The following is a 56,706-nucleotide window of genomic DNA, read 5'->3' as shown; positions in this document are numbered from 1 at the left end:
CACGATCCCGATGGAGGTCGCTGGCGAGGCGTTTTGCAGCACGATGAATTTGCCGTCAGTGGTCTGACGGAACATGCCATCGTAGTTCAGGCCCTGAACACGCTTGGGCGGCAGGGAAATTTCTTTCTCAAAGGTCAGCTTGTCGGCGTCCCAGACTTCCACCACGTCCGAGCGCTTACCGCGAGTGACGCGCTCGTGGTAGGTCGTCATGGTGTAGATTTTCTTGCCGTCGTTGGACAACTGCACGTGGCCGTTGAACGCGGTAGGCACCATGCCCAGAAATTTGCCGTTGGTGTAGTCGTAGACATGCACGCGGCTTTCGGTCAGGTGGTTGAACACCGAGTCCATGACATAGATACGGTTTGCCTGGGGGGCAGACACGCTATGGCCACCGGTCAGGACCTCCAGCGGTTTGTCCTGGGCTTGCACACCACCGGTCAGAACCATCAGCCCCAACATGGCGGCGGCGGTCGTTAATGTAAATTTAGACTTCATTGGATGTCTCTCCTCATGAGCGTTCACGCTGTCAGAACGCATAGGCATAACGGAATTGCAGGCCGCGCATGCGCGGGCCATTCTCGACTTTCAAATCATGGATGTACTGCAATTGCACCTGGTGGGCATCGGTCAGCTGATGGGTAATTTCGGCAGCCAGTTGATGGTTACGCGCCCGCGTCACCGTGGTTTCGCCATTGACCTTTTCGCGACCGCCAGTTTCGTAGCGGTAGCGCAGACCCACATAGGTCTTTTCAGTCAGGTTGGTTGAAACCAGGGCCATCAGGCGGATTGCCGTGTCTTTTTTCAGGGTCTGGCCGTAGTAGTTCTTGTTATTGCCAAAGAACTCGAACTCCGCCACGCCTTCCACAAAGGAGGATTCGCCAAAGCCTTTCACAATCGCGAAGTCCTGCACGGTGCTCCAGCGATTCTTGCCGGCAGACACATCGGCCTGCGAGCCGTGGTAGCGGCCTGTCGGTGCTGTAATGAAGGGCTCCCAGGCAAACCAGAAGCGGTTGTCCGGATCGTTGTGCAGCCAGACGGCGGCACCGGCGGTCACATCACCGATCCCCGTCATGCGATCCCGGTCTGCCCCCGGGACATCCAGCGTGTTGCGAAAACCGGGCACGATCAGCTCGTACTGCACCGTTTTGCCGGCCAGCTCGCGATAGTGCATCTGGCGGTAAATCATGCCTTGCACATTAAGCTTGGGGCTGTCGCCAATACGCGAACCCTGATCATAAAAACCATGCGACTTCAGGCCCATCATATAGACGGCCAAAACATTGGTACCCACCGGAGCAGGTATCCAATCCCGAGCACTGGGGTCGCCCGCAAAGGCAGCCCCGGCACTGACGCCGCTCAAGGCCAAGGCCAGAGCGGTCCGCTGCAAAATTGCATACATTATTGTTGTCTCCTCGAAGAAGGCGCGAACGATATCGTTATTGTGTTCGCGCCTGTATCCCTGGCTAGGCTGCCGGGTAGGCCATGCAGACCGATTTGGTCTCCAGGTAAGCCTCTACCGCAGCGCGCCCGTGCTCCCGACCCAGGCCAGACTGCTTGTAGCCACCAAAGGGCATGCTGGGGTCCAGCATGTTGTGGGTGTTGACCCACACCGTGCCCGCCTTGATACCAGCGCTCAGGCGCTGTACGCGGGCCAGGTCCTGACTCCAGACGCTGGCACCCAGGCCAAAGTCTGTATCGTTGGCCAATGCCAATGCCTGCGCCTCGGTTTCAAACGGGGTCGCAACCACCACAGGGCCAAAGATTTCTTCGCGCATGATGCGGGCATCGGGGGCCACGTCGGCAAACACGGTGGGGCGTACAAAGTAGCCCTGCTCGGGGCGTGCGCCCTCGCCTGCCAACATGCGGCCACCTTGCTGGCGACCCACATCAATGTAGTTCTGTACACGCTGCTGATGGCGTGCCGAGATCAGCGGAGCAATCTGGGTAGATTGTTCAAAGCCCGAACCCAGTGTCATGGAGGAAGCCAGATCGGCCACGCCCTGCACCACGCGCTCGTAAATGCCTTTTTGGACAAACAGACGCGAACCAGCGGTACACACCTGGCCCTGGTTAAAGAAGATGGCGTTGGCCGCACCTTGAATGGCCATGTCCACATCGCAATCATCCATGATGACCACGGGCGACTTGCCGCCCAGTTCCAGGGACATGCGCTTCATATCGTTGATGGCTTGATGACCAATCAACTTGCCCACTTCCGTAGAGCCAGTAAAGGAAATCTTGTTCACGTCTGGGTGAGCCGTCAAAGCGGCACCCGTGCTTTCGCCACGGCCAGTGATCACGTTGATCACACCAGCGGGGAAACCGGCTTCCAGAGCCAGCTCGGCCAGACGGATGGCGGTCAGCGGAGTCTCTTCAGCAGGCTTCAGAACCACGGTGCAACCCGCTGCCATGGCAGGGGCGATTTTCCACACGGCCATCAGCAGCGGGAAGTTCCAGGGCACGATGGCGCCGACCACACCCACGGGTTCCTGACGTGTGTAAGCGTGGTAATTGATGCCGGGAGGAAAAGCGATAGAGGGCGACAGCAGTTCACCGCTGATCTTGGTTGCCCAGCCAGCCATGTAACGCAGCCATTGCGCGCTGGCGGCTACTTCCAGACCGTAGGAGAAGAACAGCAGTTTGCCGTTGTTCAGGGTTTCCAGACGCGCCAGCTCGTCGGCATTGGCTTCGACCAGATCGGCCAAGCGCAACAGCAGGCGCTCGCGCTGGGCGGGCAGCATCTTGCCCCACTCACCCTGCTCCAACGCCTGGCGGGCGGCACGAACAGCCAGATCTACGCCTTGAGCACCGGCTTCGGGCTGGTGCGCAATCACCTGTCCCGTTGCGGGATCGTAGACGGGAATGGTGGGTCCTTGAGAATCACTGACGGCTTTGCCGTCAATAATCATGTGTTCGCGAATCGCGTTGCGCTCGGGTTGTACGTCCTGCCCCATAGTCTGTCTCCACACGGAATAGTTGATTCTTAACGAATCCAGTATAGGGACGAGGACAAGCCCGGACTTGTGATTCTGTGCACGGGGGCTTGTTGATTTGGGTACGGAGTGAGCCCTGACCTGCGTTAGAACAAATCCAGCTGGGCGGGCATGCTGAGCTGAAAGTCGCCCACACCGGTCAAATGCACGCGGCGTTCAAAATCCAGCAAGCTGGCTTTGCGATGCAAACCGGAGCTAAAGCCGGTCAACATGCCATTGGCACCTTGCACGCGGTGGCAAGGCACGATGATGCTGATGGGATTCAGGCCGCAGGCCTGGCCTACGGCGCGAACGGCTTTGGGGCGGCCCAAGTGCTCAGCCATCTGGCCATAGGTCCAGGTTTGACCATAAGGAATGGTCTGCAAGGCCTGCCAGACCTGTTGCTGAAATTCGGTGCCTTGCAGGCTGAAAGGTAGATCGAACTGTTGCAGCTTGCCGGCAAAATACGCATCCAACTGAGCTTGAACGGGCTCGGCCAAAGCAGGTTCCGGGATCAACCCGGCCAATTGCTCGGGTGCCAGGCCATGTACGGTCTCTTCCTCGAAGTCCAGACGCAGCAAAGCGCCTTGGGCATCTACTAACAGACGCATCGCCCCTAAAGGCGTATCAAAGCAGGCAGTACGCAGCCCAACATAGGCAAACATGGCAATCCCGATCCGAGAGCAGAATGTTTGATCATACTGCGCGCCTCCAGCCAGTTCAAAAACGCTGGCAACACCCAGGCAGCTTGGGCTTTCGCGTCAAAGACAAACGACAAGCTCCAGATTACGCACGGCAGTTTGTTGAACGGGATATCCCGAGCAAGCTTCATGCTTCCATTAAGCGTCTGGCACTCAATAGTTAGTAGTTGGCTCCGACTTTTGCATCTCCCCACACCCACCGCTAACGGTTAAGTGCGACGACCCACACGCAAACCTCGCCCCCCTCAAGCCCCTCAGGCCGCTACAGCAGCCGAAAGAACCACATACTGCCAGGCCCCAGAAGGAAGAAGGGCCCGTATTAATAGTTATTGTGAGCCCGTCTGGGCCGGGGGGCCGTCCTCTGGGCGATTCAGGCTTCTTGCCGCAGGCGGGCTTGCTATTCGGGGTTCAAGCGTCCTGTTGTTTGAGCGAAATGCTTGTGCCTTGTCCAATGGGATGGACGCCCCTACCCGCACCGGCATCCTATGTGCCAAAGTGGGCGTATCACCAACCACTTGAACCGAGCGAGGCGTCCATCATGAAGATTACGACACTAGGTATCGATCTGGCAAAGCAAGTCTTTCAACTGCACGGCGTCGATGAACAAGGCAAAACCGTGTTAAGAAAACAGCTCAAACGCGACCAGATGGCCACGTTCTTCGCCACCTTACCGGTCTGCCTGATTGGCATGGAAGCATGTGGAAGTGCGCATCATTGGGCCCGTAAATTAGAATCGTTCGGGCATACCGTACGCTTGATTGCCCCTCAGTTTGTTAAACCCTACGTTAAAACCAACAAGAACGATGCTGCTGATGCCGAAGCCATCTGCGAGGCAGTGGCTCGGCCTAACATGCGGTTTGTACCGATCAAAAATATCGAACAACAGTCCGTCTTGGCCTTGCACCGGGCTCGACAAGGGTTCGTACGGGCACGGACCGCACAGGCCAATCAGATCCGCGGATTACTGGCTGAGTTCGGGCTGATCGTCCCACAGGGAATCTCTCACCTGCATACACGTGTCCCTGCGCTACTCGAGCAGGCGAATCAGGAGCTGACGGGCTCATTTCGATTACTCATACTCCGGCTCCTGGATCACTTAAAAGAGCTGGATAAACAGGTCCATGAGTTGGAGCGGCAGATTAAAGCCTGGCATAAGGCCAATGAAGCGAGCTGCCGACTTGAGAAAGTTGCGGGCATTGGCCCGATCACCGCCAGTGCCTTGGTTGCCACGATCGGCGATGCCAAAAACTTCACCAATGGCCGACAGTTAGCGGCGTGGCTAGGCTTAGTGCCCAAGCAGCACTCCAGTGGTGGCAAGTCCGTGCTCCTGGGAATCAGCAAACGAGGAGATCAATATCTACGTACCTTGTTAATTCATGGCGCTCGAGCGGTGATCTATCGTGCACGGCAAGCCGCAGAGCCCACCGGTTGGCTACAACGACTCTTGCAGCGATCTCACGCTAACGTAGCGGCTGTTGCATTAGCCAACAAAAATGCCCGTATCGTCTGGGCGTTACTGGCCAATCAACGAACCTTCCAGCCTGACTACACGCCTGACGGCTCATAGTCAGGCTGGACTGAGCTTCCCCTTAAAAGCCACTATTAACCCTTCTCCCGATTGCTCAGGCAAACACGACATGATGGCAAGATAGGTCAGACCGTGGTTGGTTAAACCCGATGTCCCCCAGGCACTAAGCAGTGCGCTTGTCCGATTGAGGCACCAACCAGCAGAACCCATCAGGGACCGCCGCTGACGCGGCAATCAAGTCCGGATGTACGGGTGCAATCTCGACCCACTGTCCAACATGAAGTGAGTGCTTGGCAAAACAGGGGCGTCCATGTACGGGGGACAAGGCACTTTCGCGAGTTCAGGGCGCGCCCGAATAGCAAGCCTGACCAGGGTACCGGTGCGCAGCACCGGCAAGGAGCCAAGCCCGGAGGACGGCCCCCCGGCCAAGACCGGCGTTTCCACGAAGCACGATCCAAACATGCAGGCTCTCTGCGCTCCTTGTCTCACAAACCTCCTGCTCTGCACACAAGCAGCGCCACTCCCAACGCTCAGGCAACCGAAAAAGAAGAAGAAGCGCAAACAAAAAACCGGGTAAATAACGCCGGGGCCCCCCAGACCTTACTTACCCGGCAAATCCAACAAATGCAGCAGTTACTCAAGAACAGCAAGGTTTAAACGGTCTGTACACCCTTTACGGACAAGTCCAGACCCACTCGACGCACCACAGCCTCGAACTCGGCGCGGCTGATGTGATCCAGCGCCGTGGCCGGATCGCGCGTGGCATCACAAGCGACGATGCCACGGCGCATATAGGAATACTTGCGCAGCGCCAAGGCCACCAGCGGCTGAAACTCGTAACGGATCAAGGAGCAGTAACGGTCAAACACGCGCGCGGCTTCTTCCTGCTCGCCCTGACGATGCAAGGCATATACCTTCAGCAGAATTTCCGGGAAGGAGAAGCCGGTGACCACGCCATCGGCCCCCCGTTGCAGCTCTTCCAGAAAATGCATGCCACCCAGGCCACTCAAGATCGGCAAGGCATCGCCCGACAAACCACGCACGGCAGTAATTTTCTGACCAACGGGCGGATCTTCAGAGTTCAAAATGGACACACCCGCCTCGCCTTTCAGGCGCACGGCCAAGGCGGGGCTGATGCGGGCGGCAAACAGTTCCGGGAAATCGTGAATCACCACCGGAATACGGATCGCCTGCACGATCTGACGGTAATAGGACACCTGCATCTCGTCATCTGCCCCGGCCAAGGGGGCGACAAAGATCGCATCCGCGCCCAAGTCCTCGGCACTGCGAGCCTGCTCCACTGCGGCTGCCGTACCCAAGGCACGCACGCCCACCCACACCGGCACCGCACCGCGCACCGCGGCCACCACCGTTTCAATGACACGCCGACGCTCAAAGGTACTGAGCTTGTGCAGCTCCCCCATCACCCCCAAAATCGCCAGTCCGTGAATACCGGCTTCCAGCTGGAAATTCACCAGACTGACCAGGCTTTGCAAATCCAGCTCGCCACCCGCTTTGAAAGGAGTGGGGCAAATGGAAAAGACACCTTTATTTTTCATAGTTACGCTTAGGCTCAACGAGGAATAACAAACGGCTTTTGCATACGCGAAATCATGCGTACCAAGGGCCATAGAAGAAGGAAATAAATCAGCGCGGCAGCCACCAGCGGTGTCTGGCTATAGGTCTCGCCCTGCATGATCTGGGCTGAACGCAGCAGCTCTGGCAAAGCCACGGCCGAGGCAATCGAGGTCTGCTTGATGGCTTCCAGCGTGTTGCTGGCCAGATCCGGAATCACATTGCGCACCCCCTGAGGCACGACCACATAAGCCATGGCCTGACGGGCGTTCAAGCCAGTCGAGCGCGCTGCCTCGTTCTGACCAGGGGACACCGACTCCAGCCCGGCGCGGAAGATCTCCGCGAAGTAGCCACTGCTGTTCAGGACCAGCGCCAGCACCGTGGCTGAAAACTCATTCAGGGGCAGGCCCAGGAATGGCAAGCCGTAGTAAATGAAGATCAGCAACACCAAAGGCGGGAAGGCACGGAAGAAATCCACGTACAGCAGGATCAGCCGATTCAGCCAGCGATGCTGCTGATAATGCAGGCAGGCAATGATCAGACCCAGCAGGGCCGCCAGCGGCACAATGATGAGGGCGAGCTTGACCGTCAGCCACAGGCCCTGCATCAGCAGCGGCCAGCTGGCGGCAATAATCGTCGGGTTCAGAAAAGTATCGATCAGTTCCATAGCGCATCACTCCTACGACTTGATCGCATAGCGCCGTTCCAGCACCCTCGTCAGATGAACGAAGGGGAAGAAAATCAGGCAGAACAAAATGGCCCCGGCCGTAAAGGCAGTGGGGTTGGCGATGTTGGACTGGATATTGCTGGACACGTTGAGCAGCTCGGGCACGGCAATGACTGAGCCCAGCGTGGTGCCTTTGGTAATCCCGATGGCGCGATTGGTCAGCGGTGGAATCGCCAGGCGCACGGCTTGCGGCAGGATGATGGCAAACAGCGTCTGGCTGAAACCCATGCCGGTGGAGCGGCCCGCTTCCCACTGCCCCGTGGGCACCGCAGCAATGCCGGACCAGAAGATTTCTTCAGCAAAGGCAGACAGCACCAAGCTCAAGGCCAGAAGGGTGGCAGGAACGGGTTCAATCACAATGCCCAGGGACGGCAGAGCAAAGAACACCAGCACAATAATGACCAGCTGCGGAATCGCACGGAATACGTCCACATACAGCGTCATCAGAATATTGACGGGACGCCAGCCATAGCAGCGCAGCACGGCCAAGCCCAGACCCAGGACGGTGCCCAGAATCACGGTCATCACAGCCATTTGCAGCGTGACCCAAAAGCCCTGCATGATCTCGGGCAGATGGGGGCTGATCAGCGTCCAGTTAAAGAAGTAATAAACGATCTGATCCATGGCCGACCTCAGTTCATGCGGCTCAGAAAATCCTGAATACGCTTGTGACGCGGCTTACACAGAATTTCATCAGGGCTGCCCTGGTCCAGAATCACGCCCTGGTCCATGAACACAATGCGGTCCCCCACTTCGCGGGCAAACTGCATTTCATGCGTGACAATCACCATGGTCATGCCGGCATCGCGGGTACGCTTCATCACGTTCAGCACTTCACCGACCAGCTCCGGATCCAGGCCCGAGGTCGGCTCGTCAAACAGCATGACTTTGGGTTCCAGCGCCAGGGCGCGGGCAATGCCCACACGCTGCTGCTGGCCACCGGACAACTGGCTGGGATAGTGCTCGATACGTTCGGCCAGGCCCACTTGTTCCAGATGGTGACGGGCCAGTTCTTCGGCCTGCGCCTTGGGTACTTTTTTCACCTTGCGCAGCGCCAGCATCACATTGCCCAGCGCCGTCATGTGCGGGTACAGGTGTATGCCCTGAAACACCATGCCTATGTTCTGACGCACCTGGTTCAGGTCGGTACGCGGACAGGTCACATCGCTGTCTGCCACCACAATCGTGCCGCTGGTGGGAGTTTCCAGGCGGTTGATGCAGCGCAGGCAGGTGCTTTTACCCGAACCCGAACCGCCAATCATCACAACGACTTCACCGGTGTTGACGCTCAGGTCTATGCCTTTAAGAATTTCGGCCTGCCCAAACGATTTGCGCAAGCCCTGGATGCGGACAATTTCACTCATGGTCGCTCCTTGACCGCCTGCCAGTCGGGCAGGCGGGGACCGGCCCCTAGAGGGCCATATAGCTAGAGAAACAGCGCAAAGGCGCTTTTAAGGACGGGAGCAGTCGGGGGTGTGCTCAGTGGGCTCGTAGCCAGAAAAGTCAGGCGCGCCATAGCCGGGGAAAACGACTGTCATGGCCGTACCGGCATTCGGTTCCGTACCAAACCATTTCACATGCAGCTTGGACAGCGAGCCATCCTGCTTCATGCATTCCAGCACTTCATCCACGCGGTTACGCAAGGCCGTGTCATCCTTACGAAAGGCAAAGGCGTAATTGGCCTCGGTCGTCATGTCGTACACCGGGGCCAGTGCGGGAGTTTTCGTGGCGATATAGCGGGCCAGAGGGGTCTCGGACATATTGGCAAAGGCACGACCTATGGCCACGGCCTGCACGGCATCCGTGTTCTTGTTGAAGCGCTGAATCTTGTAGCCGTACTTTTCCTGGTTTTCTTGCAACCAGCGATCCGAAAAACTGCCGTTATTGACGGCAATTGTCTTGTCCTTCAGGTCTTCCAGTGAATTGACGATGGCGCCCTTTTTAGCCAGAAAACTCAGGCCACCGGCCATGTACGGCTCAGCAAACAGCATTTGCTGGGCACGCTCCTGCGTGGTGTTGGTGGGTGCGGCCACCATGTCGTAGCGACTGGAAAACAGGCCTGCAAAAATGGCGGAAAACGGGGTGTCGATGACCTCGGCACCGTCATAGCCCATGCGCTGGGCCACTTCCTGAGTCAGGTCGTTGGAAAAGCCATCCATCTTGCCGTCGGTGCCACGCATGAAAAACGGCACCAGGCCCACATCCGCAGCCACTTTGAACATCTTGCCCTTGTTGGGATTGTCCGCATGAGCCGGCAGGCTCAAGGCCAGGCCAGCGGCCACGGCAGCCAGCATCAAGCCAGCTTTACGTCCCAGACGGGCACGTCCTAAATGAGCAACGCTGTGTTTGCGAGAAACAGCCGCAGCCAACGCGGCGATTGTGTTTACGCCTTGCATAAGGTCTCCTTGCCATCATTTTCTGTTTGTAGTGCTTTAATTCTAGGGGTGGCAAAACCTTGATGTCATATGCTTTTTTATTAACTCTTCATAACACAGCGTTAAGCGAATTTCCGTGTCCCCTGTACACGGCGGACTCCACGAACACAGCCTGTTTTTCCGCCGGTCCGCCCTAAGGGTAAGTCCCCCCTTTGAAAAGGCAGTCAAGCGAAGGCGCAGCGCGGGAGGCGGTATTGGTGAGTCACTCAGGCCCAGCCTGCCCGCATGCCTCGGGAGGCCGTGGAAATCACTACTTCCATGAAGTCGTGTGCCAACTGCGATACCGGCACCACATTGGAATGCAGCATGTGCAAGGGCATGGTGGTGCGGGGATTGATGGGGCGTACCACTACATCCGGCCAGACCCGGCCGGCCACAGCCAGTTCGTCCACAATCGCAATCCCGGCTCCGGCCTGCACCATGGCACAGGCAATGTGCGTCAAACGCACTTCCACCGCCAGTTGCGGCACGCCAGGACGGTTACCAAATAACTGCTGCACCATCTGGCCATAAGGGGTGTCATTGCCATAACCAATCAGGTCCAGCCCTTCCAGATCGCTGGCGTCCAGCTCCTGCTTGTCGGCCAGAGGATGACTGGCTGGCAAGACCGCCACCAGATGGTTTTCGTAAATGGACTGGGCATGCAGGCTGGGATGCGTCAGCGGCACAATCGCGACACCCACTTCCGCCTGTTGCGTGACCAAAGCCTGCACCAGATCACTGGAGATCAGCGTGCGTACGTACACCTTCACATCCGGAAAGGCCTGGCGAAAACGCGTCACCGCCATGGGGATCAAGGTCTGTCCCAAACTGGGGCTGACGGCAATGTGCAAGCTGCCGTGGCGCTTTTCGATCAGGTCGGTCGCCACCTCGTTAACCCGCTGCACACTGTTATGGACTTGCTCCACTTCCTGATAGAGCCGACGCGCCTCCGGCGTGGGGTACAGACGCCCCTTGATGCGCTCGAACAGCACCAGACCAATGCGCGATTCCGTATAGGAAAGCAGGCGGCTGATGGCCGGTTGCGACACGTTCAGCAACTGCGCCGCCTTGCTGATGGAACCGGTCAGCATGATCGCGCGAAAAACCTCGATTTGACGAAGATTGAGCAGCATCCCTTAACGTAGCCTTATGTTTCGAGCACAAATAAGCATAAGACATTTTGATTTGCCTATGTTTCAATTTTTTCAAGCTGCCATCTCGCTGCGCTCTGATCGCAACGGGCCCAAAGAGCGGCTTCATAACTACGACACGGAGACAAAATCATGCAAACCCTGCTTGCACGCACCCTTGCGGTGCTGGGCTTGGGACTGGCCGCCGCTGCGCCCACCGCCCACGCCGCTGACAACGTTCACCTGATGCTGGACTTCATTCCCACCGGCGACTATGCCCCGTATTACTCGGGCATTGCCCACGGGATTTACGAGAAACACGGCATAGACCTGAAGATCACCCGCGGCACAGGTTCGGGCGACACCGTTCTGAAGGTAGCCGGTGGCGCCGCCGATATTGGTCTGGCCGACATTTCCGCCATTCTGACCTCGCGCCAGAACAGCCAGACTCCCATCAAGGCCATTGCGTCCACCTTCTCGCACTCGGCCCATTCCCTGTTTGTGCTCAAGGACTCGGGTATCACCAACTTCTCCGGCCTGGAGGGCAAGAAAATTGCCGTCTCGCCCGGTAACAGCCACAAGCTTTACTTCCCCATGGTGGCACGCAAAGCCAATACCGATCCCGACAAGATTCAGTGGGTGACGGTAGACGGTTCCTCCATGGCTCCCTTGCTGATCAACGGCAAAGTGGACGCCGCTCCTTTCCTGGCCACCAACTACTACTACCAGAACAAGCAGGCCAAGCGTTTTGGCAAGGAAATCGTGGTGCTGCCCTTTAGCGATCAGGGTTTCAACATCTACGCCCTGTCCGTTTTCACCACGGACAAGACGCTGGCCGAACGCCCACAGATGGTGCAGAACTTTCTGAACGCCACCATCGAAGCCTGGGACGCCGCCCGCAAGGACCCGGACACGGCTTGCCAGGCCCACGTCAAGGCCAATCCGGAAATCGATCTGGATGACTGCATGGGCAACCTGAACGCGGTGCTGGGCTACATCTACACCGATTTCAGCGCCGAGCATGGGGTGGGCAGCCTGGAAGAAGGCCGCATGAAAACCACCTACGAGGCGGTTGCAGAAGCGCAGAGCCTGGACCCTGCCTGGGACTATCACCAAGCCTACGACACCCAGTTCATCGTCAAGGCCAACGGCACAGCCAAGCCCTAAGTTGAGTTGATTTTTGCGCGCGCACTGGCTTGGCCCAGGCGGGTCAGCGCGCGGCTAGGAGCGCATTGTGATACGCATTCAAGACGTGAACCTGATCTACGGTCGCAATACCGAGCGTGAGACTCAGGCACTGAAACAAATCAATCTGGACATTCAGGACAACGAAATCATTGCCATCGTCGGCGCGTCGGGCTGTGGGAAATCCACCCTGCTGCGCCTGATTGCAGGCTTGCTGATGCCCACAAACGGCACCGTCAGCATTGATGATGAAATCGTTGCCCACCCTCGCCAAGACACCGGCATTGTGTTCCAGGCCCCGACCCTGGTGCCCTGGGCCAATATTCTGGACAACACCCTCTTGCCATCCAGCATCATGGGTCGTCTGGACGATCAGGCCCGCAGCCGCGCCACGCGTCTGCTGACCACCGCCGGTCTGGGCAATTTCCTGCACCACCACCCCAAGCAATTATCCGGTGGCATGCAGCAACGCGTGGCCATTTGCCGCGCACTGGTTCACAACCCCAAAGTGGTGCTGATGGATGAGCCGTTCGGCGCCCTGGACGCGCTGACCCGCGAAACCATGACGCTGGAACTGCTGCGCCTTTGGTACGAAGACCCCAAAACCATTGTGTTTGTGACGCACTCGATTTCCGAAGCCGTCATGCTGGGTCACCGCATTGTGGTGATGTCGCCGCGTCCCGGCCAGATTACCGAAACTCTGGATGTAAACCTGCCCCGCGAACGCGACTTTTCTCTGGTGGGCACGCCGGAATTTACGCGCTGTGCCGCCGCCGTCCGTGAACTTATTTTCCAACACGAGGTGGCTTGATGAGCGAGCAAACTCAAACCCTGGCCGCCGCGCCCGTGCGCAAGCGACGATTGCGCCTGCGCGATTTCAATGAAATTACCATCCCGGCCATCACCCTGATTGCCGTGGTCATTCTGTGGGAACTGGCCAGCCGCCTGTTTGATATTCCTGAATACCTGGTGCCCGCCCCCTCGCGCATCTGGGCCGATTCCATGCAAATGAAAGAGGCCATGCTGATGCACACGCTGGTGTCCACGCGCACCATCATGCTGGGCTTTTTGCTGTCCATCGTGATCAGCTTTCCGCTGGCCGTGCTGATTACCTACTCGCGCTTTTTCGAGCAGGCCATCTACCCGCTGCTGATTCTGACTCAGTCCATTCCCAAGGTGGCCCTGGCTCCGATTCTTGTCATTATCTTTGGACCTACCGAGCTGCCACGCGTCGTCGTCACCTTTCTGGTCGCGTTTTTCCCGCTGGTCATCTCCATGACCGCTGGCCTTCTGGCTGCTCCACCCGAGTTGATCGAGCTGGTCCGCGCCTGCCGTGCCACCCGTTTGCAAGAGTTCTTCCGTATCCGCCTGCCCTTTGCCGTGCCCTTTATTTTCTCGGGCCTGAAAGTGGCTATCACCTTGTCCGTGGTCGGCGCGGTGGTCGGTGAGTTTGTGGCGGCCGACCAAGGTCTGGGCTACTTGATCACCACCTCTACGGCCTTCTTCAAGACACCGGTTGCCTTTGGCGCCATGGCGATCTTGTCGGTGCTAGGCATTGTGTTCTTCCAGGTGATCTCTGCCGCCGAACGCATCCTGTTCCCTTGGGCGATCAAGGACAATCGGAGCTGATCATGACATCACCTTATACCGTCATCCGCGGGGGCCTGGTGCTGGCCCACGCTCACGCCAAAGCCGAGCTTTTGGACATTCTGATCAAGAATGGCGAGATCGAAACCATGGGCCCGCCCGGCCTGCCCGCACCTGCTGATGCCACAGTAGTGCAAGCGGATGACCAATTGCTGCATCCCGGCCTGATCAATGCGCATACCCACGGCCACGGCACCTATGCCAAGGCCATGGGGGATCGCTGGTCGCTGGAACTGTTACTGACGGCGGGCCCCTGGATCAATGGCGACCGCCATCTGGAAGACAAGTACCTGAGCACTCAGCTGAACGCGGCAGAAATGCTGCTGAAAGGCTGTACCGCCAGCTACGACCTGTACTCTGAAGTCCCCGTGCCCACGGCAGAAGGCATGAATGCCGTCGCCCAGGCCTATGTGGATGCCGGTATGCGAGCCACGGTCGCCCCCATGATGGCGGACCTGTCCTTTTACCAATCCGTCCCCGGCCTGATCGATGCCCTGCCGGAAGAACTGCAGAAGTTTGTAGCGCAACTGGCACCACAATCCTTCCGGGCCACGCTATCGGGTCTGACGGACTTTCTGGACCAGCAGCGCAACCCCGAGCGCATTCGCGTGGCACTGGCCCCGACCATTCCCATGTTGTGTTCGGACGAGTTCCTGCAAACCTGCGGTGAAATCAGTGCGGAGCGCAATATCGGCCTGCACAGCCACGTTGGCGAGTCCTATGTGCAAGCCCTGACCGGCATGAAACGTTATGGCACCACCATTGTTCAGCATCTGGACAAGCTGGGCCTGATCTCGCCCCGTTTCACCCTGGCGCACGCCATCTGGCTGGACGAGCGCGACCTGGACATTCTGGCGGTGCGCGGAGCCATGGTGGCCCACAACCCCGGCAGCAATATGCGTTTAGGTAATGGGATTGCCGATGTGAACTCCATGCTGGAGCGCGGCATTACCGTGGGCCTGGGCACGGACGGCTCGAACAGTGGCGATAACCAGAACATGTACGAAGCCATGCGTCTGGCCTCCTTCTCGTCCAAGGTTCGCGGCCCCGATACCGAACGCTGGGTCACCACCGAACAAGCGCTGTACGCGGCCACCGAAGGCAGCGCCCGCTGCCTGGGCATGGGCGAACAACTGGGACGTCTGGAACCGGGTCGCAAGGCCGACATCGTGTTTCTGGATCTGGCCCATATCAACTGGATTCCGCATAACAACACGGTCAACCAGCTAGTACACCTGGAAGACGGTCTGGCGCTACGCCATGTCATGGTCGACGGCCAGTTTGCCGTGTGCGACCGACAGTTAACGCAAGTGAATATGCCGCGCCTGCGTCAGCAAGTGGAGCAGGCCCAGGAACGCATCACACGCAATACCTACGACAAGCGCCACATCACAGAAAAACTGGCCAAAGCCGTAGGTTCGTTCTGCCTGTGCCTGGGCCACGACCGCTATCACGTGCAGCGCTGGGCGCACCCCAAACAAAACTTAACATGACGTTATGTTTTACCGATAAATAGGCATACGACATTCATGACTGGATTTGCTTCAATCATGGAAACGAACACGATTACGGACACGCGACATGCGCGGGTCCGAGCCATCCAAGGAGGAAGATAATGAGCGACTTCGATCTGGTAGTACGAGGAAATATTGTTGAGCGCGACCGCATCATCACTGACGGCTGGTTGGCCGTGCGTGAAGGCCGAGTAGCGGCCCGTGGCGTTGGCGCGGCTCCTTCGGCCCGTGAGCATGTGGATGCACGTGGCATGTGGGTAATGCCCGGCGTGCTGGACGGTCAGGTGCACTCCGGCAGCCAGGCCAATCAGGAAGGTCTGGGCTGGGCCTCGCGTGCGGCCGCCGCCGGTGGCGTGACCACCATGGTGGAAATGCCTTACGACGATCCCGAACCTGTTGCTTCCCGCCCGCAGCTGGAAGACAAGATTGCTCGCATTGAAAGCGATTGCCACGTGGACGTGGCCTGCTACGGCACTTTGAACGATCAGCATGGTCTGGAAGCCGCGGCTGGCCTGATTGAAGGCGGCGTTTGCGGTTTCAAATTCTCTACCTTTGAAGCCAGCCCCAACCGTTTCCCGCGCGTGGAAGAAGACATTCTGATGGAAGCCTTCCGCCTGATCGCCCCCTCCGGCTTGGCCTGCGGTGTGCACAACCAGGATCAGGAACTGACACGCAAGAACATCAAGCGCATGGTCGAAGCCGGTGACACGGGCTGGGACGCATTCTTGCGCGCCCATACCCCCTTGATCGAAAACCTGGCCACCAGCGCCATTTATGAGATCGGTGCCCAGACCGGCGCCCGTGCCCACGCCGTGCACGTGTCCCTGTCGCGCGGTTTTGAAATCTGCAATATGTACCGTCAGGCAGGCCACAAGGCCTCGATTGAAACCTGCGTGCAGTACCTGATGCTGAACCACGAAGAGCACACCCGCCGTTTCGGTGCCAAGACCAAGCACTACCCACCCATTCGCCCCAAGGCGGAAATGGATCTGCTCTGGACCCACATCGCCAACGACGAATGTACCTTCGTGTCCTCCGACCACGTCAGCTGGGGCCTGGAGCGCAAGCAGTTTGACAATGTGTTCCAGAACTCCTCCGGTGGTCCTGGACTGGAAACGCTGCTGCCCGCCTTCTGGACAGGCTGCGCCGAGCACGGCATTTCCCCCACCATGGTCGTCAAGCAACTGTGCTGGGGCCCTGCCCAACACTTCCTGCTGGAACACCGCAAGGGTTCGCTGAATGTAGGTGCAGATGCCGACATCGTGATCGTCAAACCCGAAACCTACCGCTTTGACCCGTCCACCAGCCTGTCCGCCGTGACCTGGAGCTCCTTCGAGGACCGTGAATTCCAGGTACGTGTGGAAGCCACCTATGTGCGCGGCCAACTGGCCTGGGACGGCAAAACCGTGCGTAACGCGGCGGGCGACGGTCAGTTCATCCGTCCGCACAAAGCAGGCGAACTGTCATGAGTCTGGCCATGCCCTTGTTGAATCAGGAGCGCCTGTGGCGCAGCACCCAGGAGCTGGCCGCGTTCACGCTGCCCGACCAGCCCTGGACACGCCGCGCCTTCTCCGATCTGTTTCTGCAATCGCGTCAGTGGTTGCTGCAACAGTTCGAGGAAGCGGGCCTGACCGTACGCATGGACGCCGCAGGCAATCTGATCGGTCGCCGCGAAGGGCGCAAGCCCGGCCTGGCACCGATTACCACCGGCTCGCACTGCGACACCGTGATGTATGGCGGACGCTACGACGGCATCATCGGCGTGCTGGCCGGGCTGGAAGTGGCCCGTTGCCTGAACGAGCAGAACATCCAGCTGGACCATCCTTTTGAAGTAGTAGATTTTCTGTCTGAGGAACCTAGCGACTATGGCGTGTCCTGCGTAGGCAGCCGTGCCATGGGCGGGGTCCTGTCAGACGCCATGCTGGCCGAACGCAATCCACAGGGCGAAACGTTGGCGCAAGGCATTGCCCGCATCGGCGGCCGCCCCCAGGAGCTGGCCCAGGCCCGTCGTGCGCCCGGTGATACCGCCGCCTTTGTCGAGTTGCATATCGAACAAGGGCCGGTACTGGAATCACGCGATCTGCCTATCGGCGTGGTCAGCAATATTGTGGGTATTTGCCGCCACCGCATCATCATCACGGGTCGCCCGGACCATGCAGGCACCACACCCATGGACATACGCCGTGATGCCCTGGTCGGTGCCAGCCTGATCATCAGTGAAGTGGACCGCAAGGCCCGCCGTGCACTGGGGGGACCAGACTATCTGGTCGCCACCATTGGCAACCTGAACCTGACGCCCAACGCGTCCAATGCTGTACCCGGACGGGTGGAGATGATGGTAGAGGTACGCAGCGACCGTCAGGAGCTGATGCAGAACTTCACCGAGGAACTGCTGGCCCAGCTGCGCCCGGAAATCGAGGCCATGGGCCTGGGTCTGGAGGCGGCGCAAGTCAGCCTGGCCAAGCCCACGGACTGCACGCCCGAGGTGATGAGCATCATCGAGCAGGCTGCCAGCGCTTTGGGATACCCGAGCATGGTGATGCCAAGCGGCGCCGGTCATGATGCGGTTTACATGGCACCCAGCGGCCCCATGGGCATGATCTTCATTCCTTGCCTGAATGGTCGCAGCCATTGCCCCGAAGAATCCATTACTTCCGAGCAGCTTCTGGACGGTACGCGGGTTCTGTATCAGACCGTTGTCATGTTAGACCAGAGGAACTGACATGGACTGGTCCTGTGATCAGCTCAGCGAACGCGAACGCTACCGCTTGTTGGTCAACACTGTGTTGCCGCGCCCCATTGCCCTGGTCACGACCTGTGACCAGCAGGGGCGCGTGAACACGGCCCCGTTCAGCTTTTTCAATGTGATGGGTTCAGAGCCTGCCGTGCTGGCACTGGGCCTGGAAAACGATGCACACTCTGCCGATGGCCTGAAGGACACCACCCGCAATATTCTGGCCACCGGCCAGTTTGTGGTGAACCTGATCAGCGCCAAGATGGCACGCGCCATGAATATCTGCGGCATTGCTTACCCGACCGGGCAGGCCGAACATCTGCAAGCGGGCCTGGATCTGGCCCCCAGCGTGCAGGTGCAGCCGCCCCGTATCGCCCAATGCCCAGTGCAGTTTGAATGCCGCTTGCACACTGCGCTGGACCTGGGCCCGCTACGCCATATCGTCATTGGCGAAATCCTGCATTTGCACTGCGACGACACCATCCTGACGCCTGAAGGGCGCATCGATATTGATGCTTACGACCCTATCGGGCGCATGCATGGCTCTGACTGGTATGTCGGCCTGCAAGGCCGCTTTCAGTCAGAAAAATTAAGCCACCAAAACGGGCTACCGCCCACCCAAACATAAAAACATCATGAACCCTCGCCCTCATATCTACGTTCTGAACCCCAATTCCAGCCAGATCGTAACGGATGGCCTGGACCGTGCTGTCCAGCCCTTGCGTCTGGCCGATGGCCCAGCTATTTCCTGCCTGCGCCTGCCTCAAGGCCCGGCGGGTGTACAAAGCCAAACCGATATTGACACCCTGATTCCCCATCTGCGCGCCCAGGCCCTGAGTGTTAAAGAAGACGCCGCGGCTTATGTAGTGGCCTGCTTCAGCGACCCCGGCCTGTACACCTTGCGCGAAGTGGTGGATGTGCCCGTATTGGGTATTGCCGAAACCGGAGTGCTGACCGCCTTGTCACTGGGCCAGCGCTTTGGCGTACTGTCCATTTTGCAGGCTTCCATTCCGCGTCACCTGCGCTACTTTGGCGCAATGGGTGTGACAGACCGTCTGGCAGCCGATCTGGCCATCAATATGGGCGTGTCGGAACTGGCTGACGAGAAAAAAACCCTGCAACGCCTGACAGAAGTTGGCCAGCGCTTGCGCGATGAGCACGGTGCCGATGTTGTAGTGCTGGGTTGTGCCGGCATGGCCAATCAGCGCGAGGCGCTGGAACAGGCTTTGGGCATTACTGTCGTGGAGCCCACGCAGGCGACCGTTGCGGTGGCCTTGGGCCGTTGCTTATTAGGCTGGTAAGCCTTGATGAACGCCCCTCTGCAATCCGGCTGCCTGGCAACCGCACAGCGGCTGCTTCAGGCTCGCCAAGAGAACCGCCCCATCGAGGACTGGCCCGAATCGCTGCGCCCTGCGTCTTTTGATCAGGCCTATCGTGTTCAGGCTGCGCAAATGGAAACCTTGGGCCCCATAGGCGGCTGGAAAGTCGGCGCGGCCAATAGCGTGGCCCCGCCTACCTGCGCCCCCCTGCCCCAGCGTTTTCGTTACGCCAGCCCGGAGGCTCCCGCCGGTAAGGACCTGTCCTTGCGTGGCATGGAAGTGGAAATCGGCCTGATTCTGGGTCAGGACTTGCCACCCGGTCAGGCCCCCTATTCCATGCAGCAAATCTGGCAGGCGATCAGCCAGGTTTGTGTGGCGGTAGAGATTGTGGAATCGCGTTTTGCGCAGCGTGACGCCGTTGGCCGTCTATCCACCTTGGCCGATCTGGCCAGCCACGGAGCGCTGGTCCATCAAGCACAAGGTATCGCCGCGCAAGACATGGCATTGCTACAGCCTGAATGGGCGCGCCTGCAAGTGGGACAGCAAACCTTGCTGCAAGGCCCAAACCAGAATCCAGCGGGCGAGCTGACACGGCTGCTGATCTGGCTGGCCAATCAGGGCAGTCACCATCTTGGCGGGCTGCAAAAGGGTCAGGTCATCATTACTGGCACTTGCCTGCCCATGCTGTATGCCGCTCCCGGCGACCGGATTCAAGCCGCCATTCAAGGGATCGGTGAACTGGAGTTTGTCTGCGCATAAGAGCACAACGCCAGCGCACGGCAGTGGGCTGGCTGATCTTTTATGCGAGGAGAAGCAAGCGGCGAGGAGAAGCAAGCGGATGGGGTTGACGCACTTGCCCGTCTACACAGACCCGTCGGGTTTAAAAAAACTCGTCCAAAAGGCAGAAGAAAGCGATGCGCTCGGCATCCATTTCCACGCCGTACAGGGCAAAGAGCCAATCGCCAGATCAATCTCGCCCGAACTCAAGCCGCTTTCCAGCGCTTCCCAGCCCAGATTCTTGATGACCAGACGAATACCCGGCGCGTGTTTGGCGACAAAATTGTTCAGCCCCGGCAGAAAAACCAGTTGGCCGATATCCGTCATGTGAACTTTGAAGACGCGCGTAGACTGGGCAGGGTTAAAGCCCTGGGTTTGCGTCAAGGCAATGCCCACTTCTTCCAGCAAGGGTTGCAGCTTTTCGCGCAGCGCAATGGCGATCTGCGTGGGCGCGACGCCATAGCGCGCTCGTACGAACAAGGGATCGCCCAAAGCCTGTCGCCACCGCTGCACCATCAAGGAAATGGCCGACTGGCTGATCCCGATACGCAGCGCCGCCTGGCTCAGGTTCTGGCATTCGCAGATCAGGCAGAAAGCATGCAGCTCGGCCAGCGTCCAGTTATATGTTTTATAAATATCAGATAGCACGCTGACACCACCTCAAGTCGTTTCTTGCTCTCTATTATGTGTATTGGAAATAGTACAACGGCAAGATAAATTGCCACTACGCCACAACAAAATCAGGAGGGATGTCCCATGAGTAACAACGAAATCACCTGGTCCAATGGTCAATGGAGCGACACCAGCGCGCCCTTGATTGGTGCCACGGACCATGCTTTCTGGATGGCCACAACCGTTTTTGACGGTGCCCGTTCCATTCAGGGCCATACTCCGGATCTGGACCTGCACTGTGAGCGCCTGAACCGATCGGCCATCACCTTGGGCATGGAGCCGGTGATGACGCCCCAGCAAACTGTAGAACTGGTGCACGAAGGCCTGAAAAAGCTGTCCCACAGCACGGATTACTACATCAAGCTGCTGTATTTCGCGCCCGGCGGTTTCATCCAGCCCGATCCAGCCACCAGCCAGTTAGCCATTCATATTTTTGAATCCCCCATGCCGGACGACAGCGGCTTTAGCGCCACTTTCAGTGAATTCCTGCGCCCGGACCCCTCCATGGCACCTACCGATGCCAAGGCTTCCTGCCTGTACCCCAATACCCAGCGCATCTTGCGCGAGGCCAGTGCACGCGGTTTTGACAACGCCATCGTGCTGGACTCCAAAGGCAAGATCGCCGAATTTGCTGTTGCCAATCTGTGGATTGTGCGGGACGGCGTAGTGCTGACACCCGAGCTGAACGGCACCTTTCTGAACGGCATTACCCGCCGACGTGTCATGCAACTGCTGCGCGACGATGGCATTGAAGTGCGTGAAGCCAGCCTGACACCACAAGACGTGCTGGATGCGGACGAAGTCTTCAGTACCGGCAACTACGGCAAGGTTCTGCACTGCAATCGCATTGACGATCGCCACTACGCGCACGGCCCGATTGAAACCCGCGCCCACGAGCTGTACATGGCCTACACCAAGCGCAACTAAGTCTCGCAAAATTGCCAGAAGGCGATCAGCATGACTGGATGTGGGCCGTATGCCCAATAGAAAAACGGCTCATTATTGAGCCGTTTTTTCTACCTCACACTTCAGGCGACGCTGCGCTATTGTCTTGCGCCAGGTCTGGCGCTTGCCCGCTATCCTGCTGCGCTTGCGCCTGCTTCATCTGATTCAGCAGGCTATGCAGCATCTCTGTCGACAAGCCGTGCAGCACCAGTCGGTAGCCTGCTCGCAAGGTCGACATGGGCACCAGAGGGTGGCCATTGTTCACCAGAATCAGATGCTCGGGCGCCTGCAAAATCTTGGCGGCGTAAATCCCGATCGTCTCGTCCAGCTGCAAGGAATTGGCTGCACGCCAGAAGTCGTTATCGGTCAGCAGCAGCTGGTACAAGGGCGTGAACAGTTCAATGGCGCTTTGCAGGTCCATCTTGTTCAGCAGGCCTTGCGGCATATCGTCCAGCGCCAGGGGCACGGGCTGAATCATGGAGAAGTCCACCCGCTCCGGTGGGCCGATTTCCTGATTATTGTCCCGCAAGGTTTGATTGAGCCGGATCACGAAATTGAACAGATTCAAATCGTGCTTCACAAAGGTGTGATCGCGCAATTCGTCGATGTTCATGGGCGTCAGCGGCGTGGTCGGCACCTTGGTGGGCGAGTTGGCGGCAATAAAAGCCAGCACCTGTGAACCCAGATGAAAGTGACGCAGAATCAGCCAGTTGGCCTGGGGCGAAACAAAGCGCTTCAGGCCCCACACCAGAATGCGATGCAACAGGCCCGAGTGCGACCATTTACGCGGCAAAAAGGTTTTAACAATCTGAATCAGCACAATCATCAAGCGTGCCAGTGGCCGCAAGAACGGCAGCAAATACTGGCGTGACGAAGAGCTGGAATCGGCCAGCCAGGCCTGCTTCACTTCATCAGGCAAAGGCGTGCTGCGATCCAGATACAGGGCCCGCCAGGGATTGGGGTCCTGCGGGTCATGCGGCTTGCTTAAAAAATCCGGGATTTGATCCATGACTTAAAACTCTTTCGCGTATTGGAACTGCATCAGGTACAGGGCGGCGGTACGGCGTGCGGTTTCAATAATAATCTGCTCGGCGCGGCCTGTTTCGTCGCAATCCAGAGCCAGCTCCACCGCCACCAGCCAACGGGCCAGGTGATGCTCGTCGTTCATGCCGTGATAGTGCAGGAAACGGTACATATTCGGTTCCAGCGACAGCGAGGATTTCAACAGGGGCAGCAAGGCGGGCACAATGCGCTGGCCGGTGCCTTCGATAATATAAATGGCGCCCAGCAAGCCAATCGGGTCCTGGCTGGCCGCCAGAGCATGCAGGTAGGAGTTCAGGGCCTGACCGCCAGGATTACGGCTCAGTTGCTCGATCTCGGTCGCGGTGCCACCTGCATGTTGATAATCCTCGAACAGAATCTTGAAGTCGTCCTGTTCTTCGCCCGCGTGCAGACGTATCAGCTCGGCCAGCGGTGCGTAGGCGGGCGACAGGGAGTCGCAGGCTTCGCGCATCCACTTGGCCCCTTCGCGCACTTGGGGAATCCAGTCTGCCATCCACTTTTGATAGTCCTGTATGCGAATCGAGCCATCGTGCAGGCTGCGCAACAAAGGGGTGCGCCACACCTGGGAGCGATAGTCGTGCCAGATGGGAGCCAATTGCGTCAGCAGATCACGCAAGCCTTGCGGGGCAGTGGCGGGGTCATGCGGGGGAGCAATATCCACCTGATCGGAGGACGCAGCGACCGTTTGCTTGGCAGACGGGTAGGACACGGCGGGGGCCGGTGCATCGCAGGCTTCCACTTCCAGCAGCATATAGGCCGTCATGAAGCGGCCCGACTCGGGCACGTAGCACAGGACCTGCTCGCCCGGCGTCAAGGTCCGGTCACGCATGAACTCGGCCAGCATGATCAGAATGGATGCCGCGCCCGTATTGCCGCGCCAGCGCAGATTGCTGTACCAACGCTCGGCGGGAATGCCCAGGCCAGCCTGTTCCAGCAGATCGGCCACCACGGGGATGAATTTTTCGGACGAGTAATGGCACAGGAAGTGGCTGATGCGCTCGGGGTCGACCCAGCCATCGCGCACCAGTTTCACGTACTCGTGAATACCGATGTCGAACAAGTGCGGCAGCAGGCGAATGTCCTGGCGCAAGGACAAGGCACCGGCCTGCTCGGCGTCGGCCCAGGAGTCGTAATCCAGGTGGCTGCGGGTGGAATCGCGTGCCGCACCTAGCTGCATGCAAACGGGGTAGTCACCGGAGAAGGATTTCTGATGAATCCAGCGCAGGCGCAAACGCACACCGGGCTGCGTAGTGGGCAGCACCTGATCCTGGTGGCTGAGCAAGGCCGCACCCGCGCCATCGGACAGCATCCAGCGCAAGAAATGCGCATCAAAGTCTGCCTGATAATCCTGCGATGCAAACCGCGAACGACGGAACAGGCGCGAAGGCATTTCACTGGCTACGGCCATGCCATGACGATGCGCTCCAAGCTCAATACCTTGGGCCACCGTCTGCAAAGCCGTGACACCCGCAGCGCAAATCCCGTGTACGGAATGCACTTCCAGCGGGGGAGCCGCCAGTTCACCCTGAATCGCGTTGGCAAAACCGGGCATCAGCAAATCCCCACCCGACGAGCCGCTGGCCAGCAGACCGATATCGCCCATGTCCAAACCCGCCTGCTCCAGGCAACTGCGGATGGCATTGGCGGCCATGGCCGTATTGCTCCAGCGCGTACTGCCATCTTCACCAATGGCGTAGTAGCGCTGCTGAATGCCGTTCTCGGCCAGAATGCGCTGCTTGATACGCCCCGAAATACGATTCAAGGGGGCAATAAAGTTATCCATGGCGGTGTTATCGACCGGCTCACCGGGCATGAACCATTGGGCCTGATGGATAACAACGTGCTCAAAGGCCACGGGCATAGAAATACTCCTGATTACACGGAATCACGCCGACGCTCCGTCTGGCCCACGGCGTTCAAGGATTGACTGCGGTAGCGGGGCACAAACAGGCCCAGCACAAAAACACGCAGCATATAAGGCACCAGCCCCCCTTCGTTCAAGGCGTCCGGGGTGCGGGCTCGGTATTCGGTGTCGTGCAGCCGGGTCAGCTCGGACCAGTGCGCGCGAGAATGTTCATGGTGAGCCACATGCAGGCCAATATTAAAAAGCAAGGGATTGACCAGGCCCTCGAAATTGCGGGCATAGGCCAGTTGCTCGCCATGTCGGCCCTCATGACTGCCGTCGGCATGAGCATGTTGCAGATAATTCGTAGTCAGCAGCCAGTGCAAACCGTGCAGCTGCGGCAGGATGACGTACAAGAAACCTTTCACCGGGTCCAGCGCCAGGGCCAGCGTCCAGCTAGCCAGCCACACACCATACTGCGCCATGCAATAGGCCCAGACGCCCGGCCAATGCCGGCGCAAGCTGCCCAGCCATCCAAAAATCGTGGGGTACAGCGCAGGCACGGCCTCAAAGGGGTGCATCAGCCAGCCCAGCGTGTCGTTGGTGTCACCCCGCCAGAAACGGTAGGTGCGGGCCACGTCTTTCTCACCATGTTTATAGCGATGGTGATTACGCCCATGCGCAGGCCAGAACACGCAAGCGGGATGGCCTTGTACCATGGTCAGCCAGAAATCCGTCAAGCGATTGGGGAGACGCCCCCGCCACATGCGCAGGTGATGATGGTTGTGGTTGATGACGCCTATGCCCAGCGTCAGGAACAGCAGCAAGCCGTACAGAATCCAGGAGAAACCGCCACGCCACAGCGCGACCACCAGCACAGGATAGGCAATCAGGTACAGCAGGCTTTGCCAATCGCGCGGCTGGCGCAAACGCCACGCAGCGCTCATCCCCGCGCCTCCTCGGGGCGATCAGGCAAACGGGTGCCAAACAGGCGATCCATGAAGCTGAACTGAAAACCGTAATTCCCGTTGTAGTGCGCGTGATGGCGCTGGTGACGACGGCTGGCTGCCAGCCAGTTGCGGCTGGAGACCATGGGGAAAAAGTCGTAATTGGAATGGCCGATGCTGTTGAAAAACAGGCTGAACAGAGGCACGGACAAGAGCGACCAGAAACTGAAGTCATGCACGACCATGGGCAGCAAGATCACATTGCCTAGCATGATCGACTCCAGCGGGTGAAAGCTGTAGGTGGAAAACGGTGTCACCACCACGGAAGAATGGTGCGGGCCGTGATAGCGGCGCAACCAGCGAGTATGCAAGAGACGATGATTGATCCAGAAGTGCACATCGTTCCAGATCACCAGAGCCAGAATTTCCAGGGCAATACGGGTCGCGCTGGCATCGGGCGTCAAATGCGCCCAGCCCAGCTGCAAGAATCCCCAGGGGAAAATCATGCCTGTGCCGAAAATAAGGATGGCCGTAGCGGACTGCTTCAGTTCCCGACGCAACTGGCCGGGACGCAAAGGGCGCGTGTCCAGAGGGCGTCCCCAACCCAAGGCAGGAAACAGCCAATGTGTCAGCGCCAAGGTGCCCAGTGCGAACAGCACGTAAATACCGCCGAAGAACAATAAGCCCACGCCCATCACCTGCCAGACGCTCAAGGCCTGAAAAGCCTGCCCCATTCCACTCTCTACGTAACAAAGTGCGCTAATGCTAGCGCGCTCAGGAAGATTACGTTTGTTAATTTGGTTACTAATTGCTCACATTCGTCCAGCCCGCCCCAGCAATACAGTTTTGCACTGGCAGGGGCTAATCATGGCGGGATTTGGCCCCTATCCTTGAAGGCATGCGTTTTTTAAGCGGAACCTGTGCCATGAAAAAAGTCGCCAGCATCCTGAATCCCTGTCCGTCCCTGGGGGGCGACGATGGTCTGGCGGCGCGTACTTTGTTCAGCCATCAGGATCACGCAGACCGGCACAGCCCCTTTTTACGTCTGAATTACGCCGCTCCCACCCACTACTCACCCCACAGTCGACGACGCAAAGTGCATGGTTCTGCCCAACGTGGCTTTGAAACCGTCACCCTGGTGTATCAGGGCGAGCTTGAATATCGCGACTCTACCGGCCAGAGCGGCATTCTGGAGCCCGGCGATGTGCACTGGCTAAGTGCAGCCTCCGGTCTCTTGTATCAGGCCCGTCATTCCGAGCAATTCGCCCGCCAGGGCGGTCCATGGGAAATGGTGCAGTTATGGGTAAATCTGCCTGCCCGTGCAAAATCCCGGGCTCCTAGCCAGCAGCATTTGTCCAAGACGCAGATTCCCGTTCGTGCCCTGCCAGAAGAATCCGGCACGATTCGTGTCATAGCGGGTCAGTATCAGGAACAGCCTGGCGCTGCCCATCACCACAGCCCGCTGCTTTTGTGGGACATACAGATCAAAGCCGGACATCAAGCCTGCTTCCAGGTGCCTGAGGGCTGGAACAGCAGCTTGCTGGTGCTCAATGGTGCCGTACAGGTGAACCAGCAAACCCTGGCCCGCCCAAGCCAGGTCGTATTGCTGGAACAGGAAGGGCAGCACATTGCACTGGAGGCCCACAACGACACCCGCTTGCTCTTGCTGGGCGGCGAGCCCATCAATGAACCCGTCCAGGCCTACGGCCCTTTTGTGATGAATACACAACAGGAAATTACCCAGGCTCTGGCCGACTTTGATCAGGGCCGATTTGGCTGCCTGGGATGAATATCCCCTCTATGCCCGCACGGGGCTCTTTCACGAGCGGCCAGGCTTGACGCTTGCTGCCGGCATGCAGAACTTGATCTGGCACTTGCCTTGAACTTGCCCGCATACGATATACTGACCCGTCACAGACTTCCCTTAGACACTATGAGACGCTGGTTCGTCGTCGTCTTACTTCTGATCCTTCCCCTGCAGGCTTACAGCTCTCACTACCACGCCACTGTGCAAGGTGGTCAGTCCGCTTTATTCGTTCAACACGAATCCCATGCGGCCGAGCCTGCGGAACACCGTGTCAAACCCGGGAGCCATCCTTTGCAGCAGCTCAGCGCCATTCTGGCGCACACGCCCATGCAACAGTACGCCGATCACGCAGACACACCTTTGCCCTGCCCGGTTCAGTCTTTTTGGCTGCATGCCTGGCCCTCGGCTTGCCCGCCTTATTCCCTGCCCGCTATTTGTTGCGAATTCGCCCCGGAGCACCGCCCGCCCCGCGTCTGATCCCTGACGCGCTGCAGCGCCCTGCCTCTTTGCTTTTTTGCACTTATTTATCTGTCTAACAGGACAACATCATGGAATGGCTACTCGATCCCAGCATCTGGGTCGGCTTATTAACTCTGGTGGTGCTGGAGATTGTTCTCGGCATCGACAACCTGATCTTTATCGCGATTCTGGCCGATAAACTCCCTCCGCATCAGCGCGACCGTGCTCGTCTGATCGGCCTGTCTCTGGCGCTGATCATGCGCCTGGGTCTGCTGACTATCGTCTCCTGGCTGGTCACCCTGACCACGCCGCTATTCTCCATCGGACCGCTGAGCTTCTCGGGCCGCGACCTGATCCTGCTGCTGGGCGGCTTGTTCCTGCTGTTCAAGGCCACCAGCGAACTGCATGAGCGTCTGGAAGGCGGCGACCATCACTCCAGCACCAACAAGGCCTATGCCAGCTTTGGCGTGGTGGTAGCCCAAATTGTGGTGCTGGACGCCGTGTTCTCGCTGGATGCCGTCATTACTGCCGTGGGTATGGTGGATCAACTGCCCGTCATGATGGCAGCCGTCATTATCTCGATTGCGCTGATGATCTGGGCCTCCAAGCCACTGACCACCTTCGTGAACAACCACCCCACCGTGGTGGTGCTGTGCCTGAGCTTCCTGCTGATGATTGGTCTGACACTGACCGCCGAAGGCCTGGGCTTCAAGATTCCCAAGGGCTATCTGTACGCGGCCATTGGCTTCTCCATCCTGATCGAGTTCTTCAACCAGATTGCCCGCCGCAGCCTGCAGCGTTCACAATCGCGCCGACCTTTGCGTGACCGTACGGCCGAAGCCGTGCTGCGCATGCTGAGCAACCGCAAGAATGAGGACAAGGACGACAGCAGCAGTGATGGTCAGCTGGAACTGGACGAGCAGGCTTTCCGCACCGAAGAACGCAATATGGTCAGCGGTGTGCTCAGCCTGGCAGAACGCCCTATCCGTTCCCTGATGACCCCTCGTCAGGAAATTACCTGGCTCAACATCGAGGATTCCACCGACACCTTGCGCCAGCAATTGCGCTCTACCCCGCACAGTTTCTTGCCTGTGTGTCAGGGCGATCTGGACCAGGTGGTGGGTGTAGCGCGTGCCAAGGACTTGCTGGCGGATCTGGACGACCACCCCGAGGTGAAGTCATGGCCCGACCTGCGCGAACCCATCATCGTGCACGAGCACACCGATGTGCTCAGCGCCATTGCCATGCTCAAGCAGTCCAATGGCCAGTTTGTGCTGGTTACCGACGAGTACGGTGCGATTGAAGGCTTGCTGACGCCTATCGACATTCTGGAAGCCATTGCCGGTGAGTTCCCCGACGAGGACGAACAGCCCGCCATTCAGCAGATTGGCCCCAATCTGTGGCAGGTAGACGGCAGCATAGATTTGCTCCTGCTGGCCCAGGCGGTGGAGGCGGACGATCTGCTTCTGAAGGACAGCAGCTTTAACTCCGTGGCCGGCTTCTTGCTGGAACGTCTGGACTCCCTGCCCAAAGTGGGTACAGTTGTTGAAGCAGACGGCTTGCGCTTCGAGATTACCGAAGTCAGCCAGCGTCGTATTGCAACGGTACACGTCAGCCGCTTGCAGGAACCTGAGCAGCCACAAGAGTAAAAGAAAAGGCCCGCGTCACAGCGGGCCTTTTTCAATCAGGCTCGGCTTAAAAGAGCGATTCCACCCGGCAAGCGCATCACCGCCACGCCGTATAACTGCTGCAAAATGTCCAGCACCTCGGGCAAGTTGTCCAGGTTGACGGCAAAGCTGACCAGGACAGACCCCAAGCTTGCGTCACGCAGGATCAGATGCCCTGCCCAATAGCGGTTCAGCTCGGCCAGCACCCGCGACAAAGGCTGCTCATGAAAAGTCAGACGGCCCTGACGCCAGGACGGGAAATCCTCCGCCGCCACCGTCTGTACCGAACTGATGGCATGGCGTCCATACACCAGTTGCTCCCCGGCACCCAAACGATAGCCTTGCCCACCAAAATCCACCTGAGCACTGCCGGACAAACAAGTAACTTCGGTTTTGCCGTCCAGATAGCGAATATTGGTACGGCCATTAAAGGTCTGAATGGAGCCAGCGCCGGCAAACACCGTACAGACCGAGGCCGAGCGCTCGGACTGGCGCACCTCCACTTCGCCATCGAGCAGAGCCACAATGCGGCCCAGATGCGGGTCGTCGCTGACATTCAGGCGACTGCGTGTATTCATATCCAGCCAGACATGGTCCAGCAACTGCACGCGCCGCAGCTCACCGGCCCCCGTGCGGTAGTCGGCGCGCAAATCGGCCAGCGAAGGCCATAGCTGCATGGGGGGTTTGGCGACCAGATACACACCGCCGCCCACCAGCAAACCGCCCAGCAAGGCACGGCGCACAGGCTGGTGGCCGCGCTTTTTCATCAACTTGGCTTCGCGCAGCCACTCTTCACGATCTTGGGGCATGGCATCCCACATTTCGCGCGCGTGCGCAAAAGCGGAGGCGTGCGAAGGACTGCGCCCACACCAGCGGCGCAGTTCCCGGGCCTGACGAGAGGTCAGCGAGGACGTTTTCAGGCGGCTGACCCAGGCTCGTGCCTCCTTGTGCAAGGTGTCTTCATCCAGATTCAAGGCATTAGCAGGGTTCATCAACAATCAATTCAAAAAGCACTACACAAGGACTGACAATCGCAATCCAAAACGTTTTATCCAACCGTTTAAACGGATAAAAGCTGATCTTCAAGAGCAAACATAAATTGTCGGAAACTGCAGGCCCTATCGTCAAGCGACAGGCAGTCATAAAGGGTAAAGACCGGGGTTAACAGCACTGCATCAACTGCTGGCGCAGCCAGGCATGGGCTGGATCAAGGTGGCGACGGCTATGCCAGACTTGCTGAAAGGATACCGAGGGAACCGGCAGCGGCGGCTGGAAAAACACCAGTTCAGCCTGCTCGCGCAGATGCTCGGCACTGCGGCTGGAAACCGTCAAAATCAGATCCGTACCCGCCAATACCTGAGCAGCAGCACTCCAATGCGGCAAGGACAGCACGATCTGCCGTTTAAGTCCGCGCCGGTTCAAGACATTGTCGACCTCGCTTTCCCCACCCGGACGCATGGCCAGCAGCACATGCGGACGCTGCAACCACTCCTCCAGAGCAGGAGCCTGCCCCTTGGCCAGACTGGCCCGATCCGCAATACAGATCAGATGTTCTTCAAACAAGGTCTGCGCTTGCAAACTGGCCGGAATTTCCGAGAACACGCCCAGGGCCAGATCAATCTCGCCATCACGCAGCTGGGCCAACATGGCTTCCCGGCTGGCCTGGCTAACCGCCAGGCGAATCCCTGGAGCCTCACGACGCAGACAACGCATCAAAGGAGGCAAAACGATTTGTGCACCATAGTCCGACATGGCAAGACGAAACTCGCGCTGTTCGCTGGCCGGATCAAACCCGCCTGTATCCAACAGGCCATTTAGCTGCTGCAAAGCCTGTTCCAGAGGGCGCTGCAATTGCAAGGCCAGCGCGGTCAGCTCCAGCCGGGAGCCGCGGCGTATCAGCAAGGGATCGTTGAACACCTGGCGCAAATGCGCCAAGGCGTGGCTTACGGCAGGCTGGCTTTTGTGCAGGCGCAAGGCGGCCCGCGTCACATGCTGTTCGGTCAACAAGGCATGCAGGCTCAACATCAAATTCAGGTCTATACGGCGTAGCTCATCCATAGAACGAATAATGACTGTGCACACTATTAATTTCAATAAGAATCGCGAATAGTGCAAGATAGAGCTTTGATTCTTATGGAGATGCGCTCATGCCCGGTACCGCTTTGTTCAGTATGTTGGTAGCTGTCTTTGCCGGCTCGGCCGTGCCATTTCAAGCCGCCAGCAATGCCGTTCTGGGTAAAGTCCTGGGGCATCCGCTCTGGGCCACGCTGGTCTCGCTCTGTATCAGTGCGGCCCTGGTGCTGCCAACAATCTGGCTGATGCGCGCCCCCGCTCCCCTGACCGCGCAACTGGCGCACGCCCCCTGGTGGGTATGGACGGGGGGGATTGGCGGCGTCATTTACATCAGCGCCGCCCTGATTCTGACGCCACACATGGGCGCGGCCAGTTTTATTGTTTGTGTCGTAGCCGGTCAAATGCTCAGTTCCATGCTGATCGACCACTACGGCTTGATGGGCCTGACCCCGCGCCCTGTACATATGGGACGCATCGCGGGCGTGCTGCTGATTTTGGTCGGCATGGGCTTGGTGCAATGGTTTACCCCTTCCGTGCCTGCGGCGGCTGAAAACAAAAACGCCACTGCGGATGGCAGTGGCGCTCAGAAAAACAGTCCGGCTATCGCTCAAAGCGCAGGCGCTGACAGCAACACCCGCTCTTGATGTCGCTTAAGCGGACGCCTCGGTAGATTTGGAGCGGAACTGGCTGCACCACCAGAACCCGGCCGACAAGGCCGCCGCACACAACATGCCCAAGGCCAACAACAAGCCGCTGTCGAACAGCAGCGGGGCCACCACCCCGGACACGGTGGCAAACAAGAGCATTTGCCAGGCACTTTGTACCGAGGAGGCCAGGCCGCGCATGGTGGGGAAGGTGCCCAAGGTCACCACCGTCATGCCCGGCAAAGCCATGGACATGCCAAAGGCGTACACAAAAATCGGCATCACGGCCCATGGCACTTCAGCCTGGAACAGCAAGTTGTATACGGTGTTGAACGTCGCGCCAGCCAGCATAAGGGACAGGCCCAGACGAATCATGCGTGCCGGAGCCAGCTTCTCGGCAAAGCGGGCATTCAGGATGGAGCCACCCAGCATACCGCCAATGAAGGGCAGGAACAGCCAGGCAAAGGCGGTTTCTGTCAGGCCCAGCACACCAATTACAAAGCTGGCCGCGGACGAAATGTACAAGGCAAAGCCGCCAAACGCACAGGCAATGGCAGAGATCGCCAGCACGAAGCGGCCATTGCTCAAGGCGCGTGCATAATTGGCCAGAATCACCCACAGTTTCAAGGGCTGGCGTGAAGCCACGGGCAAGGTTTCAGGCAGTTGCCGCCAGCACAGCGCGATCAGGCCGACGCTCAGCACGGTCAGCATCCAGAACACAGAACGCCAACCCGAATAGCTGCTTAAATAGCCTCCCATTACCGGAGCGAGCGCGGGCGCCAAACTGAACACCATGGTGATGTGGGCAAACAAGCGCTGGGCCTGCACCCCTTGCACACAGTCGCGCGCCAGGGCCTGACCGACGACCCGCCCTGCACCAGCCGAACAGCCCTGGATCAAACGAAAAAACAACAGCCAGGAAAAGCTGGGGGCCAGCGCCGAGCCCACGGACCCGATCAGGAACAGGATCAGGGAGGCCAGAATCACGGGACGTCGCCCGAAACTGTCGGACAACATGCCCCAGAACAGGCTCATGAAGGCAAAACCAAACAGATACAGACTTAAAGTCTGCTGAACCATTGACTGGTCAACGGAAAATTCAACACCGATACGGTGAAATGACGGCAGATAGGCATCGGTAGCAAAAGGCCCCAGCATCGCCAACGCCGCCAACACCAAGGTCAGCTTGCGGTAATTCATAGATAGCTTTGGAAAACAGGGAGGGCGCCAGAATCGGCGCAGGGATAGGGGCATGGTACCCCTTAACCGGACCGTACGGACACGTCCGCACAGGGCATAGTGTATCAAACGATATAAACCGGATCGACGCAGCCCGTTTCCGTTCGGTCCAATCCGGTAGCAAACGAGTTAAAACGAATCAGCGTCGGCCCGGCGATGGCGTCCCGAAAGCCTCGCGGCTGGTCTGCCCGAAACCGCTTTGGTGCAGCAGACTGCGCTCAATAAAGCGGCTGACCTGGGAGCGCACTTCCGGCAACCAGGGGCCCTGGTCAAACACTTGCGGGAACTTCATGCTGAACCAGGCATAGAGGCTGATCTGCTTGCTCAGCAATTCGGCATCTTCCAGACGAGAGGGACTGGCGGATTTCAACCAGGACGGCGCCGGTGGCAAGGCCATGGGGCGTTGCGCCACGTAGGCTGACAGGCAACGCTTGAAGTAATCCAGCTCCGTATCCTTGTCCACGGACACCGGCGCACAGGCAAAGGTGAACTTCTCACGCAACTCCAGCTTGGGGGCCAGACGGTCTACACAAAAGCCCAACTCGATGGCGTCTTTCAAGCCCGCTGTCTGGAACAAGGGGCTATCAGAAGCCACTTTCTGCGCAAAGTACTGGAGCACCGCGCCAATATTGTTGTTATCCAATAAGGACGCCAGCGCCTGCACGTGCTCGGGGCTGGGTGCAATGGGCAAGCGCAAATCCACACTGGGAGCATCGCTCTGCAATTGGGTACGGATATGGTTCAAGTCCTGCTTGTCCATCGCTCCCACATAGCCTTTGGGGTACAGACCGTAGCGGCCTGCCCGTCCGGCAATCTGGCGTACTTCAGTGGCGTTCAGGGCGCGCATGGAGCGGCCGTCGAACTTGTGAACCGTAGAGAACAAAACGCGGCGAATCGGCAGGTTCAAGCCCATGCCAATCGCATCGGTGGCCACCAGCACATCGGCCTCGCCTTGAGAAAAGCGCTCGGACTCGGTGCGGCGTACTTCCGGAGCCAGCGCGCCGTAAATGGTGGCGACTTTCCAGCCTTGGGCACGGTAGCGGGCACTGAGCGTCAGTACGTCCTTACGGGTAAAGGCCACCACCGCGTCGCCTTTGGAAACACCCTGAGCTTCACGCTGACGATCTTTGCGCCCCCGCCACGGCGCTTCATGTCGCCCTTGCTTGCCTGTTGCTCGTGGCGGCTCCACTGGGTAAGGCATGACCTCCAGGGGAGTTTTACGTTCGGTAAATTCCAGCTCCATGGTCTCCTCCATGGAGCGCACCAGACGCTCGCACGGACGCAAGACCGAAGCATCACCACAGACAAACAGGGTACGGGCCGGAACACCGACCAAGGCTGCCGTCCAGGCCCAGCCACGCTGCTCGTCTTGCAGCATTTGAATCTCGTCCAGGACGGCCACACGCACTTCCATCGTGGGGTCCATCATCTCGACCGTGCAGGCGGTGTGCTGGGCACCGGGCACCATCACGCGCTCTTCGCCCGTCACCAAATTGCAAGGGATACCAGCATTCATCAGGCGGTCACGCACTTCCATGGCCAGCAGTCGCAGCGGGGCCAGATACACGCCCGATCGGGCTTCCATCAAAGCTTCCAGGGCCTCATGCGTCTTGCCCGAGTTGGTCGGGCCCAAACGGAACACCAGATGGCGGCGAATGCCTCGGGCCAGGCTGAACATTTCCGGGAAATCGCCCAGGCGCATCAGATCTTGAGCGCGCTGCTGCTCCACACTTTCCAGGATGCGACGCACCGGGCCATTGAGCAGACGTTTTTCAAAGTCCCCGGCCTCGATTTCCTTTTGCTCGATACCCTCTTCCAGAGCCATGCGCAAGGCTTTGGCCAACTCCAGAAAGGACGAGCCATCAATCAGAGGGCGCTGGGTTTGCAAAAACGCATCCAGCGAATCTTCCAGACGCTGGGACAGACGGTTTTGAGCTGCCGTGTTGAACAAGACCGAAACACGAGCAGGCAATCGATCCAGCTCCGAGCCGGTACGCGGCAAAGGCACGGCGGCCTGCATACGAACATTGGCGCGCCAGTGCTGACGCTCGCCCGCTACGGGCACATTCACCGCCAGCCACAAATCCTTGTGCCACCACAGGCGCAGTGGATCTTCCGGGTCAATTTCGTAATCGCACTCTTCTTGCTTCTTGATCTGGTTCAGCACTTGTTGCTGACGCCATTGCGTGCGGGCGCGGTCAGCCGCTCGCTGGTACTGCGCACGCTCACGATTGCTCAAGGTGCTGGCGTGTTGCTCGCGCCATTGCTCAATCTGGTTCTGGTCAATGGCCACCAGCAAATCCGGATGATGGGCAACACGGTCACGGCCGCCACGCACTTCCAGCTTGGTACTGGGCAAACGGCGATCGGCAAGCCACAGCTCGTACTCCTGCCGGGTAATACCCAGCAAGGCCATGGTCTCTTCCGAGCCTATGCACTCCTGCTCCCAGGCCCAACGCTGCTGGCGTTGCTCGCGCTGACGTTCCTGACGTTGTGCCTGGGCTTGCAGCAGAAACTCCTGCTGCTCGGCATCCAGCTTGAATTCCTGAGTCAAGACAGCGGCGCTGGCATTGCGGCCATACACGGTCATGAACCAGTGGGCAGGCTCACCGGCTTGCAGGCCCTCAAAGGCCTCCAGGGTGATGCGCTGCGGCTCGCAACCTTGCTCTTGCAGCCAGGCTGTCAAACGCTCCTGGGCTTGATCGAACTTGCGCTGCTTGTCGGTTTTTTCTTTTTGGCGCGCTTGTTCACGTTCTTTCTGAGCCTGTTCCCAGCGCTGACTACGTTGCTCGCGGTCACGCTGTTCGGCCTGCAACTGCCATAGATAGGTTTGTGCCAGGGGCAAGGACTGCCAGGCCTGCACCAAAGCCTGCAAGCGCGGGCCGCGTTCGGCGTCGGGCCAGTTCTCGCTTAAGGGCAAGGACTGGGAGGCAATCGCTCCGGCCAATTGACCGCGCTGTTCAAGCAGTTGCTCGCGCAGGGCTTCATAAACATCCGCCTCCAGCTTGTCTGCACTCATTTGATAGAGCAGACGCAGGGTACGAATCACAACCTCAGGCACCCCTTGGGACTCCAGGCGCTGGTCCGCATCCTTCAAGCCCAGTTCGGCAGCGATGATCTGATTGAAAAAAGCGGCATCCTGCGGCAAGCGCCAGGCTTTCAGCCATACGCGCCGTATGCCTGCCCGGTCCTGAAAACGCGCCTTCTTGGCGACCTGACGAGCCACACCTTCCAGACGCGGATAATCCAGCCATTGGGGATGGAGCAGCAAGCCCGCTTGAGTGGGGACGGGAGAATCGGAAACAGACGAAGCGCGACGCGCAGCCATAGGGCGGGGACCTGAAAATACGGGAAGAAGAGAACGAGAAAGGCAGAAAAGCCGGTTCAAGCAAGCATGAGCAGCATTATACGGGTCTGCTCGGGGACGTTCAGAGGATACAGGCAATCACCGTGCTGCACGTCTTTGTGGGCAAGAAGACACAGGACTACTCAGCCAACCATTCCAGACAAGCTTGCGGCAAAGCGGCCAAACCGGACTGACTGTGATTACAGCCCGGCACGATGCGAAAACGCGGCTCACCACCTTGTTGCTGCGCCAAAGCCTGCGCCAGTTCGCGGGTGCCATCCACCATGCGGCGCTTTTGCAAACGCAGACGACGCAGCTCGCGCTTGTCCTCAGGCATGGCTTCTTCTGCCGGGCCCAGGCTTTGCTCGAACTCGCCAACGGAGAACTGTACGGGCATCGTCAAGGCAGCTTTAGGCAAGGGTTGAGCCAGCAATCGAGCCAGATAGCCCTCCCCCCACCAGACCGAGGGGCTGGACACCACCAGCGCATCGAACAATTCCGGCTGCTGATACAGCAGTTGCAAGGCAAACAGGCCTCCCAGGGAATGGCCGCAGAGCAAACGCCGCTGCGCATTCAAGGGCGCTTGTGCGTAGGCCCAGGGCAAGAACACGTCCTGCATCATGGCCAGAAAATCCGGCGCGTGACCTGCTTCTCCATTCAGCGCAGGCGTGAAGTCCTGATCGCGCCAGACTTCACCGCCATAACCTATCCCCAGCACGGCACAGGCTTGTGGAGTCTGCTTTTCACAGGTGGCCAGCACCGCTTCAAATTGCGGTAGATCAAGCACACACAGCAATGGCCAGCCATCCGCAGGCGCTGGCGTGTCCGGCCAGGCCAAAGTCAGACGATACTGTCGGCCCAAAGGGGAAAGAAAATCCAGATGTTCAAGCTGCATAAAAGAATCGCGGTAAGGACGCCAAAGGCCAAGGTCTACAAGCACGAACAGCCTGCCGAAAGCAGACTGCTTTTAGAGTTAACAGACCCTAGCCAATGAACTATACTTTCTTTCTATGTAAACGGTTATCATTCAGACACTTAATGTCCACATCCGCTGTTCCGGCCCCTGCTCTGGCCGACTATCAACACATCCTCAGACGTCGCTGGCTCCTGGTAGGTGCGCTGGTTCTTGTGATTTTGGCCTCGATTGTGGCCGACTTCATGTTGGGACCGTCGGGCCTTAACCTGGGAGAACTGAGCCACGCTCTGTTCAACCCGGAACAGTCCGACCCAACCACCCGCGTCATCGTCTGGGAAATCCGCCTGCCTTATGCCCTGATGGCCATGGCCATTGGTTTGGCGCTAGGCCTGTCCGGCGCGGAAATGCAGACTATCCTGAACAACCCACTGGCCAGCCCCTTTACCTTGGGGATTTCCTCGGCAGCGGCGTTTGGCGCGTCCCTGGCCATTGTGCTGGACCTGTCGATTCCCGGCATTCCGCAAGCCTGGACCATTGCCGCCAACGCCTTTATTTTCGCCCTGCTGTCCGCCATGCTGCTGGACGCGGTCGCCCGCTGGGGCGCCATGAGCACCGCCAATCTGGTGCTGTTTGGCATTGCGCTGGTGTTCTCCTTCAATGCACTGGTTTCGCTGGTACAGTTTGTGGCCAGCGCCGAAGCCCTGCAAGGGCTGGTGTTCTGGACCATGGGCAGCCTGTCGCGCTCGTCCTGGGGCAAGGTCGGCATCATGCTGGCGGTCTTTGCGCTGATTCTGCCGCTTTCCCTGCGCGATACCTGGAAACTGACCGCGCTGCGCCTGGGTGAAGACCGTGCGACCAGCTTTGGTATCAATGTCTCGCGCCTGCGTCTGGTGTCCTTGCTGCGCATCAGCTTGCTGGCCGCGCTGGCCGTCTCCTTTGTGGGCACGATTGGCTTTGTGGGCCTGATTGCACCGCATATTGCCCGCCGCCTGTTTGGTGAAGACCACCGTTTCTACCTGCCCGGCAGTGCGCTGGTCGGTGGGGTGATTCTGTCGCTGGCCTCGATTGCCTCGAAAAACATTGTGCCGGGCATCATCATCCCGGTCGGCATTGTCACCTCGCTGGTGGGTGTGCCCTTCTTCCTGGGCGTTGTGCTGCGCCGCCAAATAAAGTGAACCATGCTTGAAGTCCACGACCTGAGCCTGTCTTACGGCAAACGCGAAATCCTGTCCAAGCTGACCATCGAGCCTTTGCAGCCAGGTCAGCTGGTGGCTTTGCTGGGCCCCAACGGCAGCGGCAAATCCACCCTGCTCAAGTCCCTGGCAGGGTTGCTCAAGCCCACCACCGGCAAGATCTTGCTGGACGGCCAGGAGCTGAGCGGCGTCAGTTTCGAGCAGCGCGCCCAAAAAGTGGTGTACCTGCCCCAGTCCCTGCCCGCCTCAGTCCATCTGCGTGTGTTTGAATCCGTGCTGGTGGCGGCCAATGCCTCGGCCCCCGGCGGCCGTGCCCGCGATGTGGACCATGAGCACATCATGCACATCCTGCAACGCCTGGGCATTGCGCACTTGTCCATGCACTATCTGGACCAGCTCTCGGGCGGCCAGAAACAGCTGGTGGGCCTGGCACAAGCCCTGATACGCAAGCCCACTTTGCTGCTGCTGGATGAACCCTTGTCTGCCCTGGACCTGAACTATCAATTCCACGTGATGGATTTGCTGGCCCAGGAAACGCACGACAATAATCTGATCACCCTGATCGTGCTGCATGACCTGAACGTGGCCCTGCGCCACAGCGACTATGCGCTGATGATTGAAGGCGGCGGTCTGCTGGCGCAAGGGGAACCGTCCAAAGTCATTACCCCCACCTCGCTGGCCCAGGCTTATGGCGTACGCGCCCGCGTGGAAAGTTGCTCGCAAGGCACCTTGCAAATCATTATCGACGGGCTGCAAGAGCCTGTGCTGTGACCTTCGGAGAACCCATGAACATCCTGCGCCACCTGCTGTTGTCGCTGACCTTGCTCTTGCCTTTGGGTGTGCAAGCCCAGCCCATCGAAGTTACCGATGCCATGGGTCGTACCGTCACCCTGCCCGGCCCGGCCAAACGCATTGTGCTGACCCAGGCGCGACATTTTCCAGTGCTGGCTTTGGTGCATCCCGAGCCTGCCAACCTGATTGCAGGCTGGTCGGACGAGTTCAAAACATCTTTCTCCAACGAATACGAAACCTATCTGAAGCGCTACCCGCAACTGGCCAAAATCCCCGTTGTAGGTCGCCATACGGCAGACACCTTCTCGGTTGAGCAAGCTCTGGCCCTGCGCCCCGACCTGGTGGTACTGACTGCCGCCTTTGCGGGCCTGACTCCCGGTCAGGACACGCGCGACTCGGCCCTGATCCAGCGCCTGACTGCCGCCAAAGTGCCAGTCATCGTGATCGACTTCTTTGTGAACCCCTTGGAAAACACCGTGCCCAGCCTGCGCGCATTGGGTTACGCCGTGGGCGAGAAAGAACGCACCGACGAATTCATTCAGTTCTACGAAGAACACATGCAAGGCGTGGCCCAGCGACTGGCCGATCTCCCCAAGGAAGATCACCCGCCTGTGTTCGTGCACGCCCATGCAGGCAGCACAGACTGCTGCAACTCTCCCGGTGCAGGCACCTTCAACGACATGATCCGTTATGCAGGCGGTCACAATATTGGCGCGGACGTTCTGAAAAGCTCCACCGGCAAGCTGAACTTTGAGTACATCCACTCCCGCGCCCCTGTGGTCTATGTGGCCACGGGCACAGGCGCAGGCAAGCGCACCACCTCCGGTGGATTGGCCATTGGCACAGGCGTCAGCGAAGAACAGGCCCGTAAAAGCTTGCAAGCCATTATCGATGGCAACCGCCTGCAAGCCTTGCCAGCCGTGCGCAGCGGCAATAGCCACGGCATCTGGCACGCCTTCAACGACTCGCCTTTGCACATGATTTTCATTGAGGCCTTGGCAACCTGGATTCACCCGGATCGTTTTGAAGGGGTCTCGGCCTTGAAAACGCTGGAAGAGGTGAACCAGCGCTTTCTGACCGTGCCCATGGAAGGCACCTACATGATTGATCTGAAGCCCGCCTCCTAAGCCTTCATGTCTCGTCTGATTCCACTGGAACTACCGCCTGCGGGCGGCCATCCCCATCACGTCTTGCTGCGCCTGCCGGACGGAAAGCCTGCACAAGGCCCTCTGCCTTTGCTGTGCCTGCTTGATGGTCAGTGGACCTTGCCCCTGCTGGAAGAAAGCGGCCACCCCGCCTTGCAGCACTGCGCGATTCTGTCGCTGGGCTATCAAGGCGATCGCGATCAGATCACCCGTTATCGCGCCCTGGACTACACCCCGCCCGGCCCGGACGGCGGCCTATGGGAAGATCCGCGCATTGCCAAGTGGCAAGCCGGTGGCGCACCCGCCATGGTCGAACAAGTGCGCATGGCTCTGGCCTTGGCCCAACGAGTAGAACCCGCGCTGACCCGTTCGCGCATCAGCCTGTACGGCCATTCCTACGCCGGTCTGTTCGTGCTGTATGCCCTTAGCCAGCACAGCCTGCCCATCCAGCACTACCTGTGCGCCAGCCCGTCCTTGTGGTGGCGCGATCCCCTGATCTGGACTTTGCTGGAGCAGTTGGGCAAGCCGGTACAGGTGGATATTCTGGCCGGTGCCTCCGAGGCCTGGTATCCGCTTAGCGCTCAGGCAGCAGGACCGGAAGGACGCAAAAATGGTGTGCCTACCCTGCCCACCATGCAAAAACTGCAAGCACACTTGCAAGCTCAAGGCATGCAGGCCAATCTGCATGTGCTGCCCGGAGCCGGTCACGGCCATGTGCTGGCACAAGCCACCCTGCGCGCCCTGGAACTGGCCTGCGGCGCGGCTTAGGCGCTTTTTTCCTGCGCGCACTCTGCGTCTTTTCCCTTCATATCCAAGTTTTCCCGCCCTAGGGTAACTCCCCCCATTCGTCCTCTTGTTTTAGGCCTCAACATCTTTTAGTCTGTATTTATATGCAAGTGCATAGAAATCAAAAAAAGAGATTGGAGACGAATATGAAGGTAGCGGTATTAGGTGGCGGGCACGGTTGTTACGCAGCAGCGGCAGACTTGAGCGAACAGGGTCACGAAGTACGTTTGTGGCGTCGCGACACGGCTCAGCTGCAGCCCTTGCTGGACCGTCCAGTCATGACACTGAAAGACGAAGCAGGCGAGCGTGACATCCCCATTGCCAAAGTCTGCGCGGATATTGGCGAGGCGATCGCCGGTGCCGACCTGGTACTGATTCCTTCGCCCGCCATTGCACAAACCGATATTGCCCGCGTCATGGCCCCCCACCTGACCGACGGCCAGGTCGTATTCCTGCCACCGGGCACCTTTGGCTCCTTCATCATGAGCGAGATCGTGCGTGGCACCGGCAACAAGGCCGATGTCAGCTGGGCGGAAACCGGCACCCTGCCCTGGCTGGCCCGCAAGCATGGCGATACCGTCATCAACATCACCACTCGCGCCACCCGCCTGCCTACCGGCGTGTACCCCGCGCGCAATACCGACCACGCCCTGGAGGTGATTGGCAAAGTGTTCCCCAGCGTGGAGCGCTGCGAAGATGCCCTGTCCGGTGCCCTGATGAATGCCGGCCCCATCATCCACCCACCACTGATCATGATGAACGCAGGCCCGCTGGAACACTTCCCGGCCTGGGATATTCATAACGAAGGCACTCAGCCCTCGGTACGTGCCGTGACCACGCAATTGGACAACGAGCGCATGCGCATTCGTGAAGCGCTGGGCTACGGTGCCCCGCACTTCCCCCTGTCCGACCACTACGAAAACGACCAGTGGATGTATGGCGACCGTTCTTCGCACGCCAAGCTGGTGAAAAGCGGCGACTGGCGCGAGAAGATCGACTTGCACGAACACCGCTACATGCGTGAAGACACCATGCTGGGTCTGGCCTTCTTCGCTTCCGTCGCCGACTGGGCCGGCGTAGACGCCCCCGTCACCAAAGGCTTGCTGGCCATTGCCGGTGCCATCGTGGGAGAAGACCTGCGCCAGGGCCAACGCACACTGGCCAGCCTGGGTCTGGACACGATGAGCCGCGAGCAACTGCAAGAGATGCTGCAAGCCGGGAGAGCCTGATGAACGCGCCCGCCCCGATCAAACGTATCGTTGCGGTGGGCGCAGGTCGCATGGGGCGGGGCATCGCCCTGGCCTATGCGCTGCGCGGCCAAGCCGTGACCTTACTGGATTTCAAACCCCGTCAGCCTGCTGATAGCGCTCGTCTGGAAGCCGAAATACGCCAGGAATTGCGTGCCACGCTGGAACAGCTGGCCGACCTGGGCATGTTCGCCGCCGAACAGATCGACGGCTATCTGGCCTGCATCGGCGTCGCCCCCTTGAGCGAAGCCGCGCAAGTGCTGGGCCAGGCCGATCTGATTTACGAAGGCGTGCCCGAAACACGGGAAGCCAAGACTGACGCCTTGGGCCGTATCGGTGAACTGGCTCAGCCCGATGCACTGATCGCCTCCACCACCTCCACCATGCTGGCCTCGGATCTGGCCCCCATGCTGAGCCATCCCGAGCGTTTCCTGAACGCGCACTGGCTCAACCCGGCCTTCCTCATCCCCCTGGTTGAAATCAGCGCCCACCCCGGCACCAGCGAGCAGACCTTGAGCCGTCTGCAAAGCAATCTGGAGTCCATCGGCAAAGTGCCCGTGGTCTGTGGCTGCCATCCCGGTTTCATCGTTCCGCGTCTGCAAACCCTGATCATGAACGAGGCTGCTCGCATGGTGGAGGAAGGCGTGGCCAGTGCGGCTGATATTGATAAAGCCACCCGCTACGGCCTGGGTTTCCGCTTTGCCAGCATCGGCGTACTGGAGTTCATCGACTATGGCGGCAACGACATTCTGTATCACGCCGGACAGTATCTGTCGCAGAACCTGGACCCGGAACGCTACGCCGTACCCGACATCATCACCCGTTATATGGAAAGTGGACGCAACGGTCTGCGCAGCGGACAGGGCTTTCACGAATACCCGGTGGACCAGCAACAGGCATACCGCCGCGATGTGCTGGCCCGCGTACTGGGAATGCTGGATCACATCGGCCTGGCCCCCGCCCGCGCCGAACACCTTGCCAAGGAGACACAGGAATGAAAAAAGACTCCCACGCTGCGCCTTCGGCTTGCTGCCCTCCAAGAGGGCGCTTTTCATCTTGGGGCGGCCCGACGATGAAAACAACCGCTGCGTTGCTGTTTGCCCTGATGAGCTGTCACGGTCTGAGCCAGGCTCAGGAAGTCCCCACCCTGCGGGTAGGCTGGACCATTCCGGGTGAGGAAGCCAAGTATCTGATGGCCAAGCGCCCCGAGCTGTTCCCGCAGTTGGGCAAGAAATATCAAATCCAGTGGACCCAGTTCCAGGGCACCTCGCCCATGGTGCAGGCTATGCGCGCTGGCGTTCTGGAGTGCTCCACCATGGCCCCCATGTCGCTGGCCAATGGCGCGATTGAAAGCGGTCTGGAAGCCTATATCGTGGCCCAGCACGTGCACTCAGACGATGATCACTTCTCTGTTTACTGGGCCGTGAAGGAAGACAGCCCGATCAAAACCGCGGCGGACCTGAAAGGCAAGGTCATTGGCACCAATGCCTATGGTGCCGGGGTGTACTTCGACATGCTGTTGTGGCTGCGTCAGAACGGCATTGACCCGGACAAGGACGTGAAAATCGTTGAAACGGGCTTTCCGCCTGCCGCCGACGCCATTCGCAGTGGCCGCATTGATGCCGGTCCCATGGCCCAGCCCTTTGCCCTGCTGAACGAAAAGAAAGGCGGCTTGCGAAAGCTGTTCTCCCTGTCCGAAGTGGCCAGCCCATCCGTACAGATTTTCGAAGCCTGCAGCAAATCCTATAGCGACGCCAACCCCGAAGTGGTGCGCGCCTATGTGCAGGACTTGAAGACCGCCATGGGCATGCTCAGCAAAGACCCATCGCTGGCCGTGGAAGTCACCGCCCAAATCACCCGTGCGCCCAAGGACTTGCTGGCCCAGTACCTGTTCACCGACAAGGACTTTGCCCGCGTCCCGGACATGCAGCCCAACCTGGAATCCATCCAGGGCACTTACGACCGCTATCACAAGGCTGGTTTCCTGAAAAAAGCCTTGAACGTGCAGGACTTCTACCGGGCTGATTTACGCGAGGCAACACCATGATTGAACTGGATGGTGTCGGTAAAACCTTTAACACCCGGCACGGCCGCAGCCATACGGCCCTGCAAGACATCGCCCTGAGCATTCCGGCAGGGCGATTTGTCTCTATTCTGGGACCCAGCGGCTGCGGTAAAAGCACCCTGCTCTATATGTTAGGGGGCTTTGAGTCCTGCTCCAGCGGCCAGATCCGCGTCAAGGGCAAGCCCATTACCGGCCCAGGTCCAGACCGGGGCCCGGTGTTTCAGGAGTACGCCCTGTTTCCCTGGAAAACCGTGCTGGGAAACGTAGCCTACGGCATGCGCGAACAAGGCATGCCCAAGGACCAGGCCGAGCAGCGCGCCAGCGAGTGGCTGGACAAGGTCAAGCTGGGGCCTTACGCCTCCTTCTATCCGCGTGAGCTGTCCGGCGGCATGCGTCAGCGCGCGGCCATTGCCCGCACCCTGGCCTATGAGCCGGACATCCTGCTGATGGACGAGCCCTTCGGGGCGCTCGATGCGCATACGCGCGTCACCCTGCAAACGGAACTGCTCAGCTTGTGGGAGCAGTTGCGCAATACCGTGGTATTTGTGACGCACGGCGTGGACGAGGCCGTCTTCCTGTCCGATACCGTGATTGTCATGACCGGCTCGCCCGGCCGCATCAAGGAGGTGGTTGAGATTGACTTGCCCCGCCCCCGCGTCCGTAGCGAGCTGCTGCGCAATCCCGTCTATCAGGAAACCATTATTCGTCTGGAGCAATCCTTGATGGCGGAGGCCCACCCATGACGCCACAGCACTGGTATGAACATCGCTGGGCCTCTTTGGTCATGGCGGCCATTCTGGTGCTGCTGGCCTGGGCAGGGCTGGCCCGTTGGGTGGGGCTGGATTCCTTTCCCAGCCCCTGGGCAGCCCTGCAGGAGTTGCCCGCCCTGATCAGTGACCCGATGGCCTGGTCGGCCATCCTGCAGTCGGTAGGCCGCATGTTTGCCGGGTATGCCCTGGCGCTGGTCGTAGCCGTGCCGCTGGGTCTGGCCATGGGTCGCAGCCGTCTGGTCTATACCGCCTTCTATCCCTTGGTGGCCCTGGCCTACCCCATGCCTAAAGCGGCCTTGATGCCGATCCTGATGCTGTGGTTCGGTCTGGGGGATTTCTCCAAGATTCTGGTCATTGCGCTGGGGGTATCCCTGCCGTTGCTCTATCACAGCTATCACGGCGCAACCCGTATCGAGCCCAAGCTGATCTGGGTGGCCCAGTCCATGGGCATGGGTCCACTGGCCCGTCTAGGCAAGATTGTGCTGCCCGCCTCCTTGCCGGAAGTCATGATTGGCTGCCGCGTCGGGGTGGTCATGGCCCTGATCGTGATGGTGTCCTCCGAGATGATTGCGCGTCAGGAAGGCATAGGCAATCTGCTGTTCACCTCCATGGATATGGCGCAGTACTCCACGGTGTATGCAGTCATCATGCTGCTGGCCGTGCTGGGCATTGCCTGCGATGCGCTGTTCGAGTTTGTCCGCAAACGCTGCACGCACTGGCATGACTCTACCCAGAGCCTGATGGACAAAGGATGACGCTATGACCACCAAAACCTTAGCCTCACCGGGACAAGCTATGCGTTCTACTCAAACCCGCCCGGCCAAACGCCGTGATTGGTCGGGCCTGTCTTTGTGCATCAGTCCAGCCCTGATGCTGATCGTCTGGGAGCTGTGCACCCGCTCGGGCTGGGTCAGCCCGCAGTTGTTGCCGGCCCCCTCTTCCATTTTGATGCGTGTACTGGAACTGGCCGGTCAGGCGGACTTCTGGCAGAACCTGGGCATCACCGTCTACCGCCTGCTAAGCGGCTTGCTGATTGCCTGTGTGGCCGGTGTCGCCCTGGCGCTGATTGCACAACTGACACGCTGGAGCTCGTTTCTGCTGGATGCCCTGATCCGCCTGCTGGCCCCTATCCCCAAGATCGCCCTTTACCCGGCACTGATCCTGATCATGGGGTTTGAAAGCTCATCGAAAATCGCTCTTGTGGTCTCGGATGCAATTTTCCCTGTGCTGATGGCCAGCTGGGTGGCGGCGCAAACCGTGGACCGCAAGCTGATCTGGTCGGCACGTGCTGCGGGCACCTCCCGCAGTGTCTGCCTGTGGAAAATCATTTTGCCCGCCATCAGCCCGACCGTGCTGGCCGGTGTCCGGGTGGCCGGCGTGATTGCCTGCGTGGTGGTTTTTCTGGCCGAGATGATTGCCTCCACCGACGGTCTGGGCCATATGCTGACCGCCGCCGCACGCAGCTACCGCACGATTGATATGTTTGTACCCTTGGTCTGGATCTGTGTGCTGGGCTTCGCACTGAACCTGACGATTGCCGCTTTGCAGCGCAAAGTGGATCATACGAACTGAGACTGAACCAACCACTTGCCCGGTCAATGGCAGCGCTGACCGGGCTTTCGCAGGCTCACTCAATCACTCTGAGCGAGTAGCCTGCTTTTTTTCTGCATCAAGGAAGCCGCTTCACTATGGCCAGCCGTCCTCTGACCGACGCCTATACCGGGCACGATACGTTTATTCCCTATCTGCTCAATCGCAGTACCTCGGCCTTAAATGCTGACTTTCAGACCTTGCTGCGCAGCCATGAACTAACCCTGCTGCATTGGCGCGTACTGGCTTTTCTGAACGAAACCGATGGCCTGGGCGTCAGCACCCTGGCGCAATATACCGACGTGGATCAAACCACCTTGTCGCGCGCCCTGGTGGTGATGGAAAACGCAGGCCACCTGTCCCGCCAGCCCGACCCTCTGGACCAGCGCCGTGTACTGATCCATCTGCATGAGCAAGGTCGGCAACACTTTCTGCGCGTCCTGCCCGCCGCTCTGGACATTCATCACCGTGCCATTCAGGGCTTTTCGGCTGAAGAACTGACCCAACTGCGCCAGTTTCTGAACCGCATTCGCGCCAATATCAATGGGGATGCCCGCTAAGCGCTCTCCCTCTGCGTTCCTGCAAAGCGTCCACATGGCCGCTTTCTCAAGCTGATCAGCCCCAAATCGGGGCCTGTCGGCCCTGATTATCCATGCTTGAAATGGACACCCAAAGGCAATGAGCCTTTATTTACATCAGGAAAGGCCATAAAATGATAATGATTAACATTTAGTAGCGCAGCCTCCTGCCTGAAATGTCTTCCCAGGCGAACTTGGCTCTCTTACGGAAACAAGCTCTCGTGACTCTCTCCCCTACCCGTGCTGGACGTCGCCAGCTCTTGCTAGCTGCCGCGGCCAGCCCTTTGCTATTTGGCGTTCCCCGCCTGCTTCGCGCCCAAGACGGTCCCCTGAAAATTGCCCTGCTGACATCCTTGTCCGGCCCCTTCGCCTCCTTGGGCGAAAGCATGCGCGCCGGTCTGGAGTTGATGCTGCAACAATGCAATTACGAAATGGGTGGGCGCAAGGTGCAGTTGCTGGTCGAGGACGATCACGGCAAGCCGGACGAAGCCATCCGTAAAGTGCGCAAGCTGATCGAGCGCGACAAGATCGACATTTTGGGCGGCGTCATCAGCGCCAATATCGCACTGGCCATTCGTGACATCGTGCACGATGCGCAACTGCCTACCTTTATTTCCAACGCCGCTGCCAATGGCCTGGCACGTGAAGCCGCCAGCCCCTACGTGTTTCGCCCCACCAAAACCAGCTGGATGCTGGGCCACACCGGCGCTTTGTGGACTTTCGAGCATATCGAAAAATCCGGTGGTATCACGCTGGGTTCGGACTACACCGCAGGCCGCGAATACATCGACGACTTTGCCAATACCTATCAGGAACAAGGCGGCACGCTGGGCGAGCGCATCTGGACACCCCTGGGTACGCCCGACTTCGCGCCCATCCTGATGAATCTGGCTGCCAGCAACCCCAAGTTTGTCTACACCTTCCTGGCCGGTGCCGACGCCGTTCGTTTCCACCAGCAAATGCAGGACTACCAGTTGCACGGCAAGATCCAGATCGTGGGCCCCGGCGCCCTGTTTGATCAGGAAGACGTGATTACCGCTGTAGGCGAAGCCGCTTTGGGCGGTGTCAGCACCTTCCACCAATCGCCTGGCGCTCCGGCTGCCCAGGACTTTGTTGCCGCCTACCAGGCCAGTCGTGGCCGCTTGCCCGGCGAGGCCAGCACCTCCGGTTACGTAACCGGCCAGGTCATCAAGGCCGGTCTGGATGCGGTCAAGGGGGATCTGTCCAACAAGGCCGCCTTCAAGCAAGCCCTGCTGGACAAGCCCATCAACACGGCCTTTGGCCCCATGGCTTTTGACCCGCGCAATAACCAGTCCATTCTGGATATTTACGTCAACCGGGTGGAAAAAGACGCCCAAGGTCGCCCCTTTAACACCGTGGTTCACACTTACCAGCGTATCCAGGACCCCGGCCCGCGTTCTTGAGCTCCACCTTGTCTTATTTCCTGCTTCAAATCCTCAATGCCCTGTCCTTCTCAGCCCTGCTGATGTTGGCGGGGCTGGGGCTGTCTTTAGTGCTCAGCCTGATGAACTTCATCAACCTGACACACGGTTCTTTTTTCCTGTTGGGCGGCTATATCAGCGTCCAGTGGCTGGCATCCGGCGCGCCCTGGTGGCTGGCCTTCCCCGCCGCTTTTGCGCTGTGCGGGCTGATGGGCTTGTTGCTGGACCGCTTCCCCTTTCGCCAGTTCTACCAGCGCACCCACTTGATGCAGGTGCTGCTGACCTATGGTCTGTCCGTCATTCTGGCGGACCTGATGCGCTGGGGCTTCAGTGCCGACACACTCTCGCCCATGCTGCCGCAAGTGCTGCGTGGCGGCGTGTGGATCATGGGCCTGCCCTTCCCCACCTATCGTCTGTTCCTGATCGTCACCGGCCTGACGCTGGCCTTGCTGTTCTGGTTTCTGCTGGATCGCACCCTGTGGGGCGCGGCCATTCGCGCTTGCGTGCAGGACGCCCAGATTGTCGAAACCCTGGGCTTGAACTCGCGTCGCCTGTTTGCCATCGGCATGGCGCTGGCCGCCGGTCTGGCCGGTTTGGGTGGAGCCTTGGGCGCAGGCATGCTGTCGGTCTACCCCGGCCTGGATGAAGAAATCCTCTTGCTGGCCTTGCTGGTGGTGGTCATTGGCGGCTTGAACTCGGTACGCGGCACCTTGCTGTGTGCACTGATTCTGGGTTTCGTCACCACCTTTGCCCGCGTCTGGGTCCCGGCCTTTGCCAATGCCGCTACCCTGGCCGTCATGCTGGGCCTTCTGCTTTGCTGGCCCAATGGCTTGAGCAAATCCGCTACGCGTCAGGTTTAAATGAACAAGCTCAACACCTGCCTGCTGCGCACTGGACTTTGGCCCGCTCTGGCCTGCCTGGTCCTGCTCAGCAGCTATTTCTGGGGCGACGCCTTCTTGTGGCGCTTTGGCACCGAAGCCCTGCTGATCGGTTGCGCTGTCCTTAGCATCAATCTCTTGATTGGTTACGGCGGCCTCGTGTCCCTGGGTCACGGTGCCGTCTTTGGCTTTGCCGCCTACGCCACCGCTGTCAGCAGCCAGTACTGGGGCGCGTCCCTGCCACTGATGTTGCTGGTGGGCATTGTGGCGGGGACCTTGCTGTCCATTTTGATGGCGCTGATCAGCCTGCGCAGTTCCGAACTGTTTTTCATGGTGGCAACGCTGGTTGCCGGTCAGTTGATCTGGGAAGTGGCGTTTCGCTGGCGTGACGTCACCGGCGGTGCAGACGGCCTGCGCGGTTTCCCGCGCCTGAGCCTGGGTGACCTGCCCCTGAGCGCTCCCTACACCCTGATGATTCTGGCCCTGGTGCTGGCGGTGATCTGCTGGTTGCTGCTGCGCTCCTTTAGCCGCGCCCCGATCGGGCTGGCCTTGACCGGCCTGCGTGACCAGCCCTTGCGCATGGCTGCCCTGGGTTATCAGGCATGGCGCATTCGCCTCTACACCTTCATGATTGCAGGTGCGGTAGCCGGTGCAGCTGGCGGCCTGTATCCCTTTGCGAACCAGTACGTCAGCCCGCAACAAGTGCATTGGAGCTTCTCGGCCACACTCATCATCATGGGCGTGATCGGTGGCATACGCACCTGGCGCGGGGCGTTCATCGGCGCTACGTTTTATCTGTTTGCCCAGACCTACCTCAGCTCCTACACGGATCGTTGGCAGTTGCTGGTGGGTTTGATCTTTGTGCTGACGGTTCTGTTCATGCCCAACGGTCTGGCTGAGCGGCGCAAGAGGTCCTCATGAGCGTGTTACTAAGCACTCGCGAACTGGCCTTGCATGTGGGGGGCCTGGATATCCTGACGGATGTCAGTCTGGAGCTGCGTGCGGGCGAAACCCTGGGGCTGATTGGACCCAATGGGGCAGGCAAAACCACGCTGTTCAATATCATCAGCGGTTTGGCCACGCCCTCCAGCGGCCAGGTCTTGCTGGAAGGCAAGAACCTGCGCAGCCTGGGGCCCATTGAGCGCGCCAAGCAAGGTCTGGTACGCAGCTTTCAGACCAGCCGCATCTTTCCTGAACTGAGCCTGCTGCAAAATCTGGCCCTGGCCGTGCGCATCAAAAAAGATTGCGGCTACCACTGGTGGGGCCGCAAGTCTGCCCGCAATGCCAGTCAACAAGCGGCCGAAGCATTGCTGGAACACAGCGCCCTGGCCGGTCGCGGCCATTTGCTGGCCCGCTCCCTGTCTTATGGCGAGCAACGCATCCTGGATTTGCTGATTGCCCTGGCGCAGGAACCCCGAGTCCTCTTGCTGGACGAGCCAACCGCTGGCCTGTCCGAATCCGAATCCCGTGAAGTCATGGCGCTGGTCCATGCCATGCGCGGCCAATGCGCCGTGCTGCTGATCAGCCACGACATTGATATTGTTTTTCAGGAATGCGACCGGATCGCCGTGCTGTCGTCCGGCACCTTGCTGACCTGCGATACCCCGGACGCCGTGCGCCAGCACGCTGGCGCGCGCCAGGCCTACCTGGGTGAACTGGCTTTGGAGACAGCATGAGCACAGCGCTGAACATATTGGGCCTGCATGCACGCTACGATCGGGCCGACATTCTGCAAGAAATTTCGCTGGATATTCCCGGCGGCCAGAGCGTGGCCCTGCTGGGCCGCAACGGCGCCGGAAAAACCAGCCTGCTGCACTGCCTGTTCAATATGGGCCCGCAGTGGAGTGGGCAAATCAATGTGCATGGACAAAATATTGCGGGCTGGCCTACCCACAAAATCGCCTTTCTAGGCATGGCGCTGGTGCCACAAGGCCGGGGCCGATTTCCCACACTGACCGTGCAGGAAAGCCTGCGCCTGGCCGGGCTGGCCCGCCGTCCACGCTCGGATGATCGCTGGACGCTGAACAGCATTTATGAATCCATGCCGCGTCTGTACGAGCGCCGCCAGTCCTCCTGCTCCGCCTTGAGTGGTGGCGAACGGCAATTGCTGGCGCTGGCCCGCGCCCTGCTGACACAGTCCTCCATTATTGTTCTGGACGAACCCAGCGAAGGCCTGGCCCCCATGACCATTCAGGACACCTTGCTACCGCAGCTGCAAACGCTGAACGAGCAGGGCATTACCGTGCTGATTGCCGAACAGAATTTAAGCCTGGCCCTGCAATTGGCGGATCGAGCCTTGTTGCTGGGCAATGGTCAGCTGGTTTACGACGGCCCTGCCGAGCAGTTACGCCAGGACGCCGCCCTTTTGCAACGCCATTTGGGACTTTGACATGCTGGCTGTGTACAGCTTGTCGCTTCCCCTGCCTGCAGGTATGGAATCCTGGTTACGAAGCCAGATCCCGGACAGCACCCTGGCCGTGATTGCCCGCCGCAAACGTCAGTCAGATCAGCACTTAAGCCTGCTGGCCCATGGTGCCCTGCGCCATTTTCTGGCGCCCTTGCTGGGCTGCACGCCCCGCGCCGTCCCGGTGACAACGCTGGAACACGGCAAGCCAGTTCTGGATCTGGACGACACCGACCTGCACTTTAGCCTGTCGCACAGCGGCGAGCGTGTACTCATTGGAATTGCCGACCAAATCATAGGCGTGGACATAGAAGCCATGCGCCTGCCCGTCAAACCGGGGCTGGTCGAACATTGCAGTGTGCCGTCCGAACGCAGTTGGTTAAAATGCGATCTGGATTTTTATGCACTGTGGTGTGGAAAAGAAGCGGCCCTGAAGCATGCGGGCACGGGTTTTCATATTCAGCCTCAAGAATTATCCTTGGACGGTCACCCAGATCACGGATGCACCGTACAATCCCCCCATCCCATCTTGCAAGATTTGGTGGTGCACAGTCACCGGCCGGTGGAAAACTATGCCGCCGCAGTCTGTTTGGACACTTCCTTTGCTCCATGGACAGTCAGTTTTCTGGACAGTATTCAACTGCCTGACGTCAAGCTGACCTACCATGAGTAATTCTGACAAGCCTACTTATTTATGTAATAGTTCTCATTACCATGATGAAATCTATTCCTGTTGAACAAATTTGGCCTGACGCCTTTGCCCAACGCTATCGCGATGCCGGACACTGGCAAGGGGAAACGTTTGGTGCCTTGCTGCGCACGCGCGCGCAAAACCATCCAGAACGTGAAGCCGTTGTTGGCGGCAACCAGCGCTGGACCTATGGCGCGCTGGACCAGTACGCCAGCCAGGTCGCAGCGGGGCTGCTGCAAGCCGGTTTGCGCAAGGGCGACCGGGTGCTGGTGCACCTGCCCAATATCCCTGAATTTGTCAGCGTGATCTTTGGCCTGTTCCGTGCCGGTCTGTTGCCCGTGTACGTCTTGCCAGCGCACCGCATTACCGAAGTCGAGCACTTTGCCAATACCGCCCAGGCTCGCGCCTATATCGGTGTGGATACGCATGCCGGTTTTGATTACCTGCCTTTGGTACGCGAGCTGCGTGAACGCTGCCCGCATGTCGAGCAGGTCTACATCGTGGGCGATGCGCAGGAATACACCTCGCTTGCCCAGCTGCAAAGCAGTGCAGCCAATGTGGACGTGCCCGAGTCGGCTGCCCAGCCTTCCGAAGTGGCTTTCCTGCAAATCTCGGGTGGCAGCACCGGCTTGTCCAAGCTGATCCCCCGCACGCACGACGATTACATCTACACCTTGCGCGAAAGCGCCAAGATTGCCGGTCTGGACGAGCACAGCGTGTTCCTGGGCGCCTTGCCCATTGCGCACAACTTCCCCATGAGCTCGCCCGGTTTTCTGGGTGCGCTGTATGCCGGTGCCAAAGTGGTGCTCAGCCCTGCCCCCAGCCCGGACGTTTGCTTTGAACTGATCGAGCGCGAAGGCGTAACCGACACTAGTCTGGTTCCCCCGCTGCTGATGCTGTGGATGGATGCAGCCACCAAGACCAATGCCAATCTGGAATCGCTGAAAGTGATCCAGGTGGGCGGTGCCAAACTGAACGCCGAAGCGGCCAAGCGCGTGCGACCCACTCTGGGCGTCACCTTGCAACAAGTGTTCGGCATGGCCGAAGGCCTGGTGAACTACACCCGCCTGGACGACCCCGAGGACATCATCATCAACACCCAGGGCCGCCCTATCAGCCCGGACGATGAAATCCTGATCGTGGACGACAACGGCAATCCGGTGGCCCCTGGTGAAACCGGCTATCTGCTGACACGTGGCCCCTACACAATCCGCGCCTATCACAACAACCCGTCGGCCAATGCCCGCTCCTTTACCGAGGACGGCTTTTACCGCACAGGCGACGTGGTACGCATGACACCCGAAGGCTACTTGATGGTTCAGGGCCGTGCCACTGACCATATCAACCGCGCTGGCGAGAAAATTTCCGCCGAGGAAATTGAAGACCATCTGCTGGCCCACCCGCAGGTCTTTGATGCTGCGGTGGTGTCGGTGCCCGACGAGTTCCTGGGCGAGCGCAGCTGCGCCTTCATCATTCCCAAGGATGACAAGCCACGCGCGATTGAACTGAAGAAATGGATACGCAGCCGTGGTCTGGCCGACTTCAAGGTACCGGACCAAATCGTGTTTGTGGATCGTTTCATGGAAACGGCGGCCTTGAAGATCAGCCGCAAGGAACTGCGCGCCCAGTTGCGCGAGCAATTAGAAAACACAACGCAAGAATAATCATGAGTACTGCACTTACCCTGGAACGCATGCGGCAAGACATTGCCGCCATGCTGCATGAAGACCCGCAGGACATTCTGGACGACGACAACCTGATCGATCTGGGCCTGGATTCCATGCGTGTCATGACACTGGCCACCCGCTGGCGCGAAGCCGGCGCTCCTATCGAGTTTTCCGAAATGGCCTCGGTCGTCACTCTGGGCCAATGGTGGTCGCTGATCGAGCGTGCCCAACAAAACGGCCGCTGATTTTCTTACTGCAACACGCTTATGTTTAGCTCCCCTTCCGAACTGCCATTGCGCCCCCTGACCGAAGCACAAGAAGGTCTGTGGTACGCCCAGCGTTTGGACCCGCTCAACCCGATTTTCAACACCGGGCATTGCACCCATATCCACTCGGCGCTGGACACTGCCCTGTTTGCGCAAGCCATCAATCTGACGCTGGCCGAAGCCGATGCCTTGACCTTGCGCATGGTGGACACACCCGATGGCCCGGCCCAGTACCTGCGTCCGCAAGAGCCAATTCAGCTGGAAATTGTGGACCTGTCTGCCCATGCAGACGGTGCCGAACAGGCCCAAACCCAGTTGATGGCCGACCTGCGCACACCGCTGGACCCGACCGTTGCGCCACTGGCACGGCACATTCTGTTTGTGCTGGGGCCCAAGCACCATCTCTGGTATCAGCGTATCCATCACCTGGCCGCCGACGGCTATGGCATGGCGCTGATCGAGACGCGCGTGGTCAAGCTCTACAAGGCCTTGCTAAGCGGCCGTGAAGATCATGGGCATGAGCTGGAATCGTTCGCCCTCTTGCAGGATGACGACCAAAACTATCGGGAGAGCGAGCGCCGCAGCAAGGACAGACAGTTCTGGCTGGACACCTTGAGCGATGCAGAGCCCGCCCAAAGCCTGAGCGAATCCCAGGCCTTGAGCGACCATCATTTCCTGCTGGCACGCAGCGCCGTCACGCCCGAGCTGACAGCCAGCCTGCAAGCATTGGCACAAAGCAGCGACATCAGCTGGCCAGACATTCTGACAGGTCTGACTGCCGCCTATGTGCGCCGTCACACTCGCCAGGACGAATGCACGGTAGGCGTGCCCTGGATGGGCCGTCTGGGCCATATCAGCGCCCGTATCGTCTCCACCGTGATGAACGTGGCTCCGCTGCGCTTGCATATCGACGAGTCCCAGCCTTTGAATCAGTACCTGATTCAGGTTTCCAAGGCTCTGCGTCAAGCGCGTCGTCATGGACGCTACCGCAGTGAGCAACTGCGCCGTGATCTGGGCTTGCTGGGCGGCATGCGTCGTCTGCACGGGCCCATCATCAACGTGCTGCCTTTCGATGCCCCCTACGAACAAGCGGGTCTGACCGCCAGCCAGACCGTGCTGTGCGCTGGCCCCGTGGAAGACTTGAACTTCACCTTCCGCGCTCAGCCCGATGCCGGTGGCCTGCGCCTGGAAGTGGAAGCCAACCCGCGTCTGTACACCGAAGAGCAGATTCAAACCCATCTGGTCCGTCTGGAGCAGTTCCTGCTGCGTGCTTTGCAGGCTGAAACCCTGTCTGCCGTGCCGACCTTGACGGATGCCGAACACCACCACTGGATTGAGACCGTCAA

55 protein-coding genes (2 of these 55 running past the window's edge) are annotated in these 56,706 nt (G+C 59.2%); 35 read left to right on the top strand and 20 right to left on the bottom strand.

What is annotated here, in order from left to right; genetic code table 11:
- The 4 genes from CPY64_RS00540 to CPY64_RS00525 all read right to left on the bottom strand — a co-directional run.
- Positions 1-495: the beginning of an amine dehydrogenase large subunit gene (locus CPY64_RS00540; protein WP_042488217.1), read on the bottom strand. The gene continues 678 nt to the left of window position 1, outside the view; 495 of the gene's 1,173 nt are visible here — the first part of the coding sequence; the start codon lies at positions 493-495; its stop codon lies off the left edge, out of view.
- A gap of 31 nt (positions 496-526) precedes the next feature.
- Positions 527-1,399: a transporter gene (locus tag CPY64_RS00535; protein ID WP_042488219.1), complete on the bottom strand. Its 873-nt coding sequence runs from the start codon at positions 1,397-1,399 to the stop codon at positions 527-529.
- Between the two features lie 64 nt (positions 1,400-1,463).
- Positions 1,464-2,954, bottom strand: a complete 1,491-nt coding sequence (locus tag CPY64_RS00530) for an aldehyde dehydrogenase family protein (protein ID WP_042488220.1) — start codon at positions 2,952-2,954, stop codon at positions 1,464-1,466.
- Between the two features lie 125 nt (positions 2,955-3,079).
- Positions 3,080-3,637 (bottom strand): methylated-DNA--[protein]-cysteine S-methyltransferase, encoded by a 558-nt coding sequence (locus CPY64_RS00525; RefSeq protein WP_042488225.1) that lies wholly within the window; start codon positions 3,635-3,637, stop codon positions 3,080-3,082.
- A 574-nt stretch (positions 3,638-4,211) separates the two neighbouring features.
- On the opposite strand from CPY64_RS00525, the gene CPY64_RS00520 reads away from it, so the two are divergent.
- A complete protein-coding gene (locus CPY64_RS00520; protein WP_042489560.1) occupies positions 4,212-5,240 on the top strand; it encodes an IS110 family RNA-guided transposase in 1,029 nt (342 codons plus the stop codon).
- Between the two features lie 614 nt (positions 5,241-5,854).
- Here the strand turns inward: CPY64_RS00520 and CPY64_RS00510 are convergent.
- The 6 genes from CPY64_RS00510 to CPY64_RS00485 all read right to left on the bottom strand — a co-directional run bounded on the left by CPY64_RS00510 (position 5,855) and on the right by CPY64_RS00485 (position 11,053).
- Positions 5,855-6,760 carry a dihydrodipicolinate synthase family protein gene (locus CPY64_RS00510; RefSeq protein ID WP_042488505.1) on the bottom strand — a complete coding sequence of 302 codons (906 nt, stop codon included), beginning with the start codon at positions 6,758-6,760 and terminating at the stop codon, positions 5,855-5,857.
- A gap of 14 nt (positions 6,761-6,774) precedes the next feature.
- Positions 6,775-7,443, bottom strand: a complete 669-nt coding sequence (locus CPY64_RS00505) for an amino acid ABC transporter permease (protein ID WP_042488510.1) — start codon at positions 7,441-7,443, stop codon at positions 6,775-6,777.
- Positions 7,444-7,455: 12 nt separating this feature from the next.
- Positions 7,456-8,127, bottom strand: coding sequence for an amino acid ABC transporter permease (locus tag CPY64_RS00500; RefSeq protein ID WP_042488513.1), 672 nt, complete (start codon positions 8,125-8,127; stop codon positions 7,456-7,458).
- An 8-nt stretch (positions 8,128-8,135) separates the two neighbouring features.
- On the bottom strand, positions 8,136-8,867 hold the full coding sequence (locus tag CPY64_RS00495) for an amino acid ABC transporter ATP-binding protein (protein ID WP_042488516.1): 732 nt from the start codon (positions 8,865-8,867) through the stop codon (positions 8,136-8,138).
- 87 nt (positions 8,868-8,954) lie between these two features.
- Entirely contained in the window at positions 8,955-9,899 is a 945-nt protein-coding gene (locus CPY64_RS00490; protein ID WP_042488519.1) for a substrate-binding periplasmic protein, read from the bottom strand.
- A gap of 245 nt (positions 9,900-10,144) precedes the next feature.
- Positions 10,145-11,053 carry a LysR family transcriptional regulator gene (locus CPY64_RS00485; protein ID WP_009462734.1) on the bottom strand — a complete coding sequence of 303 codons (909 nt, stop codon included), beginning with the start codon at positions 11,051-11,053 and terminating at the stop codon, positions 10,145-10,147.
- A gap of 150 nt (positions 11,054-11,203) precedes the next feature.
- Between CPY64_RS00485 and CPY64_RS00480 the strand changes: the two genes are divergently transcribed.
- The 9 genes from CPY64_RS00480 (at position 11,204) to CPY64_RS00440 (ending at position 20,208) form a co-directional block, all read left to right on the top strand.
- Positions 11,204-12,217 (top strand): ABC transporter substrate-binding protein, encoded by a 1,014-nt coding sequence (locus tag CPY64_RS00480; protein ID WP_042488521.1) that lies wholly within the window; start codon positions 11,204-11,206, stop codon positions 12,215-12,217.
- Positions 12,218-12,284: 67 nt separating this feature from the next.
- Positions 12,285-13,046, top strand: a complete 762-nt coding sequence (locus tag CPY64_RS00475) for an ABC transporter ATP-binding protein (RefSeq protein ID WP_042488522.1) — start codon at positions 12,285-12,287, stop codon at positions 13,044-13,046.
- Entirely contained in the window at positions 13,046-13,864 is an 819-nt protein-coding gene (locus tag CPY64_RS00470; RefSeq protein ID WP_052363029.1) for an ABC transporter permease, read from the top strand. The genes CPY64_RS00475 and CPY64_RS00470 overlap by 1 nt, the downstream gene beginning before the upstream one ends.
- Before the next feature lie 2 nt (positions 13,865-13,866).
- Positions 13,867-15,375 (top strand): amidohydrolase family protein, encoded by a 1,509-nt coding sequence (locus CPY64_RS00465; RefSeq protein WP_042488524.1) that lies wholly within the window; start codon positions 13,867-13,869, stop codon positions 15,373-15,375.
- A gap of 122 nt (positions 15,376-15,497) precedes the next feature.
- Complete coding sequence (locus CPY64_RS00460) at positions 15,498-16,865, top strand: dihydroorotase (protein ID WP_042488526.1); 1,368 nt, start codon at positions 15,498-15,500, stop codon at positions 16,863-16,865.
- Positions 16,862-18,118 carry a Zn-dependent hydrolase gene (locus CPY64_RS00455; protein WP_042488529.1) on the top strand — a complete coding sequence of 419 codons (1,257 nt, stop codon included), beginning with the start codon at positions 16,862-16,864 and terminating at the stop codon, positions 18,116-18,118. Before CPY64_RS00460 ends, CPY64_RS00455 begins: the two co-directional genes overlap by 4 nt.
- A gap of 1 nt (position 18,119) precedes the next feature.
- Entirely contained in the window at positions 18,120-18,758 is a 639-nt protein-coding gene (locus tag CPY64_RS00450) for a flavin reductase family protein (protein ID WP_042488533.1), read from the top strand.
- Between the two features lie 7 nt (positions 18,759-18,765).
- Complete coding sequence (locus CPY64_RS00445; protein ID WP_042488536.1) at positions 18,766-19,431, top strand: aspartate/glutamate racemase family protein; 666 nt, start codon at positions 18,766-18,768, stop codon at positions 19,429-19,431.
- 6 nt (positions 19,432-19,437) lie between these two features.
- Positions 19,438-20,208 (top strand): fumarylacetoacetate hydrolase family protein, encoded by a 771-nt coding sequence (locus CPY64_RS00440; RefSeq protein ID WP_042488540.1) that lies wholly within the window; start codon positions 19,438-19,440, stop codon positions 20,206-20,208.
- A gap of 102 nt (positions 20,209-20,310) precedes the next feature.
- On the opposite strand, the gene CPY64_RS00435 is transcribed toward CPY64_RS00440, so the two are convergent.
- The gene (locus CPY64_RS00435; protein WP_080723846.1) at positions 20,311-20,874 is read right to left on the bottom strand and encodes a LysR family transcriptional regulator; all 564 of its coding nucleotides are present in this window, start codon (positions 20,872-20,874) and stop codon (positions 20,311-20,313) included.
- A gap of 108 nt (positions 20,875-20,982) precedes the next feature.
- Here CPY64_RS00435 and CPY64_RS00430 point away from each other — a divergent pair, with 108 nt between their 5' ends.
- On the top strand, positions 20,983-21,825 hold the full coding sequence (locus CPY64_RS00430) for a branched-chain amino acid aminotransferase (RefSeq protein WP_042488544.1): 843 nt from the start codon (positions 20,983-20,985) through the stop codon (positions 21,823-21,825).
- Positions 21,826-21,919: 94 nt separating this feature from the next.
- On the opposite strand, the gene CPY64_RS00425 is transcribed toward CPY64_RS00430, so the two are convergent.
- The 4 genes from CPY64_RS00425 to CPY64_RS00410 are packed head-to-tail and all read right to left on the bottom strand — an operon-like array spanning position 21,920 to position 26,429.
- Complete coding sequence (locus tag CPY64_RS00425; RefSeq protein ID WP_042488546.1) at positions 21,920-22,852, bottom strand: DUF6999 family protein; 933 nt, start codon at positions 22,850-22,852, stop codon at positions 21,920-21,922.
- Between the two features lie 3 nt (positions 22,853-22,855).
- Positions 22,856-24,766: a beta-ketoacyl-ACP synthase III gene (locus tag CPY64_RS00420; protein ID WP_042488549.1), complete on the bottom strand. Its 1,911-nt coding sequence runs from the start codon at positions 24,764-24,766 to the stop codon at positions 22,856-22,858.
- A 14-nt stretch (positions 24,767-24,780) separates the two neighbouring features.
- Positions 24,781-25,695, bottom strand: a complete 915-nt coding sequence (locus tag CPY64_RS00415) for a fatty acid desaturase (protein ID WP_042488551.1) — start codon at positions 25,693-25,695, stop codon at positions 24,781-24,783.
- Positions 25,692-26,429 carry a sterol desaturase family protein gene (locus CPY64_RS00410; RefSeq protein ID WP_042488556.1) on the bottom strand — a complete coding sequence of 246 codons (738 nt, stop codon included), beginning with the start codon at positions 26,427-26,429 and terminating at the stop codon, positions 25,692-25,694. The genes CPY64_RS00415 and CPY64_RS00410 overlap by 4 nt, the downstream gene beginning before the upstream one ends.
- A gap of 191 nt (positions 26,430-26,620) precedes the next feature.
- Here CPY64_RS00410 and CPY64_RS00405 point away from each other — a divergent pair, with 191 nt between their 5' ends.
- From CPY64_RS00405 to CPY64_RS00395, 3 genes are all read left to right on the top strand, one after another.
- A complete protein-coding gene (locus CPY64_RS00405; protein ID WP_042488560.1) occupies positions 26,621-27,484 on the top strand; it encodes a pirin family protein in 864 nt (287 codons plus the stop codon).
- 144 nt (positions 27,485-27,628) lie between these two features.
- Entirely contained in the window at positions 27,629-27,979 is a 351-nt protein-coding gene (locus CPY64_RS00400; RefSeq protein ID WP_123794700.1) for a hypothetical protein, read from the top strand.
- A 71-nt stretch (positions 27,980-28,050) separates the two neighbouring features.
- Positions 28,051-29,610 (top strand): TerC family protein, encoded by a 1,560-nt coding sequence (locus CPY64_RS00395; RefSeq protein WP_042488566.1) that lies wholly within the window; start codon positions 28,051-28,053, stop codon positions 29,608-29,610.
- Between the two features lie 35 nt (positions 29,611-29,645).
- On the opposite strand, the gene CPY64_RS00390 is transcribed toward CPY64_RS00395, so the two are convergent.
- Together CPY64_RS00390 and CPY64_RS00385 are read right to left on the bottom strand one after the other, a co-directional pair.
- Positions 29,646-30,620 (bottom strand): FecR family protein, encoded by a 975-nt coding sequence (locus CPY64_RS00390; RefSeq protein WP_042488569.1) that lies wholly within the window; start codon positions 30,618-30,620, stop codon positions 29,646-29,648.
- Positions 30,621-30,789: 169 nt separating this feature from the next.
- Entirely contained in the window at positions 30,790-31,686 is an 897-nt protein-coding gene (locus tag CPY64_RS00385; RefSeq protein ID WP_042488571.1) for a LysR family transcriptional regulator, read from the bottom strand.
- An 89-nt stretch (positions 31,687-31,775) separates the two neighbouring features.
- On the opposite strand from CPY64_RS00385, the gene CPY64_RS00380 reads away from it, so the two are divergent.
- On the top strand, positions 31,776-32,345 hold the full coding sequence (locus tag CPY64_RS00380; RefSeq protein WP_042488573.1) for a DMT family transporter: 570 nt from the start codon (positions 31,776-31,778) through the stop codon (positions 32,343-32,345).
- Between the two features lie 6 nt (positions 32,346-32,351).
- Here the strand turns inward: CPY64_RS00380 and CPY64_RS00375 are convergent, their stop codons facing one another.
- The 3 genes from CPY64_RS00375 to CPY64_RS00365 all read right to left on the bottom strand — a co-directional run bounded on the left by CPY64_RS00375 (position 32,352) and on the right by CPY64_RS00365 (position 37,825).
- Positions 32,352-33,545, bottom strand: a complete 1,194-nt coding sequence (locus CPY64_RS00375) for a multidrug effflux MFS transporter (RefSeq protein ID WP_042488575.1) — start codon at positions 33,543-33,545, stop codon at positions 32,352-32,354.
- Positions 33,546-33,723: 178 nt separating this feature from the next.
- Complete coding sequence (locus tag CPY64_RS19140) at positions 33,724-36,912, bottom strand: SUV3 family DEAD/DEAH box RNA helicase (protein WP_226791444.1); 3,189 nt, start codon at positions 36,910-36,912, stop codon at positions 33,724-33,726.
- Between the two features lie 157 nt (positions 36,913-37,069).
- Positions 37,070-37,825 carry an alpha/beta hydrolase gene (locus tag CPY64_RS00365; RefSeq protein WP_042488578.1) on the bottom strand — a complete coding sequence of 252 codons (756 nt, stop codon included), beginning with the start codon at positions 37,823-37,825 and terminating at the stop codon, positions 37,070-37,072.
- A gap of 143 nt (positions 37,826-37,968) precedes the next feature.
- Between CPY64_RS00365 and CPY64_RS00360 the strand changes: the two genes are divergently transcribed.
- The 20 genes from CPY64_RS00360 to CPY64_RS00265 form a co-directional block, all read left to right on the top strand.
- Positions 37,969-39,021: a FecCD family ABC transporter permease gene (locus tag CPY64_RS00360; protein WP_042488579.1), complete on the top strand. Its 1,053-nt coding sequence runs from the start codon at positions 37,969-37,971 to the stop codon at positions 39,019-39,021.
- 3 nt (positions 39,022-39,024) lie between these two features.
- A complete protein-coding gene (locus CPY64_RS00355; protein ID WP_042488581.1) occupies positions 39,025-39,810 on the top strand; it encodes an ABC transporter ATP-binding protein in 786 nt (261 codons plus the stop codon).
- 14 nt (positions 39,811-39,824) lie between these two features.
- Positions 39,825-40,958, top strand: a complete 1,134-nt coding sequence (locus CPY64_RS00350) for an ABC transporter substrate-binding protein (RefSeq protein ID WP_042488584.1) — start codon at positions 39,825-39,827, stop codon at positions 40,956-40,958.
- 6 nt (positions 40,959-40,964) lie between these two features.
- The gene (locus CPY64_RS00345; protein WP_042488588.1) at positions 40,965-41,744 is read left to right on the top strand and encodes an alpha/beta hydrolase; all 780 of its coding nucleotides are present in this window, start codon (positions 40,965-40,967) and stop codon (positions 41,742-41,744) included.
- Positions 41,745-41,908: 164 nt separating this feature from the next.
- On the top strand, positions 41,909-42,991 hold the full coding sequence (locus CPY64_RS00340; RefSeq protein ID WP_042488590.1) for an NAD/NADP-dependent octopine/nopaline dehydrogenase family protein: 1,083 nt from the start codon (positions 41,909-41,911) through the stop codon (positions 42,989-42,991).
- On the top strand, positions 42,991-44,007 hold the full coding sequence (locus CPY64_RS00335; protein WP_042488593.1) for a 3-hydroxybutyryl-CoA dehydrogenase: 1,017 nt from the start codon (positions 42,991-42,993) through the stop codon (positions 44,005-44,007). The genes CPY64_RS00340 and CPY64_RS00335 overlap by 1 nt, the downstream gene beginning before the upstream one ends.
- Positions 44,008-44,081: 74 nt before the next feature.
- Complete coding sequence (locus tag CPY64_RS00330) at positions 44,082-45,056, top strand: ABC transporter substrate-binding protein (RefSeq protein ID WP_042488596.1); 975 nt, start codon at positions 44,082-44,084, stop codon at positions 45,054-45,056.
- On the top strand, positions 45,053-45,817 hold the full coding sequence (locus tag CPY64_RS00325) for an ABC transporter ATP-binding protein (protein WP_042488599.1): 765 nt from the start codon (positions 45,053-45,055) through the stop codon (positions 45,815-45,817). Before CPY64_RS00330 ends, CPY64_RS00325 begins: the two co-directional genes overlap by 4 nt.
- Positions 45,814-46,599 carry an ABC transporter permease gene (locus tag CPY64_RS00320; protein WP_042488602.1) on the top strand — a complete coding sequence of 262 codons (786 nt, stop codon included), beginning with the start codon at positions 45,814-45,816 and terminating at the stop codon, positions 46,597-46,599. The genes CPY64_RS00325 and CPY64_RS00320 overlap by 4 nt, the downstream gene beginning before the upstream one ends.
- A 40-nt stretch (positions 46,600-46,639) precedes the next feature.
- The gene (locus CPY64_RS00315) at positions 46,640-47,416 is read left to right on the top strand and encodes an ABC transporter permease (RefSeq protein ID WP_042488701.1); all 777 of its coding nucleotides are present in this window, start codon (positions 46,640-46,642) and stop codon (positions 47,414-47,416) included.
- A 116-nt stretch (positions 47,417-47,532) separates the two neighbouring features.
- Positions 47,533-47,994: a MarR family winged helix-turn-helix transcriptional regulator gene (locus CPY64_RS00310; protein WP_042488605.1), complete on the top strand. Its 462-nt coding sequence runs from the start codon at positions 47,533-47,535 to the stop codon at positions 47,992-47,994.
- A 239-nt stretch (positions 47,995-48,233) separates the two neighbouring features.
- Positions 48,234-49,436 carry an ABC transporter substrate-binding protein gene (locus tag CPY64_RS00305; RefSeq protein ID WP_226791439.1) on the top strand — a complete coding sequence of 401 codons (1,203 nt, stop codon included), beginning with the start codon at positions 48,234-48,236 and terminating at the stop codon, positions 49,434-49,436.
- Complete coding sequence (locus CPY64_RS00300; RefSeq protein WP_021447074.1) at positions 49,433-50,314, top strand: branched-chain amino acid ABC transporter permease; 882 nt, start codon at positions 49,433-49,435, stop codon at positions 50,312-50,314. Before CPY64_RS00305 ends, CPY64_RS00300 begins: the two co-directional genes overlap by 4 nt.
- Positions 50,315-51,253 (top strand): branched-chain amino acid ABC transporter permease, encoded by a 939-nt coding sequence (locus CPY64_RS00295; protein WP_042488614.1) that lies wholly within the window; start codon positions 50,315-50,317, stop codon positions 51,251-51,253.
- Complete coding sequence (locus CPY64_RS00290; protein WP_042488617.1) at positions 51,250-52,008, top strand: ABC transporter ATP-binding protein; 759 nt, start codon at positions 51,250-51,252, stop codon at positions 52,006-52,008. Before CPY64_RS00295 ends, CPY64_RS00290 begins: the two co-directional genes overlap by 4 nt.
- Complete coding sequence (locus tag CPY64_RS00285; RefSeq protein ID WP_042488620.1) at positions 52,005-52,721, top strand: ABC transporter ATP-binding protein; 717 nt, start codon at positions 52,005-52,007, stop codon at positions 52,719-52,721. The genes CPY64_RS00290 and CPY64_RS00285 overlap by 4 nt, the downstream gene beginning before the upstream one ends.
- Before the next feature lies 1 nt (position 52,722).
- Complete coding sequence (locus CPY64_RS00280) at positions 52,723-53,409, top strand: 4'-phosphopantetheinyl transferase family protein (RefSeq protein WP_042488622.1); 687 nt, start codon at positions 52,723-52,725, stop codon at positions 53,407-53,409.
- Between the two features lie 41 nt (positions 53,410-53,450).
- Complete coding sequence (locus tag CPY64_RS00275) at positions 53,451-55,091, top strand: (2,3-dihydroxybenzoyl)adenylate synthase (protein WP_042488624.1); 1,641 nt, start codon at positions 53,451-53,453, stop codon at positions 55,089-55,091.
- A gap of 2 nt (positions 55,092-55,093) precedes the next feature.
- Positions 55,094-55,339, top strand: a complete 246-nt coding sequence (locus CPY64_RS00270) for a phosphopantetheine-binding protein (protein WP_042488626.1) — start codon at positions 55,094-55,096, stop codon at positions 55,337-55,339.
- Between the two features lie 21 nt (positions 55,340-55,360).
- On the top strand, positions 55,361-56,706 hold the start of the coding sequence (locus CPY64_RS00265; protein ID WP_042488629.1) for a non-ribosomal peptide synthetase. Its footprint extends 2,578 nt past the window's final position; 1,346 of the gene's 3,924 nt are visible here — the first part of the coding sequence; it begins with the start codon at positions 55,361-55,363; its stop codon lies beyond the right edge, outside the window.

Origin of the sequence: Alcaligenes faecalis, from assembly GCF_002443155.1 — a bacterium.
Classification (GTDB): Bacteria; Pseudomonadota; Gammaproteobacteria; order Burkholderiales; family Burkholderiaceae_B; genus Alcaligenes; species Alcaligenes faecalis.
The sequence above is the reverse complement of the archived record's forward strand: the minus strand, read 5'-3'. Positions and strand labels throughout refer to the sequence as shown.

What these genes read in the sequence shown, in the direction of transcription:
- CPY64_RS00350 (WP_042488584.1), top strand. Translation starts at nt 39,825, where the DNA reads ATGAACATCCTGCGCCACCTGCTGTTGTCGCTGACCTTGCTCTTGCCT.
- CPY64_RS00525 (WP_042488225.1), bottom strand. Translation starts at nt 3,637, where the DNA reads ATGTTTGCCTATGTTGGGCTGCGTACTGCCTGCTTTGATACGCCTTTA.
- CPY64_RS00395 (WP_042488566.1), top strand. Translation starts at nt 28,051, where the DNA reads ATGGAATGGCTACTCGATCCCAGCATCTGGGTCGGCTTATTAACTCTG.
- CPY64_RS00480 (WP_042488521.1), top strand. Translation starts at nt 11,204, where the DNA reads ATGCAAACCCTGCTTGCACGCACCCTTGCGGTGCTGGGCTTGGGACTG.
- CPY64_RS00530 (WP_042488220.1), bottom strand. Translation starts at nt 2,954, where the DNA reads ATGGGGCAGGACGTACAACCCGAGCGCAACGCGATTCGCGAACACATG.
- CPY64_RS00535 (WP_042488219.1), bottom strand. Translation starts at nt 1,399, where the DNA reads ATGTATGCAATTTTGCAGCGGACCGCTCTGGCCTTGGCCTTGAGCGGC.
- CPY64_RS00495 (WP_042488516.1), bottom strand. Translation starts at nt 8,867, where the DNA reads ATGAGTGAAATTGTCCGCATCCAGGGCTTGCGCAAATCGTTTGGGCAG.
- CPY64_RS00290 (WP_042488617.1), top strand. Translation starts at nt 51,250, where the DNA reads ATGAGCGTGTTACTAAGCACTCGCGAACTGGCCTTGCATGTGGGGGGC.
- CPY64_RS00390 (WP_042488569.1), bottom strand. Translation starts at nt 30,620, where the DNA reads ATGAACCCTGCTAATGCCTTGAATCTGGATGAAGACACCTTGCACAAG.
- CPY64_RS00485 (WP_009462734.1), bottom strand. Translation starts at nt 11,053, where the DNA reads ATGCTGCTCAATCTTCGTCAAATCGAGGTTTTTCGCGCGATCATGCTG.
- CPY64_RS00415 (WP_042488551.1), bottom strand. Translation starts at nt 25,695, where the DNA reads ATGAGCGCTGCGTGGCGTTTGCGCCAGCCGCGCGATTGGCAAAGCCTG.
- CPY64_RS00440 (WP_042488540.1), top strand. Translation starts at nt 19,438, where the DNA reads ATGAACGCCCCTCTGCAATCCGGCTGCCTGGCAACCGCACAGCGGCTG.
- CPY64_RS00425 (WP_042488546.1), bottom strand. Translation starts at nt 22,852, where the DNA reads ATGGATCAAATCCCGGATTTTTTAAGCAAGCCGCATGACCCGCAGGAC.
- CPY64_RS00375 (WP_042488575.1), bottom strand. Translation starts at nt 33,545, where the DNA reads ATGAATTACCGCAAGCTGACCTTGGTGTTGGCGGCGTTGGCGATGCTG.
- CPY64_RS00380 (WP_042488573.1), top strand. Translation starts at nt 31,776, where the DNA reads ATGCCCGGTACCGCTTTGTTCAGTATGTTGGTAGCTGTCTTTGCCGGC.
- CPY64_RS00285 (WP_042488620.1), top strand. Translation starts at nt 52,005, where the DNA reads ATGAGCACAGCGCTGAACATATTGGGCCTGCATGCACGCTACGATCGG.
- CPY64_RS00510 (WP_042488505.1), bottom strand. Translation starts at nt 6,760, where the DNA reads ATGAAAAATAAAGGTGTCTTTTCCATTTGCCCCACTCCTTTCAAAGCG.
- CPY64_RS00465 (WP_042488524.1), top strand. Translation starts at nt 13,867, where the DNA reads ATGACATCACCTTATACCGTCATCCGCGGGGGCCTGGTGCTGGCCCAC.
- CPY64_RS00335 (WP_042488593.1), top strand. Translation starts at nt 42,991, where the DNA reads ATGAACGCGCCCGCCCCGATCAAACGTATCGTTGCGGTGGGCGCAGGT.
- CPY64_RS00295 (WP_042488614.1), top strand. Translation starts at nt 50,315, where the DNA reads ATGAACAAGCTCAACACCTGCCTGCTGCGCACTGGACTTTGGCCCGCT.
- CPY64_RS00460 (WP_042488526.1), top strand. Translation starts at nt 15,498, where the DNA reads ATGAGCGACTTCGATCTGGTAGTACGAGGAAATATTGTTGAGCGCGAC.
- CPY64_RS00445 (WP_042488536.1), top strand. Translation starts at nt 18,766, where the DNA reads ATGAACCCTCGCCCTCATATCTACGTTCTGAACCCCAATTCCAGCCAG.
- CPY64_RS00325 (WP_042488599.1), top strand. Translation starts at nt 45,053, where the DNA reads ATGATTGAACTGGATGGTGTCGGTAAAACCTTTAACACCCGGCACGGC.
- CPY64_RS00405 (WP_042488560.1), top strand. Translation starts at nt 26,621, where the DNA reads ATGAAAAAAGTCGCCAGCATCCTGAATCCCTGTCCGTCCCTGGGGGGC.
- CPY64_RS00320 (WP_042488602.1), top strand. Translation starts at nt 45,814, where the DNA reads ATGACGCCACAGCACTGGTATGAACATCGCTGGGCCTCTTTGGTCATG.
- CPY64_RS00270 (WP_042488626.1), top strand. Translation starts at nt 55,094, where the DNA reads ATGAGTACTGCACTTACCCTGGAACGCATGCGGCAAGACATTGCCGCC.
- CPY64_RS00355 (WP_042488581.1), top strand. Translation starts at nt 39,025, where the DNA reads ATGCTTGAAGTCCACGACCTGAGCCTGTCTTACGGCAAACGCGAAATC.
- CPY64_RS00520 (WP_042489560.1), top strand. Translation starts at nt 4,212, where the DNA reads ATGAAGATTACGACACTAGGTATCGATCTGGCAAAGCAAGTCTTTCAA.
- CPY64_RS00275 (WP_042488624.1), top strand. Translation starts at nt 53,451, where the DNA reads ATGATGAAATCTATTCCTGTTGAACAAATTTGGCCTGACGCCTTTGCC.
- CPY64_RS00345 (WP_042488588.1), top strand. Translation starts at nt 40,965, where the DNA reads ATGTCTCGTCTGATTCCACTGGAACTACCGCCTGCGGGCGGCCATCCC.
- CPY64_RS00490 (WP_042488519.1), bottom strand. Translation starts at nt 9,899, where the DNA reads ATGCAAGGCGTAAACACAATCGCCGCGTTGGCTGCGGCTGTTTCTCGC.
- CPY64_RS00430 (WP_042488544.1), top strand. Translation starts at nt 20,983, where the DNA reads ATGAGTAACAACGAAATCACCTGGTCCAATGGTCAATGGAGCGACACC.
- CPY64_RS00420 (WP_042488549.1), bottom strand. Translation starts at nt 24,766, where the DNA reads ATGCCCGTGGCCTTTGAGCACGTTGTTATCCATCAGGCCCAATGGTTC.
- CPY64_RS00280 (WP_042488622.1), top strand. Translation starts at nt 52,723, where the DNA reads ATGCTGGCTGTGTACAGCTTGTCGCTTCCCCTGCCTGCAGGTATGGAA.
- CPY64_RS00470 (WP_052363029.1), top strand. Translation starts at nt 13,046, where the DNA reads ATGAGCGAGCAAACTCAAACCCTGGCCGCCGCGCCCGTGCGCAAGCGA.
- CPY64_RS00310 (WP_042488605.1), top strand. Translation starts at nt 47,533, where the DNA reads ATGGCCAGCCGTCCTCTGACCGACGCCTATACCGGGCACGATACGTTT.
- CPY64_RS00505 (WP_042488510.1), bottom strand. Translation starts at nt 7,443, where the DNA reads ATGGAACTGATCGATACTTTTCTGAACCCGACGATTATTGCCGCCAGC.
- CPY64_RS00455 (WP_042488529.1), top strand. Translation starts at nt 16,862, where the DNA reads ATGAGTCTGGCCATGCCCTTGTTGAATCAGGAGCGCCTGTGGCGCAGC.
- CPY64_RS00385 (WP_042488571.1), bottom strand. Translation starts at nt 31,686, where the DNA reads ATGGATGAGCTACGCCGTATAGACCTGAATTTGATGTTGAGCCTGCAT.
- CPY64_RS00450 (WP_042488533.1), top strand. Translation starts at nt 18,120, where the DNA reads ATGGACTGGTCCTGTGATCAGCTCAGCGAACGCGAACGCTACCGCTTG.
- CPY64_RS00365 (WP_042488578.1), bottom strand. Translation starts at nt 37,825, where the DNA reads ATGCAGCTTGAACATCTGGATTTTCTTTCCCCTTTGGGCCGACAGTAT.
- CPY64_RS00410 (WP_042488556.1), bottom strand. Translation starts at nt 26,429, where the DNA reads ATGGGGCAGGCTTTTCAGGCCTTGAGCGTCTGGCAGGTGATGGGCGTG.
- CPY64_RS00330 (WP_042488596.1), top strand. Translation starts at nt 44,082, where the DNA reads ATGAAAACAACCGCTGCGTTGCTGTTTGCCCTGATGAGCTGTCACGGT.
- CPY64_RS00360 (WP_042488579.1), top strand. Translation starts at nt 37,969, where the DNA reads ATGTCCACATCCGCTGTTCCGGCCCCTGCTCTGGCCGACTATCAACAC.
- CPY64_RS00400 (WP_123794700.1), top strand. Translation starts at nt 27,629, where the DNA reads ATGAGACGCTGGTTCGTCGTCGTCTTACTTCTGATCCTTCCCCTGCAG.
- CPY64_RS00500 (WP_042488513.1), bottom strand. Translation starts at nt 8,127, where the DNA reads ATGGATCAGATCGTTTATTACTTCTTTAACTGGACGCTGATCAGCCCC.
- CPY64_RS00340 (WP_042488590.1), top strand. Translation starts at nt 41,909, where the DNA reads ATGAAGGTAGCGGTATTAGGTGGCGGGCACGGTTGTTACGCAGCAGCG.
- CPY64_RS19140 (WP_226791444.1), bottom strand. Translation starts at nt 36,912, where the DNA reads ATGGCTGCGCGTCGCGCTTCGTCTGTTTCCGATTCTCCCGTCCCCACT.
- CPY64_RS00315 (WP_042488701.1), top strand. Translation starts at nt 46,640, where the DNA reads ATGCGTTCTACTCAAACCCGCCCGGCCAAACGCCGTGATTGGTCGGGC.